We start from the raw sequence: 57,671 nt of genomic DNA on the forward strand, positions 1-57,671 counted from the left end.
TAATAGAGAAGCAATAATAGAGAAGCAATAATAGAGAAGCAATAATAGAGAAGCAATTTGTAAAATATAAAGAGCGACTCTGTAATGAATTTAAGACAAATTATGTATTTGAAGTAAGAATTTAATAGTTAGAGAATATAGAGATTCATGTAAAATTTATTGCTAGAAGTGAATAAATATGAAAAAGTATTAATAAAGAAGTATATATAAAGGATATCTAGCATACTATGCAGAATATAGGATGTAGTGGGGAGATATGAAAAAGTATTAAAAATTAGATTTCTCCATTATAGAATAATATGAATTGATGTAATCTTAATAAGAATAATAAAAATTGATACTAGTAAAAATTAAAAAGTTGATTTTAAGAATTATTAGAGTGAGTCTGGTAATTTACATATATTGAAAAATAAATATACAGCCAGGGGGAAAATAAATGTGGTCAGTTAGTTTAGTTTTGAATAAGTTTTTTCAAATCATTTCTAAAATAAGTGTTAATGACGTCATAGACATACTAATTGTTGCATACATCTTTTATAAGATATTAATTTTTATAAAGGATACCAGAGCAGAACAGCTATTTAAAGGTGTTATTATACTTTTAGTGGCAACTCAATTAAGTGGTGTTTTTAAATTACACACTTTATATTGGATTTTGGTTAAAATCCTAGAAATCGGATTTATTTTGCCGTTTATAATTTTCCAACCAGAGCTTAGAGCAGGACTTGAGCACATCGGAAGAAATACCAGCATCAAGAAGTTAGGCTCTCAATCAAAAGTAGGAGAAGAAGATAACACAGTTAAAATAATAAATGAAATGTTGGATGCAATATATGACTTATCAAGTAGGAAAGTAGGTGCGCTGATAATTTTAGAAGGCGAAACCAAATTAAATGAGATTTTAGAGACAGGTACTAGAATAGATGGGGACATTACGATGCAGTTACTTTGTAATATATTCGTCCCAAATACACCGCTTCATGATGGTGCAGTCATTATAAGGGATGATAAAATTAAATCTGCAGCTTGTTTTCTTCCTTTAACTCAGAGAAAAGATTTGAGTAAAGAGCTTGGAACAAGGCATAGAGCAGGTATTGGTGTAAGTGAAATATCAGATTGTCTTACACTGATAGTGTCTGAAGAAACGGGTGGTGTATCCATTGCAAGACTAGGAAAAATTTATAGAAATGTTTCAAGAGAGAGATTATTTAATATTTTGAAAAACTTTTATAAGAAAAAATCGGAAAATGAATATGGATTCTTCAGTGATTTTTTCAAAAAAAATGAAGATTAGGAGCGTTGAAAAGTAGCGATGAAGAATAGTATGAGAAAGAATAATATTAGAATAAAAATCATTTCTCTAGTTACTGCTTTGGCGCTATGGCTATACGTTATAGCTATAGTTGATCCTGATGAAAAAAAGGTTATAGAAAATATACCTATCACTATTACAAACGCCAGCGAAGTTAGAAATGATGATTTTGTAATTTATCCTAAAGAAGAATTTCAAACGGATATTACAGTTCAGGGGAAGTTATCTGAAATACAGAAGTTAAATAAAAATAATGTCCATATATATGGCGAGTTAATTAACCCGGTAGAAGGACAGAACATAGTAAATTTAAAAACAAATATTTCCAATAGAGTATCAAGGGAGTTAAAAGATAATACTTTTGTTGTGAATTTGGAAAAAAAGGTTACTAAAAAAGTAAAAGTAAAAATAGAAGTACCAGATGCTATAAAGCCGAATGTCGAAGAAGTGACGCCTGAGTTTTCTGAAGTGGAAGTAAGTGGACCAAGAACATTACTTGCCAAGGTCGATTATGTTGGAGCAGTTCTGAAATTTGATGAAAAAACAGATAAACCATATGAAAGCGTAGAGTTGAGGCTATCAGCATTTGATAAAAATGATAAGCCAATCGATGTCGAATTGAGTGAAAAGCTAGTAACAGTTGATGTTGCTTTTACTGTAGAAAAGTCAGTTCCTGTAAGAATAAATTATGTAGGTGAAGAGTATGATAAAGAAAGTCTTCAGCTATCACCTGATAAATTGACTATACAAGGTAAAGACGATGTAGTAAAGTCTATTGAGTCTTTGGAAACAGTGAAACTAGAGGACAAAGACTTAGAAAATCTAGAAAATAAAAAGGTAAAGATATCTATTCCTGAAAATGTGAAAATAAAGGGAGATATTTCGGAGCTGTCAATATCTAAGAAATAATAAAGCAGAGTTGTTCAATTGAACAACTCTTTTTTTATTAGCGTATTAGTTAATATACTAAACAAGTATATTAACTAATCCATGAATTAATATATGGATCATTATATGGATGGATATAGAAATGAGTATGTGAAGTAAGTATATAAATAAGTATATTAACTAATCCATGAATTAATATATGGATCATTATATGGATGTATATAGAAATGAGTATGTGAAATAAGTATGTGAATCATTATATGGATAAGTATATAAATAAGCATAAAAAACAAGTGTATAAATATGCATATAAAATAGGTATATTAACTAATATATAAATGAATATATGAAATAATATCTACAAAACGAATAACTATATTAATATAGGGATAATAGATAGATAGAGTTTGAATTTTTGATATATATTCATAAGAAAAAAATATTTTGGCTTATTTTTGAAATGAGAGGATTGCTAAATAATGCATTTTATACAATGAAATTATTTAAGTGTGATGTATAATCAAAGGTGAATATATTTATAGGATGTTTCAGCTATATTATATAAAATCTTAGCTATAAGAATGATAAATATTCGACTTTGAAAGATCAGAGTGTGTGAGAAAAAACAAATAAAAAAATTAAAAAGCTTCTTTTATATAAAGTGTAATAAAAAATAAAAGTATGGAAAATATTATTTTTGAAAAGTTTATAATCGGGACTTTCTCGAAAATTATAAATTATATTAAGCCTTTTGTAGAGATAAGGGTTTTTATTAATGATTTCTATTTAGACAAAAATCCACTAATTGCCTAAAAAAAGCAAAGTTTAAAAAAATTGTTGAAATTGATATGGAAATTAAAAAAGTAGCAATTATATCTAGCAAGAATAGAGCAATAAAGCGAATAAATTAAATGAAAAGTAGATTTAATTATACAAAATTAAATGCAATTTCTTTGTTAATTTAATATTTTTATTGCAACTTCTATATTTTAGATATAAAATAGAATTATAAAGAGAGAATATAACACCATAAATAGCTAAAAAAACTTATAAATTCAAGAGAATATATAGAAAATTTAGTAATATCACTAAGCTTTTTTCTTATACGATTATTTTTAACAATCTTGAAAACGTTTTAAATAATCTCAAAAATTCTAAAAATTAGAATAAGATAAAAATACTTTTATTTGATAAGTGTTTTCTATTATTGCTTTTGTTATCTATTTGATAATTGATAAGTTGATTTGTATTTTAATGACAACTTATTTTGGATTTTATGAAAACGTTATATCTTAATGCGAATATAATAGGCTTGGTTTTTGTTGATTAGTATGGACTTTTGATGTATTACTTTTAAAATTCAAAGTTCATTGACTTGATGTGTGATTCTAGATTAGTTTTATTATAAAATATCAGATTCCACTTTGAATGTGTCAGCTATACAATATATAATACTGGGCTTAAAGTTCCAAGCATAAAAAGACAGTTTTATTACTTAGGAGGTAAAAATGAAGGATATCTACAAAATTCTTACAATTAATCCTGGATCGACATCTACTAAAATAGCAGTATTTGACAATGATCAGGAAGTATTTGAAAAGACTTTAAGACATTCATCTGATGAGATTGGACAGTTTAAAAATATTTCTGATCAATTTAATTTTAGAAAAGATGTAATAGAAAGCGAACTTACTTTGGCGAATATAGACCTAAATAGTCTAGATTGCATAGTTGGTAGAGGTGGTTTACTAAAACCAATAAAGGGTGGTACGTATAGCGTTACTGAATCTATGTTGGAAGATCTAAGAGTAGGAGTGTCAGGACAGCATGCTTCAAATTTAGGTGGAATAATAGCAAATGAATTTTCAAAAGAGCTAAATATTCCTGCTTTCATAGTTGACCCTGTAGTGGTTGATGAAATGATGCCTATAGCAAGAGTGTCTGGACTTGCAGATATAGAAAGAAGAAGTATATTCCATGCGTTAAATCAAAAGGCAATAGCTAGAAGATACGCTGATGAAATAGGAAAGAAATACAGTGATTTAAACTTGATAGTAGCTCATATGGGTGGTGGAGTATCTATTGGTGCTCATGAACACGGATGTGTAATAGATGTGGCAAACGCTTTAGATGGTGAAGGACCATTCTCTCCAGAGAGAAGTGGAAGCATTCCTGTTGGAAGCTTAGTTGATATGTGCTACAGTGGTAAGTACACTATATACGATATGAAAAAGAAAATTACTGGAAAGGGTGGACTAGTTTCATACCTTGATACAAATGATGTAAGAGATGTTGAAGCTATGGTTGAAAAGGGTGATGAAAAAGCAATCACTGTTTACAAGGCTATGGCATATCAAATTGCCAAAGATATTGGTGCAGGAGCAACAGTATTGGCAGGTAAGGTAGATGCAATACTTCTTACAGGAGGAATAGCATATTCTAAGAAGTTCACAGACTTGATAGCTGAAAGAGTAAACTTCATAGCAAATGTAAAGGTTTATCCTGGTGAAGATGAAATGATTGCACTTGCACTTGGTGGCTTAAGAGTCATGAGAGGGGAAGAAATTGCTCAAAATTATGATGAGCAATAATCATTACAATTTATAATTTGCCAAAATTAGGAGATTGAGATTTTGGATAAGGAGAAAGTATTGATGGATAATACAAAGAGAATAAGAATAATTACGGGACATTACGGTAGTGGTAAAAGTGAGTTTTCAGTTAACTATGCTTTGAAGCTAAGAGGTGAAATAGAAGGAAAATTGGCACTTTCTGACTTGGATGTTGTAAATGTTTACTTCAGAACAAGAGAGAGAACTAAGTTTCTAGAAGAAAAGGGTATTCATGTAATATCTAGCTCTGTAGATGCCCCAACGTTAGATGTACCAGCACTTTCTGCTGAAATTCATACTCCTTTACTCAACAAAGACTACAATAATATAGTAGATTTAGGTGGAGATAAGGCAGGCGCTAAGGTAATAGCTAGATACAGAAATATGATAGATGATGACGACTACGATTTTTTATTTGTCGTGAATGCAAACAGGGAAAAAACACAAAATGCTCAAGAGATAATGGAGTACATAGATGAGATAGAAAAAGCATCTAAATTGAAGGTCACAGGCCTTATAAATAATACTCACATGCTCAAGGCAACTACAATAGAAGATGTCAAAAAAGGTCAAGAAGTATGTAGGGAAGTTTCAAAGATTAGAAATATTCCAATCAAATTTATTTCTTGCCTTGAAGAGATAGTCAAAGATATTCCGTCAGACTTTGAGGGAGAGGTCATTCCAATTCACCTTTACCTAAGAGATGACTGGATGATGTAGTGTGTTTTTATATATTAATAAGATAAATTTTAATTAAGGAGGCAATACAAATGGCTAAAGGTAGAGTGTCTTTTGATCAGAAGTACTGTAAAGGTTGCGGTCTTTGCATATCAGTATGTCCTAAAAAGATAATAGAACTAGATATGTCTAAGGTCAATTCTAAGGGTTACAACCCTGCTCATGTAGTTAAAATGGAAGAATGCATAGGATGTGCAAGTTGTTCAATGATGTGTCCAGATGCAGTAATTACAGTAGAAAGAGATTAATAATTAGGAGGGATTTTTAATGGCTAAGATACTAATGAAAGGTAACGAAGCATTTGGTAAGGCCGCAATAGTTGCAGGCTGTAGACATTTCTTCGGATACCCAATAACTCCACAGAGTGAGTTGCCTGAATACTTATCAAGAGAGTTACCAGCAATAGGCGGAACTTTTGTTCAAGCAGAATCTGAAGTTGCTGCTATAAATATGGTTTACGGTGCAGGAGGAAGTGGTGCTAGAGTACTTACTTCATCATCTTCACCAGGTATAGCATTAAAGCAAGAAGGAATAACTTATTGCGCAGGTGCGGAAGTACCATGTGTTATATTAGACGTTGTAAGAGGTGGTCCAGGACTAGGTTCAATACAGCCTTCACAGTCTGACTACTTTATGGTTACAAGAGGTGGCGGTAATGGTGACTATAGAACTCCAGTATACGCTCCAGCAAGTGTTCAGGAAGCTTGTGATATGATAATAGACGCATTTGATGTTGCTGATATATATAGAACACCAGTAATGGTTCTTTTAGACGGTATGATCGGTCAGATGATGGAACCAGTTGATTTTGAAAAGGAAAGACCAAAGAGAGAATTGCCTGAAAAAGATTGGGCAACAACAGGAACAAAAGAGAAGAGAAAACCAAATATTATCAACTCTTTATACCTTTCTCCAGAAATATTAGAAGAACATAACTATCATTTACAGAGAAAATATGATCTTATAGAAGAAAAAGAACTTCAGTATGAAATGGATAGAACAGAAGATGCTGAATTAGTATTTGTTGCATACGGAACAATGTCTAGAGTTGTTAAGAACTGTATCAATGATTTACGTGAAGAAGGTTACAAGGTAGGTATGATAAGACCTAAGACTGTATGGCCTTTCCCATTTGAAGCATTTGATAAGATTCCTAACTGTAAGAACTTGTTGGTTGTAGAAATGAGTATGGGACAGATGACAGATGACGTTAAGATTGGTACTGCAGGAAGATGCCCAGTTCACTTCTATGGTAGACCAGGTGGTATGGTTCCAGAACCAAAGGTAATTAAAGAAAAAGCAAGAGAAATTATGGGAGGTGTTAAGTAATGGCTGTAATTTTCGAAAAGACAAAAGGTTTAACAGATGCGCAGACACATTACTGTCCAGGATGTACTCATGGTATAATTCATAGACTAGTAGCTGAAACATTAGATGAATTAGATGTGCTAGGGGATGCAGTAGGTGTAGCTCCAGTTGGATGTTCAGTTTTAGCATACAACTACTACAATTGTGATATGCATGAAGCAGCTCATGGTAGAGCACCAGCAGTTGCAACAGGTATCAAGAGATCACTACCAAATCACACAGTGTTTACTTATCAAGGTGACGGTGACCTTGCATCAATTGGTACTGCAGAAATAGTTCATGCAGCTAATAGAGGTGAAAATATCACTGTTATATTTGTAAATAATACTACTTATGGTATGACTGGTGGACAGATGGCTCCTACAACTTTAATAGGTGAAAAGGCTACTACTTGTCAGGATGGTAGAAATCCAGAACTTCATGGTTACCCAATTAGAATAGCTGAAATGTTATCTACTTTAACTGGTGCTACTTATATCGAAAGAGTAAGAGTAGACACTCCAGGTGAAGTTAGAAAGGCTAAGAAGGCTATAAAGAAGGCATTTGAAGTTCAGCAGGCTGGTTTAGGATTTTCACTAGTAGAAGTATTATCTACTTGCCCAACTAACTGGGGATTAACTCCTGTAGATGCACTACAGTGGTTAAGAGATAATATGGTGCCATATTATCCAGTTCAGAATTTTAAGGATATAGATTTAGAAGCTGCTAAAAAGGAGGAGAAGTAAATGAGTACATCTAGAGTTATTTGTGCAGGATTCGGTGGACAGGGCGTAATGTCTATGGGTCAGTTAATGACTTATGCCGGAATGCTTGAAAACAAGGAAGTTTCTTGGTTACCTTCTTACGGACCTGAAATGCGTGGTGGTACAGCTAACTGTGCTGTTACAATTTCAGATGAACCAGTAGGATCTCCAATCATCACTGATGATGCTACAGCTGCTGTTATAATGAACTCGCCTTCACTACAGAAGTTTGAAGATGATGTAGTAAGGGATGGAGTAATCTTGATTAACAGTTCATTAATTCATGAAAAGGTAGAAAGAGACGATGTTAAGTCTTACTACATAGATGCTGTAGGTATGTCAAATGAACTAGGTGGACCTAAGTTTGCCAATATGGTAATGCTTGGTGCATTCCTAGCAGTTGATAACAGTGTTACTATAGACTCAGTTCTTGAAGCATTTAAGAAAGTATTTGGTGCTAGAAAAGAAAAGTTTATACCTGTTAATAGACAAGCTCTTGAAATGGGATACGAAGCTGTTAGATCTCAGCAGAATTAATTTAGAATATCTAAGGGTGTGGTTTTTTCCACACCCTTTTTATTTTTTATATAAAAGATATTATAAAATTGATATTATAAAATTTAAAATAGACTAAAGTAAAAAAAAGTAAGTAAAAGTAGCTTTTATAAGAGTGAACTATTTACAAAGTCAGAATAAATATTTTAATACTTTTTCTTGAACTTTTATAAGTATAAGAAGATTTATTAAAGTATTTATACGGATAAAATTTATGATATTTCTTATCAGCTAAAAGATCTATACGTTTTGAATGAGAAAAATTTAAAATGTATAATAATTTAAAATAAAAGATAAAAATAAAAAAATATTAAAAGTAGTATACAATAAAACGATAAAGTTAAATAAATGGTGAGATATATATGGGAAAAGTATGTTATTTATATTTTAAAAACGATAATTACTAGTAAAAATAAGCTAAAAGATAAATATAAAAAAATAGTATAACACTTATAATTAGAAAAAATATATTATTGAAAGATTCAATTCTTACAATAAAGAACCGATATGCAAAAAATTAGGTTAAAATAAAGGTTTTGTGATAAAATGTAAATAGTTATGCATATTATAATAGCTAATTTAATGGTTAAAAAGAGCAAGAAAAATATTATATATAATATATATCTTTTTCTTGATGAAAAAGCTGTATATTTGAAAGAAAACATGATGATAGAAATTAAGGAGAATATATAAATGAGAAAATACTTTGGTACTGATGGAGTTAGAGGGGTAGCAAATACTGAACTTGATTGCGAATTGGCCTATAAGCTAGGTCGTGCAGGTGGATACGTACTGACTAAAGGTAAAGATAAACATATAAAGGTAGTAGTGGGAAGAGATACAAGAGTATCTGGTGATATGTTGGAGTCAGCACTGATATCAGGTCTAATGTCTGTTGGATGTGATGTAATAACTGTGGGAATAATACCAACACCAGCAGTAGCTTATCTTACTAGAAAATATGAAGCAGATTGTGGAGTAGTTATTTCGGCTTCACATAATCCAGTTGAGTATAATGGTATAAAATTCTTTAACTGCGAAGGCTTTAAACTAGCAGATTGTATAGAACAAGAGATTGAAAAATACATTGATGATATAAGTTTAATAGAAAAAAATCCAACAGGCGTAGATGTTGGAAAGAAGATATTTAATCATAATGCCTCAAGAGATTATGTGGATTATTTGAAATCTCATATAGATAGTAACTTTGAAGGTCTGAAGGTAGTGCTAGATTGTGCAAATGGTGCAGCCTATAAAGTGGCGCCAACTGTATTTGAAGAGTTGGGAGCAGAAGTAATCAAAATAAATTGTGAACCAAATGGAAATAATATAAATGATAACTGTGGTTCAACACATCCAGAAGGATTACAAAAAAAGGTGGTTGAAGTTGGTGCAGATATTGGGCTTGCATATGATGGCGATGCAGATAGATTGATAGCAGTAGATGAAAAAGGAAACTTAGTAGATGGTGATAAGATAATGGTTCTAAGTGCCATAAATATGAAGAAAAAAGGACTATTGAAGAAAGAAACTTTGGTAGTTACAGTTATGAGTAACTTAGGTCTGATTATAGCAGCAAAAGAAAATGGAATAAATCTATCAACAACTAAAGTTGGAGACAGATACGTTCTAGAAGAAATGCTAAAAGAAGGATATTGTCTAGGTGGAGAACAGTCAGGTCATCTAGTATTTTTAGATTTCAACACAACAGGTGATGGAACTATGTCTTCACTAGTGCTTGCGGGTATATTAGAGGAAGAGAAAAAGACTTTATCAGAAGTATCTGCTGTGATGGATCAGTATCCACAGGTTCTTGTAAATGTAAAAGTAAAAAATGAAATGAAAAATTCATATATGGAAATTGAAGAAATAGCATCTGAAATAAGAGCTATAGAAGAAGCGATGGATGGAATGGGAAGAGTTCTTATAAGACCATCTGGAACTGAACCGCTAGTAAGAGTAATGCTTGAAGGTAAGGATGAAGAACATATATTATCTTTGGCAAATGGACTTGCAGATGTTATTAGGGAAAAGATAGGTTGTTAGGGAATATTATTTGAGATCAAAGGCCCTTGACATCTTTTGTCTGGGGCTTTTAATTTATGAAAAATAAAGATTTTGCTATATAGATGTATAACTATTATGATATAAGATAAAAAACAATAAATTAAAGTAAAAAAGGCTTTAAAATAATGATATAGAATATTTTGAGGTGATTAAATAATATAGTTTTTTTTATAAAAACTATAAAAAAAATATTATTTAGTTTAAAAACTATAGAAAACGTTATAGAAAGAAAAATCATTCCAAAATATAATAATAAAATAATATTTGCGTTTTTGTAGTATTATTTGGTATAATAAGTTATTGGACAAAAATATTTTTTGATACACATTTGTAGATGTATCACATGTGAGTCTATTGCCACAAAACATTGCCTTTGAGTATGATTGGCATTTGTCTGTGTCGAGATCTAAGTTGTGTGTCTGGGTCCAGTAAGATAGAAATTGGTCAAGAGTAATTTAAAAGAGGAAAGACCTCTAGCGCCAGAACTTTTTGCGAATTAATGAGTTAATAGAGTTTATGTGAAAAGTTGACGAGGACGAAGTTTATCGAGTATTCGGCGGGTGCTTCGCGGGATGCCTGTTTCCGTATAGTCTCAACAAAACTTGGGAGAAATTCCATCGACAAAAGAGACCTAACAGGTGACCATTTCTTAAAATTTAATATTTTAGGAGGTAGCTATATGTGTGGTATAGTTGGTTATTTAGGAAAGAGAGAGGCTAGCGATGTAATAATCGATGGTCTAAGTAAGTTGGAATACAGAGGATATGACTCTGCTGGTATAGCAATAAACACTGGAGATAGTCTTGAAATAAGAAAATTTAAGGGAAGACTTGCCGTATTAGCTGAGGATTTGGAAAAAAATCCAATAGAGGGACATTTAGGAATCGGTCATACTAGATGGGCAACACATGGTGAACCATCGGATGAAAATTCTCACCCTCATTTTAATTCAGATAAATCTATTGCTGTCGTTCATAATGGTATAATAGAAAATTATTCTGACATAAGAGAAGAGCTTTCTAATGAAGGTATAAAATTTCTTTCAAAGACTGATACAGAGGTAATACCTCATTTGATATCAAAGTATTATAATGGAAACCTTCTTGATGCCGTTTTTGAAGCGACTAATCGTCTAAGGGGTGCCTATGCTATAGGAGTAGTATCTCAGGACCATGCAGATGAATTGGTAGCCGTAAGAAAGGATTCTCCACTAGTTGTTGGAGTGGGAGATGATGAATTTTTTATAGCCTCAGATATACCAGCTCTTTTGAAATACACAAGAGAAGTTTATTTCTTGGAAAATGGTGAAACAGTACATATAAAAGGAAATAAAATAACAATATATAATGAAAATAGAGAAGTAGTCGAAAAAGAATTATTCCATGTAACATGGGATATAGAAGCTGCATCAAAAGGTGGATATGACTGCTTTATGAATAAAGAAATACATGAACAACCACAGGGGATTAAGGATACTGTAGAAAGAAGACTTGATGAAAGTGGTAAAATTGTATTAGATAGTATAAAAATAACTAAGGAAGAACTAAGCAAGATAAATAGAATATACATAGTAGCTTGTGGTACTGCTTATCACGCTGGAATGCTTGGTAAAGTAGCAATTGAGAAATTTATGAAAGTACCAGTAGTGGCGGATATTGCTTCCGAATTTAGATATAATGAGAATTTTGTAGATGAAAATTCATTAGTGATTCTAGTCAGTCAATCAGGTGAAACAGCGGATACTCTTGCTGTTCTTAGAGATTCAAAGGCAAAAGGGGCAAGGATACTTGCAGTAACTAATGTGGTTGGATCTTCAATAGCCAGAGAAGCGGATGACGTCTTTTATACTTGGGCGGGACCTGAAATAGCAGTAGCATCAACAAAAGCATACACGACTCAGGTAGTATCTCTTTATATGATAGCACTTAACTTTGCTCTAGAAATGAATACTATAGATATAGAAGAGTATAAAAAAGTAATTAAAGAAATGTTAGATCTTCCAGAAGAAATAGAGAAAGTTTTACAGAGCAACGATTTAGTAAGAGAACTTGCAGAAGAAATAAAAGAAAAACAACATATATTCTATTTAGGTAGAGCTATAGATTATTATCTAGCTCTAGAAGGTTCTTTGAAATTAAAAGAAATTTCTTATATTCATGCAGAGGCTTTTGCGGCTGGGGAATTAAAGCATGGAACAATAGCTCTAATAGAAGAAGGAACTCCAGTGATTGCAATCGCAACACAGGATAAACTATTTGAAAAAATGGTATCTAATATGGAGGAAGTAAAGGCAAGAGGTGCAAATGTAATTGCAATTGCCAAGGAACACAATAAAGCAGTAGAAAATGTTGCAGATAGAGTAATATATATACCTAATGCATCAGACCTGTTGGTATCAATATTGGCTGTAGTGCCAATGCAGCTTTTGGCATATCATGTATCTTCACTAAAAGGTTTAGATGTAGATAAGCCAAGAAACCTAGCAAAGTCTGTTACTGTTGAATAATTTTATAGCCCTTAGATAGCTATAAAATGAGTGTCAGGGAAGATTAAATATAAATCTATAAGAATTAATTAAAAATTCCCCTAGAAGATGTATTGTTTAGTAAAATTAGGTGGGGGTGTGATCATCTCCGCCTTTTATTTAGTGTACGTAAGCTGCTTTAAAAATCTTTTCTTATTTTTTTGAGATATATGTTGACATATTGCTCAAATAAGTATATAAAAGTATAGTAGGAGTTTGTACTTTTTTATATTTTTAGCATAAGAAATGGGATTATAGGCTATTTATAGAAATTATCCTACTTTAAAAATAAATAAAATAATGCAAGTTATAAAAGTTATATTATTTATTTATGATAGTAGATAAATCCTCCAAAAATAATTTTTGAATATATTGAAATTTGGTGGATATTTGTACTCATTTATGATTTTTACATAATGAAATAATTTATTTGTATGTAAGAGTTATAAATGCGGATAAATTTTGGATAGTTCTTGAGGACTATCATGTGAGTAGTTTTATATGAGTGAAATGTAAATTGTTTTGAATGAAAAGGGAGAATAATTATGCCAAGAATAAGAGTAAGAAAAAGTGGACCTTTAGAGGGTACGATAAATATAGATGGAGCAAAAAATGCAGTACTACCAATAATAGCAGCAACTTTATTGGCAGATGATATATGTGTATTAAAGAGTGTTCCTAATTTGAGAGATGTACATGTAATTTCAGATCTTTTGAGACATTTAGGAGCTAAGGTTGATTACAAGGATAATATACTTACAGTAGATTCAACAGGAATTAGTACATATGAGGCACCATATGATTTAGTTAAAAAAATGAGAGCATCTTTCTTAGTGATGGGACCTCTTCTAGCTAGATTTAATCATACTAAGATATCGATGCCAGGAGGATGTGCAATAGGTACTAGACCTATAGACTTACACTTAAAAGGATTTAAGGCTTTGGGAGCAAAGGTAAATATAGATCATGGATTTGTAGAAGCTAAGACAGATAAATTATTAGGTGACAAGTTGTATTTAGATTTCCCTTCTGTAGGTGCGACTCAAAATATCATGATGGCTGCAGTACTTGCAAACGGTGTAACAACTATAGAAAATGCTGCTGAAGAGCCAGAAATAGTAGATTTAGCCAACTTCTTAAATGAAATGGGTGGATCAGTTAGAGGAGCAGGAACAAATACTATTAAGATTAAGGGTGTTAAAAAACTTCATGGAGCTACTCATACAGTAATTCCAGATAGAATAGAAGCTTCTACTTATATGGTAGCAGCAGCTATGACAAAGGGAGATGTAACTCTTAACAATGTTATATTGGACCATCTAAAACCTGTAATAGCAAAGCTTACAGAAGCTGGTGCAACTATATATGAAAGTGATGAAGAAAACTCAATTAGAGTTGTAGGTCCAGAAAAAATAAAACCGATAGATGTAAAAACTTTACCACATCCAGGATTTCCTACAGATGTTCAGGCGCAATTTATGGCAATGCTAACTGTAGCTGATGGTACGGGTGTAGTAATAGAAACAGTATTTGAAAATAGATTTATGCACGTAACAGAATTTAACAGAATGGGTGCAAACATAAAGATAGATGGAAGAAGCGCTGTTGTAAACGGTGTGGATTCACTTGTAGGAGCGGATGTTACTGCTACTGACTTAAGAGCTGGTGCAGCACTAATTTTATGTGGTCTAATAGCTGAGGGAACTACTAATATCAATGAAATATACCATATTCAAAGAGGTTATGTTGATATAGATAAGAAGTTCAGAGCTTTGGGCGGAGAAGTAGATATAGTGGAAGACTAATCGCTTACTTGTAAGATTTGGATATTAATATTAGGCTATGTATCTATGTCTGTGTATTTTTGAGATACATGGACATAGATTTGTTTGATTGAGGGTAGAACATAGCTTGAGTAATTATACGGATTAATTGATGGAGGTTTTATAATGGCTGGAATGGATATTGGAATAGATTTGGGTACCGCTAATGTCTTGATAGTAGTAGACGATAAAGGAGTAGTACTTAGCGAACCTTCAGTGGTAGCTGTTGATAATAGAATAAATGAAGTTATAGCAGTAGGTAATGAAGCATACAAAATGATAGGTAGAACACCTAAAGAAATAGAAACTATAAAACCTATGATGAATGGTGTGATTTCTGATTATGATAATGCTGAAAGAATGCTTCGTGGATTTATAGATATGTTGGGCGAAAAAAAGGGCATGGGTAAAATTGTAATGCCTAGAATTATGGTATCAGTGCCATCAAATATCACGGATATAGAAAAAAAGGCTGTAGAAGATGCAACTAAGCAAGCAGGGGCTAGAGAAGTATTATTGATAGAAGAACCTGTGGCAGCTGCAATAGGTGCTGGAATTGATATCACAAGACCAGGTGGACACTTGGTAGTAGACGTTGGAGATGGAACTACAGACGTAGCAGTTATATCTCTAGGTGGAACTGTAGTAAGTGACTCAATTAAAGTCGGAGGAAGTAGATTCAACAATGATATAATCAGATATATAAAAAGAAATTATAATGTTATTATAGGTGAAAGAACATCAGAAAAAATTAAAAAAGATATAGGTTCTGCATATAGAAGACAAGAAGAAAGATTTATCAAAATAACAGGTAGAGATTTGACTACAGGACTTCCAAAGTCAATTACCGTAAGTTCTTTTGAAATAATGGATGCTATGAGTGAAAGTGTAGTTCAAGTTATAAATCTTGTAATAAAAGTACTTCAGGATACTCCTCCAGAGTTGGCATCAGATATAGCAGCAACAGGTGTTATTCTAACTGGTGGCGGATCGCTTTTATATGGTATGGACAAAAAAATTGCTGAAATGACAGGACTAAGAGTGGTTATGGCAGAAGATCCAATCAGTTGTGTGGCAATAGGTACAGGTATAGCACTGGGTTCAGTTGAAATACTTCAAGTAGCTGGAACAATATAAGTATCTATATAATTAAAATAAAATATTTTTAATCAACAGTAAATTATTTTACGAATTGATTATTAAGCTGTTTTTATATAGTATTTAAAAGTGATTATTAAAAGAAATAAGCATATTAAATTGTATGTTTACTTAGTAATTATAACTCTTATTTCTTTTATTAGCTTAAGCTAAAGTTAGAAAACCAACTATATTGGGATATGTGTATTATTGAAAATAGTTAGAAAAAATAATATTGACAATTATATTCAATAGTGTTACTATGGTTTTATGAAAAATTAATAAATCTTGATTTACCTTATCAAGAGTGGCAGAGGGACAGGCCCTGTGAAGCCCGGCAACCGTGTAGATGACGGTGCTAATTCCTACAAGAATATTTCTTGAGAGATGAGGTTAGCTTACATTTTTATGTGAATTAATTAGCCTCTTCAATTTGAAGGGGCTTATATTTTTTGGAGATAAGATATAATATTTTGGAAAGGGAGATTAAAATGGCTAGACATTTATTTACATCAGAGTCAGTGACAGAGGGACATCCTGACAAACTTTGTGATCAAGTATCAGATGCTATACTTGATGCATTGCTTGAGAAGGATCCAAACTCTAGAGTAGCTTGTGAGACAACTGCTACTACAGGGATAATATTGGTAGCAGGAGAAATATCAACAAATGCATATGTTGATATTCCTAAAATAGTAAGAGAAACAGTAGAAGAAATAGGATATGTGAGAGGTAAATTTGGTTTTGATGCAGCAAACTGTGGCGTTATGACTGCTATAGATGAACAGTCAAATGATATAGCTATCGGTGTTGATGAAGGGTTGGAATCAAAATCAGGAGAAAGCGTAGAAGATGAAATAGAAAAGGTAGGAGCTGGTGACCAAGGAATCATGTTTGGTTTTGCATGCAATGAAACTCCAGAACTAATGCCACTTCCAATATCTTTAGCTCATAAGCTTTCTAGAAAGCTTACTGAGATTAGAAAATCAGGTGAGTTAAAATACCTTAGACCTGATGGAAAAACTCAGGTAACTGTAGAGTATGAAGATGACAAGCCTATAAGAGTTCATACTGTCTTAATTTCTGCTCAGCATGATTCTGAAACAGAGACTGAACAGATTAGAAAAGATATAATAGAAAAGGTAATAAAGGCAACTATTCCAGCAGAACTAATAGATGATGAAACTTTATACTATGTAAATCCAACAGGAAGATTTGTAGTTGGGGGACCACACGGTGATACAGGTCTTACTGGAAGAAAGATAATAATAGATACATATGGCGGATACTCAAGACATGGTGGAGGAGCTTTCTCAGGAAAGGATCCAACAAAGGTTGATAGATCAGCTTGTTATGCTGCAAGACACGTTGCAAAGAACATTGTTGCTGCAGGGCTTGCAGACAAGTGTGAAATAGAACTTTCATATGCAATAGGTGTTGCTAGACCACTATCTATATTTGTAGATACTTTTGGAACAGGAAAACTATCAAATGAAAGACTAGTTGAAATAGTAAGGGAAAACTTTGACTTAAGACCAGGTGCTATAATAAGAAATCTTAATCTAAGAAGACCTATATACAAGCAAACAGCTGCGTATGGTCATTTTGGTAGAACAGATATAGAACTACCTTGGGAAGAATTAAATATGGTAGACAAGTTAAAGAGTTATCTTTAAAATAAAAAAGGAGACGAAAGTCTCCTTTTTTTTATTGAGCAAGTTTTTCTTGATCTCTTCTTTTAATATTTTTGTATCCTATAAACCAAAGTGGAAGGATTATGAATACCCAGTTAAATATTCCAAGGTACTTGTAGGCTACATTTACCACCCACATAAGTCCTAGAGTTGATACTGCATAGCAAGCAAGTAGTGCAACAACACTTATGATAGCCTTCTTTAAGATGACATTGTCCATCTTATGAAGTACATGTGGTTCGACTCTTTCAACCATACCAAATATAAATCCTACAGCTGTAGTAATAAGAGCTAAGAATAATAGTATTGGATAAAGTATTTCAAGAATTGGTATATTTAGTTGGTTTACTATAAATATTGTAGGAAGCTTTCTAGAAGCTTCATTTAAATATATATCAGGCATTCCTGAGAATATCAATAAACAAATTCCAACAAGCATTACTAAATTGATAACACAACCAATTATCATAGCGCCCTTGGCTTCTTCTTTATACTTACCACCCTTGAATGAAGATGTTATACCACCGATTGCACTAATCTGGAAACCTGCATAAGTAAGTGCCCACAAAAGAGCATTTCCTATATTACCAGGAACTGTTTCAGTACTTCCTGATACGCTCCATTTAGAAGAATGTGGATTCACATAACCTTCAGACATTAGCTTTACAATTTGTGGTGAGAATTTGATTAGTCCTGCGATTAATACTATAGATACTATAATTAAGATTGCTGCTGTCATTATCATCGCGTTTTTTCTAACTATTTTCTCTCCAAAAATACATATCAAAGTAACTATTACAACCATAGCTACAGATCCCACAAGCACTGGTAATCCTAGGTATTGATTGGCTAGTAGACCGCCTGTTGCAATTGTAGCAGCTGTGGCAGCTATTGTAGTAATAACGATACTTATATCCATCGCTGGTGTAAAGAATTTAGAAAATTTTCCAAAAGCCTCTTTAGACCAAGCATCATAACTCCATTTACCAGTCTGTCTAGCTGTTTCAAGACCTACATAGTAAGTAAGTGCTATGATAATGAATGTTAGGATTGGCATAAAAACACCAAACCATCCATGATTGGCGAAGTATTGAAGTTCCTGAGTACCAGAAGCAAATCCTGCTCCACAGTGAGTTGAGAACCAAACAGTTGCAACTCCGATACTTATGGAAGTTAAATACTTATTCTTTTTCTTTTCCATTATAAATCCCTCCTTATGAAATTGTGAAAAAATTATGATATTGTAAGAAAACTATTTCCTTACATAAAGCATATTATAACACAAAATTTATAATTTTTTAACAAAAAAATAAAAAATTGTTTGTCTTAATTTATATTGGGTATAATTATATTAAAATAATATTTTAACGCAATGGTGCTTTTTTATGTCAAAAAACATAAAAATATATAGTTAATATGTTAAAAAGCTGGCAAAAAATAATGGCTAAAAACTCATAAAGCAAGGGTAAAGTGTATTTTTACCTTTGAGTATTATTTAAAAATAAGTTCTTACAAGTTTATAAACTATATTTCTAAAATGCTTGTATAACAAATATACCGCTGATGAAAACGTTTTGATTATAATTCGAAATAGTTAGACAATGCATTTTGCGTTGTTTTATAGGATATTATGAATATTTTACAATGGAGGGATTTTGATATGAAGGGTTTTGCAATGCTAGAAATCGGTAAGGTGGGCTGGATTGAAAAAGAAAGTCCAAAGTGTGGTCCAATGGATGCTTTAGTTAAACCAATTGCTTTGGCTCCATGTACATCTGATGTACATACTGTATGGGAAGGCGCTGTAGGTGATAGAAATGATATGATCCTAGGACACGAATGCTGTGGTGAAATTGTGGAAGTAGGCGAATTAGTAAAGGATTTCAAGGTGGGTGATAGAGTATTGGTGCCAGCGATAACACCTGATTGGAACTCTTTAGAAGCCCAAGCAGGCTATAGTATGCACTCTGGTGGAATGCTAGCAGGATGGAAATTCTCAAACTTTAAGGATGGAGTTTTTGGAGAAATATTTCATGTAAATGATGCTGATGGTAACCTAGCTCTTTTACCAAAGAATATAGAGCCAGAAGAAGCTTGTATGCTATCAGATATGGTTCCTACAGGTTTCCATGGAGTTGAACTTGCCGATGTTCAGTTTGGTGATGAAGTGCTAGTAATAGGTATCGGACCAGTTGGGCTGATGGCAGTTGCTGGTGCAAACTTAAGAGGTGCATCAAGAATTATAGCTGTTGGAACTAGACAGGTATGTATAGATGCTGCAAAGTTTTATGGAGCTACAGACTTTATTAGCTACAAAGATGGCCCTATAGCCAAGCAGGTATTGGACATGACAGACGGTAAGGGTGTTGATAGAGTCATAATAGCTGGTGGTACTGTGGATACATTTGCAGAAGCTGTGGAATGCCTAAAACCAGGTGGAAAGATTGGTAATGTAAACTATCTTGGTTCAGGGGATTATGTTAAGATACCTAGAGTTGAGTGGGGCGTAGGTATGGGACATAAGGATATAAGAGGTGGTTTGATGCCAGGTGGAAGACTTAGAATGGAAAAATTGGCCAAGTTAGTATCTGTAGGTAAGCTTGATTTATCTAAGCTTATAACTCATAGATATGAGGGCTTTGACCATGTAGAAGAGGCATTGATTCTTATGAAAGACAAGCCAAGAGATCTTATAAAGCCAGTTGTAAGGATAGAAAAATAGACATAAAATTAAATTTATTATATAATGTATCTGTTGGAAGAGTTGATATACACAGGTCATTATAGATATCATAGATGGCCCGTTTTTACGGGCCTTCTTTATTGGTATTATTGAAATTAAACATATAAATCAAATAAAATATCAAGTAAATACTTGCTTGGAAGGAGGAGAAAGGTAGATTTACCTTTCAAATATATATGAAAATTTTGGTTGTATCAGGATTTTTAGGCGCTGGAAAGACTACTTTTATAGAGAAAATGACAAAAAAAATAAATAGAGAGTTTGTCGTTTTGGAAAATGAATATGGCGAAGTAGGCATAGATGGTGATTTGCTCAAAAGAGATTATGATAAGGTTTGGGAAATGACAGAGGGTTGTATATGTTGTTCTATGAAATCTGATTTTGCAAACTCTGTAATGACAATATCAAATGCAGTAGATCCAGATGTTTTAATAGTTGAACCTACAGGTGTGGGAATGCTAAGCTCTGTGATGAATAATATTAAGAAAGTAGAATATGATAGAATACAAATCTTAGAGCCAATAACTATAGTAGATCCAAATTGTATAGATATTTACAAAGAAGAGTTTGGTGATATATTTACAGATCAAATAAAAAGTTCTAATATGATAATCATATCAAAGACTGAAAATCTAGATGGACCGGCAATTGAAAAAGCAAAAAAATATGTTAGTGATATAAACCCAGATGCAGAAATTTTTACCGGGGACTATTCTAGATATGATGATATTTGGTGGGAGGAAATTCTTCAAAAAAATTGGACGTCTAGAGAAGATAAAGTAAAAGAAGGGTTTGTGGATAGTAAAATTGAAAATATCGGATTTACAAATGTTTCCTTTGATGACTTGCTTAGCTTCCAGAGCAATATGGCAGCGGTAATGAGAGGAAGATTTGGAAATGTAATCAGGGCAAAAGGTTTTTTGAAAATAAATGATGTTTGGACAAAACTCGATATTGTTGGAAATACATACACATTGACAAAGATAGAGCCAATGTATAATTCTAAGATAATATTAATAGGCACTGATTTGAATAAAGAAGAATTAACGATATTATTTAAACAAAATGAAAGAGAATAAATAGTTAAAAGTAAAAACAAAAATAAATATCGATTTAATTCTAGAAAAAAACATGATATAATTTGAACAAAATAAGTTTTTTATTCAAGTTATAAATATTAATTGATAAATAAATTTAATGAAAATCTCATATTAATAATGAAATAAAAAATTAAGTGGAAATAAAATAAAAATAAGGTTAAAATAATAAAGAATTGACTAAATTACATCAGGAGGCATTTATGGAAAAGTTTGAAGGCACAGTTTCAGACGTTGTTTTTTACAATGAAGATAATGGATATACTGTAGCCAAAATAAAAACTGAAGATTTTACAGAAGTAATCACGGGGATTATGCCTGGAATCGCCACTGGTGAAAATATAGAAATAGAAGGAGCTTGGAATATTCACGATACATATGGTAGACAGTTCAATGTTTCGTCATATCAAGTTGTGGTTCCATCAACAATTAGTGGTATACTTTCATTTCTCTCATCAGGAGTAATCAAGGGCGTTGGAGAAAAAATGGCAAAAAAGATAGTGGATATGTTTGGTATACAGACATTGGAGGTAATACAAAAACACCCCGAAGAACTCCTGAAAATTGACGGTATAGGACAAAAAAAGTTGGAGCCAATAATTGAAAGTTACAATGAAAATATGGGTGTGAAAAATGTTATTGTTGCACTTTCTCCATACGGAATAAGTCCAAAGCTAAGTATGAAAATATTTAAAAAATATGGATCAAGGTCGCTAGATGTTGTAAGGAGCAATCCATATCAACTTATAGATGATATAGTTGGTATAGGGTTTAAAGTAGCAGATGACATAGCTAAAAACTCTGGCATAGAGGCTGATTCTAGATATAGAGTTGAACAAGGCATTATACATGTTCTCAAAGCATCAATTAATAATGGGCATACATTTCTCCCTGAAGAAGTGGTGACAAATGAAGCGGTAGATCTTCTTACTGTAGATACCGAAACAGTGGAAGAATCAATATTTGAACTTGCTCTATCTAGAAAAATTGTTCTTGAGAGCTATGGTGGATATAATATTATATACCTTGCGAGATACTACAAGGCAGAACTAGATGTGTGTATGAATTTAGTCAAACTATCTAATGCAGAACATAGAGATGTCAAAATTGATATAGAATCTGAGCTAGAAGAGTTTCAAGAAAATGAGGGGTTATATCTTGCTACGGCACAGAAACAAGCAGTGAGAGCAGCTTTTGAGAATGGTGTAATGGTATTGACAGGTGGACCTGGTACAGGTAAGACTACAACAATCAACACCATTATTAATCTATTTAAAATAAATCATAATAAGGTGGTTCTTGCAGCACCAACTGGAAGAGCTGCTAAGAGAATGACAGAAACTACAGGTGTAGAAGCCAAGACTATACACAGACTTTTAGAGATGGCTTTTGATTCTGATGATAGGGTAATATTTACAAAGAATCAAGAAGAACCTATAGAAGCTGACGTCATAATAGTTGATGAGGCATCTATGATAGATATATTTTTGATGGATAACCTTCTAAAGGCCATGAGCCCAAAGACAAGATTGATAATTGTGGGTGATGCGGATCAGTTGCCTTCAGTGGGAGCTGGAAATGTACTTGCAGATATTATTTCATCAGATGTGATAACTACTATAAGATTGAGTGAAATTTTCAGACAGGCTCAGGAAAGTGATATAATAGTAAATGCTCATAGAATAAACCATGGTCAAGATATTGTAGCGAATAAAAAGGATAGTGATTTTTTCTTTATTAATAAAGAAAGTGATGACGAAATTCTTCGTGAAATAGAGAGTTTATTGAGTGGAAGATTGGGAAAATTTTATAAGTTAGATTCATTAAAAGATATACAAGTACTATCCCCTATGAGAAAGGGAATTGCAGGGGTGAATAATATGAATGTAGAGCTTCAGAAAGTATTAAATCCAAGCTTTAAATCGAGGCAAGAAGTTGAATTGATGAAAAGAATATTTAGAGTTGGTGATAAGGTTATGCAGATAAAAAACAACTACTCTAGAACTTGGAATAATGAAAAGGGAACTGATCATGGAGAAGGCATTTATAATGGAGATATAGGATATATATATCATATAGATAAATCTGCAAAGACGATATATATATTATTTGATGAGTATAAAATTTTCAAATATAAATTTGATGAACTAGATGAACTAGAACACTGCTTCTGTACAACTGTCCACAAAAGTCAAGGTAGTGAATTTCCTGTGGTAATTATGCCTATGACTTGGGGACCGCCAATGCTTTTAAGCAGAAATCTTTTGTACACCGCTGTTACCAGAGCGAAGAAACTAGTGGTAATTGTAGGTAGAAAAAAGTATATGGATTATATGATTTCCAATAATAGAAATAATGATAGATATTCCAATCTCGGTTATAAATTAGGAACATATAAAAGAAATGATATTTTAGAAATGGAATAAAATTTAAAAGAAAAATATCAGTGCCTCCTAAAAGGGAGGTACTATGTATTTTTGTAGAAGGTTTTTTATAAGTTTTATGAAAATAATAGAAAAATTAATAGAAAAAATATATCCTAAGAACTTAAATTGTATATTATGCAATATGCCGATAAGTAGAAAAAATAAATATTCAATGTGTAAAAGTTGTTTTGAGAAAATAATTTTTATTAAAAATCCATGTGAAAAATGTGGAAAAGCAATTATAAATTTAAGTTTGGATGAAGAGGTATATATTGAGGCCTGTCCTTATTGTAAGGATAAAAATTTTTTATTTGATAGGAATATTTCTATTTTGGAGTACGGAAAGCTCTCCAAAAAATTGGTGTTTTATTTAAAATACAGTAAGAAAACTTATATATCCAAAATAATGGCTGAAATGATGTTTGATTCCTTGTCTGAATCAAATAAACTGAAAATGTTAGAAGAAGTAGATTATATTATATATGTACCGCTGAGTAAAAAAAGGTTTAAGCAAAGAGGTTTCAATCAGTCTCAAAAATTAGCTATGTATTTTTCCAATATGGTGGGGATAGATTGTGTGGATATGTTGATAAGAAATAAGGACACAAAGAAATTACACAAACTAAACTATAAAAGACGTAAAAAAGAGTTGAAAAATGTATTTTCTGTGGATAAAAAATTTATAAATAGAATTCAAGATAAAAATATACTTTTGATAGATGATATATTTACCACAGGAACTACAGTAGATGAAATAAGCAAAATTTTGAAACTAAATGGTGCGAGTAATATAATTTCTTTAACATTTTTAACGGGAAAATATATAAAAGATATTGACATAAATATATAAAAGATATTGACATTTAGTTAAGAAACATTTAAACTAAATAGGTATTTAGGTCTGTGGTTGAAAGTCCAAGCCAGTCGCGGGCAAAGGGATCCACGTAAGCATCATAAAAAATTATAAAGATGTGAGCATGGCGCGGCTTAGAAGTAAGACCTGCCGATAATAAAATCGAGAGGATTAGTAGTGCGGCAAACCCAAAGCGAAAGTTCCAGCAGGCGAGTGTGGGGTCAAAGATCAGGTCAGCTAAATACAAAAGCTTTCTTTAATTTTTTAAGGAGAGCTTTTTTTATTGCAAATTTATTAAATAATATAAGATTGCAATAATTTGGCTGAGAGTTTAAGCATTTATGATTGTAAAATCAGATAATTATTGATTGAATATACTTAATAAGAGTTATTTTTAAAATAAAAATTTAGAAAAAAGACAGTGCATAAGCACTGCCTTCAAACTATTAAAATAATTTATTTTAACGTATTAAATTTTGCTTTTCTATCACCTTGCCACATCCATATATAAGTGCAACTTTGATAGGGAACATTACAATAAACTTAATAATTCTAGGTATTGCAAATATTTTTGCTCCATACATGACGCTTAGCCATATAGGTGTAAGTAGTAGTGTAATTACAACTCCTTCAACCAATACGCAAAGTGCAATTCTTTTAATCGATAATTCCTTTTTGTATAAAAATAATCCATAAATTATGCCGCTAAGTATTGCATTAAGTGTAAAACCAGGGAAAAATGGACCCGTTGGTCTAACTATGTATTGTATTATGTCTGAAACGCCTCCTACTAAACCTGCAATGAGAGGGCCATATAGCATACCAGCCATTACAATTGCTAAAAATCCGAATGAAATTTCCATTATATTACTAATCACTATTCTCAAAAAATCAACTATAACTGCAATTGCAATCAATAATGCTGATCCTGTTAAAGTACGGATGTCTTTAAGACTTGCGCCTTTTAAACTAAATTTTTCCTTCATTTGTTCACCTCCTAACGAACGTCAATTTCATAATATACTATTATTGTATAAAAATCAATGATTGTATTTTTATTTATTTTTTTAAATAAACAAAGTAGTTAGCTTTTTAAAAAGATATGTTTAATTCTTAAATAATAGATAAATTAAATATAATTCGCATAAAAAACTTTTAAAATAAATTGCTTATAATTGAAATAATGGATTCCTAAATAGCTCGATATATTTATTATGGTTTTTATATATTATGATATTGTGTATCCTTCTAATAAGGAATTCTTTAGCTATATATTTTAAATTTTTTTTATGAAAAGTAGATTGGAAGCATACTTCTGTCTACTGGCTCTTACAAGATGGATAAATATTTTTTACAATAAATCTGACTTAAAAAAGAAATGTCTTTTAAAAGTTAATATATATAAATTTAGTATATGTATAAGTTTAGCTATAAAACTTTAAACATAGAAAAATTAACGAAAGATTCTTTATTTAGAGCAACAAGCTGAGGTTTTTCAACTTGATAACCACGATCTTTGAAAAAATTTTTTGCACTAATTGAAGAGTGGACCTGAATTTTTTTGATGGAATTTTGTCTGGCATATTCTTCCAAAATATCACAGATTCTAGAAGCGATTCCTTGACCTTGAAAGTTATGATGAACAAATAAATGGTCTAGGTAGCCATTAGAATCAATGTTTCCATAACCGACAATATTTTCATCAATAATAGCTACAATAGTGTATAAATCAGTGAAAAAATTTGGATTATTTAGAAGTTTATGCTTTGAGCTCGACCATGCATTCACTTGAGATTTAGAATAATCTTTTATATTAACATTGATAATTGTATCAGTAAACAGATTGACAAGATCATTTAAATCCTTTGGTTGATATTTTCTTATTTTCATAAATCCTCCATATTCTTAGTAATACACAAATAAAAATATCTAAATTTTAAATATATGTGTATAAAAACTAATTATATTATAACAGTAATTTTAAAAGAAATGAGACTTATATATAGATAAGCTCACCATAAAAAAATATAGAGATATAAAAAGATATAGAGATATAAAAAATATGAGAATTAAAAGTATATTATATTGCTACTTTATGTCTAAAGTATAGCAATGAAGTATATATAAACTATACAAGGCTATATACTCTTGTATATACTTAAACTTTATAGAATGCCTAAAACAAATCATAAAAGTGCGGTTTATAAAATAAAAAATAATTGTCGATAAACAGATTTTTGAAAAATAAAAAGATTGCTATAATAAGAAAAATGTAATATTATTTATTACACAGACAAAACATTTATAATAATAAAATTTAAAGGAGGGTAAGAATGAAAAAAAACTATAAGCTATATAATATATTTTTTCCAATATGGATATTATGGTTAATCCCTACAACGTGGATTTTTGCAATACCCATTAATTTTGTTTTTGATTTCTTTGTGCTTTATTTTACGATAAAACTATTAAAGTTGGAAAACCCATTTTCAAAATCAAAAAAATCAATAATTTCGGTTTTTATTTCGGGATTTATTGCGGACTTTATAGGATCAGTACTATTAATTATTTTAGCTACTAGTGGTTATCTTAATAGTGCTTGGAGTGACTATTTATTCGAAAATCCTTTCTTATCAGTACAGTCCTTCCTTTTAATGCTGTTTTTTGTAATAATATCAGCTATATGTATTTATTTTTTGAACTACCGCTTTAGTTTTAGAAAAATAGATATAGACAATAAAGACAGGAAGAAAATTTGTTTAAGTCTGGCAATATTTACAGCGCCATACTTTTTCTTTTTACCAACAGAGATAGTTTACAATATATTATCGATAATATAAATTATTTATAAGTTAATTTTGTCTAATTTATATTAGAAAATAAAAAATATAGTAAGTAAGAAATAATTAAAAATAGAAAATGTAGTATTTGACAATTTTTAAAGGTAATTTAAAGGTATTTATTGTAATATATACCCTGATCAAATTAATATAGTAAATATAGATTTATTGATTTTAAATTTAATCTGAAATAATTGCTTTATAATAAGTTATAAATTTGAGAAAAAGATGATTAAAAAATAGAAATACTAAGGATATAATTAGTACTATTTATATTGTGAGAATTGATTGTGGGTATTAATATATCAATATTTATGATAAAATAAACTATGTATATGAATTAAGGAATTTAACTAAGGAGATGTGCGAATGAGTTTTTTAGAGAGCCTTTTTAATATGGCAGATAAGAAAGATTTAAAACAATTTAAAAAAATTGTTGATCAGATAGATAATGTTGGGGACAAGTATGCAGCTATGACAGATGAGCAGTTGCAGGCTATGACTCCAGAATTTAAAGAAAGATTAAAAAATGGAGAAACAGTAGATGATATATTAGTGGATGCTTTTGCAGTAGTAAGAGAAGCTTCTACTAGAATATTAGGTCTTAGACACTTTGGAGTTCAGCTAATAGGTGGTATAGTTCTTCATCAGGGACGTATAGCAGAGATGAAGACTGGTGAAGGTAAGACACTTGTGGCAACTTGTCCAGTGTATCTAAATGCCCTTGAAGGTAAGGGCGTTCACGTTATAACAGTAAATGATTACTTGGCAAAGCGTGACCGTGACCAAATGGCAAAAGTATATGAGTTTTTAGGACTTTCAGTAGGAGTAATAGTTCACGGACAGAATCCTCAGGAAAGAAAGAAACAATACATGTGTGACATCACTTATGGTACAAACAATGAGTATGGTTTTGACTACCTAAAAGATAATATGGTAATACATGAAGAGCAGATGGTTCAAAGAGGACTAAACTTTGCTATAGTCGATGAAGTCGATTCAATACTTGTCGATGAAGCTAGAACTCCTCTTATTATTTCTGGACCTGGAGATAAGTCAACTCATCTTTATTCAGATGCAAATGTATTTATATTGACACTAGATGAAGAAGACTATGAAAAAGAAGAGAAAGATAAAGCTGTTGCCCTTACTGAGTCAGGAATCAGAAAGGCAGAAATCTATTTTAATGTGGATAATATAACTACATTAGAGCATACAGAACTTTATCATCATATAAATCAGGCACTTAAAGCACATACAATTATGAAAAAAGACGTTGATTATGTTGCTAAAGAAGGTGAAATAGTAATAGTTGATGAATTTACTGGTAGATTGATGTTTGGTAGAAGATACTCTGATGGTCTACATCAGGCAATTGAGGCTAAAGAAGGTCTAACTATTCAAAGAGAATCAAAGACTTTGGCCACTATCACATTCCAGAATTACTTTAGAATGTACACAAAGTTATCAGGTATGACAGGTACAGCTAAGACTGAAGAAGAAGAATTTAAATCAATATATAAAATGGACGTTTTTCAGGTTCCAACAAACAAGCCTATACTAAGAAAAGATAGTCCAGATGTAGTATATGCCAACCAACTAGCAAAATTCAATGCGGTTGCAGATGATATCGCAGAGAGACATGAAAGAAAACAACCAGTTCTAGTAGGTACTGTATCAATAGAAAAATCAGAACTTCTATCAAGCATACTTACTCAACATGGAATCAAGCATGAAGTACTTAATGCTAAGTTCCATGAAAAAGAGGCAGAGATAATTGCTCAGGCAGGTAGATTAGGAGCTGTGACAATAGCGACAAATATGGCTGGTAGAGGTACAGATATAGTTCTTGGAGGTAATCCATCTTTCATGGCTCTAAGAGAAATGAAGAGACTAAACTTTACTGATGAAATGATCAATAGAGTAAACTCAGCAAATGAAATAGCGGGTGTTGAAGATAATGAAGAATATGATGCTGCTAGAAAAACATATAAAAAGCTTTATGATGAATTTAAAAAGGAAACAGAAGAAGAACAACAGCAAGTAATTGAGGCTGGAGGTCTTTGTATACTGGGTACAGAAAGACATGAATCTCGTAGAATAGATAACCAGTTGAGAGGTCGTGCTGGTCGTCAGGGTGACCCAGGTGATTCAAGATTTTATATAGCTCTTGATGATGATTTAATGAGATTATTTGGTAGTGAAAAGGTTCAAAAACTTCTTGGAAGACTTGGAATGGATGATGATACTCCAATAGAACATAGAATGCTTACAAAGTCTATAGAAAATGCTCAGAAGAAGGTTGAAGGTAAGAACTTCAGTATAAGAAAGCATGTCCTTGAGTATGATGATGTTATGAACAAGCAAAGAGAGATAATCTATGGTGAAAGAAAGAGAGTTCTATCAGGAGAAAATCTTCAGGAACAGATTCAGATGATGATGAGAGAAGTAATAACTGATGCAGTAAATATATATACAGATGAAAAAGATGTATTTGATTACCAGGCATTTAGAACTCATCTATATCGTAAGTTTGTTCCAGGTGGCGTGATAGATGATTTAAAACTATCAGAAATGACAGCTTCACAGGCACTAGAGGCAATATATGAAAGAATGCTAGAACTTTATGCTGAAAAAGAAGAATTTATAGGTTCAGAAAGAATGAGAGAAGTAGAAAGAATTATACTTCTTCAGTCTGTAGATAATCATTGGATAGATCATATAGATGCTATGGATCAGCTTCGTCAGGGTATAGGTCTAAGAGCAATAGGTCAAATTGACCCAGTAATAGCCTATAAGATGGAAGGTTTCGAAATGTTTGATGATATGAACGCAGTGATTAGAGAAGACACAGTAGCATATCTATTTAATATACAGGTAGAGGTTCCAGTAGAAAGAAAGGCTGTAGTAGATGTTGATTCACTTGAATCACCAGATACAGAAGAAGACTTTGAAGATAAAGCCAAGCAAGGTCAACAGGCGGTAGCAGAGCCAAAGGTTGGAAGAAATGATCCATGCCCTTGTGGTAGTGGTAAAAAATACAAAAACTGCTGCGGTAGATAATAGATAGAATTATCAAGACAGTATGTATATGTTTTACATACTGTCTTTTTTATCAAAAAATAAAGTAAGATAATCTAAGTGGAAAATTCTAATAGTAAGTAAAAGAGAGGGATGATAGTATGATCAATATTCAAGATTATAAGGCGGAGTGTGAAGAACTTTCGTCTAAGGTGAGAGAGCTGGGTGTTTCACTTTGACTTGGATAGTCTAAGAGCAAGGCAAGCGGATATAAATACAATGATGGAAGAGCAAACATTTTGGGAAGATAGCGAAAATGCTAATAAAGTGTTGCAAGAAAATAAACATATAAGCAAAATGTTGGAAGAGTTCAATAGTTTGATAAAATCTCTAGAAGATATCGAAGTATTAATTGAGTTGAGTGAAGATATGACCAGTGAAGAAGAGGATCTAGAAATTCATGATTCTATGGAAGAACAAATTAAAAAGACTAAAGCTAAGATGGATGAGATGACACTTCAAATGCTATTTTCAGGTGAATATGATGGCAATAATGCAATATTATCTATAAATTCAGGTACGGGTGGATTAGATGCTCAGGATTGGTCTCAGATGCTACTAAGAATGTATATTAGATGGGCTGAAGATAGAGACTATAAGGTGAAACTGATAGATCTTATATCTGATCCTGAGGCTGGAATTAAGACAGCTACAATATTGGTTCAAGGGAAAAATGCTTATGGTCATCTAAAGAGTGAAAAAGGGGTACATAGACTTGTGAGGATGTCCCCATTTGATTCATCGGGCAAGAGACACACATCATTTGCATCAATAGATGTAACTCCAGAGCTAGATGATGACGTTGATATAGAACTCAACCCATCGGATCTTAAAATAGATACATATAGAGCGTCAGGAGCAGGTGGTCAGCACGTCAATACTACTGATTCAGCTGTAAGAATTACACATCTACCTACAGGGGTAGTGGTGTCATGTCAAAATGAAAGAAGCCAGCATACCAACAAAGATGTTGCAATGAAACTATTGATTGCAAAATTGATTCAAATAAAAGAAGAAGAGAAAAAAGAAAAAATTGACGATATTCATGGTAAATATAACCAGATAACTTGGGGCAGTCAAATCAGATCGTATGTATTTCAACCCTATAAACTGGTTAAAGACCACAGAACCAATACTGAAAATGCAAATGTTGATGCAGTAATGGACGGAGAGCTAGACTCTTTTATGTATGCATATCTTAGGGAACATATCAGCAAATAAATATAAAAGAAGAGGTAAAAAATGGATATAGAAAAGATTTTGTGTAGTGACTTAAAGCTTAAAAAGTTTCAGGTGGATAGCACGATAAAACTAATAGATGAGGGAAATACAATTCCTTTTATAGCTAGATATAGAAAAGAAATGACTGGAGAGATGAGTGATGTTCAGCTCAGAGAGTTTGGCGAAAGACTTACTTATCTTAGAAATTTAGAAAGTAGAAAAGAAGATATTAAAAGATTAATAGATGAGCAAGAAAAGTTAACAGATGAAATAATTGAGAATCTTGAAAAGGCAATGACACTTCAAGAGGCAGAAGATATTTATGCACCTTATAAGAAAAAGAAGAGAACTAGGGCGGCCATTGCCAAGGAAAGAGGTTTGGAATCTTTGGCAGCAATGATACTTCTTTCTAATAATGTAGATCTGTCTAAGGAAGCTGAAAAGTTTGTAGATGCAGAAAAGGGTGTAGATGATATAGAGATAGCTATACAAGGTGCAAAAGATATAATAGCTGAGCAGATGAGTGACAATGCTGATATCAGAAAATTTATCAGAAAAAACACCTTGGAAAGAGGTATATTAGCATCTAAGGCGAAAAATGAAGAAGAAGACTCAGTTTATAAAATGTATTATGATTTCTCAGAAAACATAAAAACAATACCACCTCATAGAGTACTAGCAATTAATAGAGGGGAAAAAGAAGATTTATTGACTGTGAAAATAAGTATAGATGATTCAAGAATGATAGAATATATTATGTCTGAATATGTTGGAAATCAAAATATGGGGAATCTAGAGATTATAAGAGAAATAGCAGAAGATTCATATAAGAGATTGATATTTCCATCAATAGAAAGAGAAATAAGAAACCATCTTACTGAAATAGCACAGGAAAGGGCAATAGAAGTATTCGGTAAAAATCTAAATGGATTATTGCTTCAGCCACCTGTGAAAGATATTACTGTTATGGGATTTGACCCTGCATTTAGAACTGGATGTAAGATTGCAGTTGTCGATAAAAATGGTAAACTTTTGGATTATACTACAGTTTATCCGACAGCTCCACAAAATAAAGTTGATGCTGCCAAAAAAGAATTAAAAAAACTTATAGATAAATATAACATAGATATCATATCTATAGGAAATGGTACTGCTTCTCGTGAATCAGAAAAATTTGTGGCAGAAATGATATCAGAAATAGATAAAAATGTAAGCTATGTAATAGTAAATGAGGCAGGTGCATCAGTATACTCTGCATCAAAACTAGCCAATGAAGAACATCCTGATATCAATGTATCTATTCGTGGAGCAATATCAATTGCCAGAAGATTACAAGATCCAATGGCAGAGCTTGTTAAAATTGAACCTAGAAGTATTGGTGTTGGGCAATATCAACATGATGTAAATGAAAAAAGATTGACAGAAGTCTTAGATGGAGTGGTAGAAGACTCCGTAAATAAGATAGGTGTTGATGTAAATACGGCATCGTATTCATTATTAGAACATGTTGCAGGAATAACTCCTTCTGTAGCGAAAAATATAGTAGCTTATAGGGATGAAAATGGAGAATTTCTAGATATAAAGCAAATTAAAAAAGTTAAAAGACTAGGACCTGCCGCATTTGAACAGTCTGCAGGATTTATAAGAATAGCAAATTCAAAGAATCCACTAGATAATACGGGTGTACATCCAGAGAGTTACTCTGCATGTGAGAAGGCTCTTGAATTACTTGGATACACTATGGAAGATGTAAGGGATGAAAATATATCAGACATAGACTCTAGAGTCAAAAATTACGGACTAGCTAAGTTGTCTCTTGATGCAGAGGTAGGAGAAGCAACTTTAAAAGACATTATAGAAGAAATAAAAAAACCTGGCAGAGATATAAGAGATAGTGGTATCAAGCCAATACTTAGAACTGATGTCATGAAAATTGATGACTTAGAAGAAGGTATGGAACTAACAGGTACAGTTAGAAATGTAGTGGATTTTGGTGCATTTGTTGATATTGGTATTAAAAATGATGGTTTAGTGCATATTTCTAAGATTTCTAAAAGAAGAATCAAAACGCCTGCAGATGTTTTGACAGTAGGAGATATTGTCAAGGTTAAGGTGATTGGAATAGATATGGACAAGGGAAAAGTGTCTTTATCTATGAAAGATGTAAAGCAAGCTTAGTCGATTGTTTTGCTATTGACAATCTTGTATATAAGTTATATAATTAAATCAAATATAATATAAGTCTTCGGGGGTGGGTGAAATTCCCTACCGGCGGTTATAGCCCGCGAGCTAGATATTCTAGCTGATTTGGTGTGATTCCAAAGCCGACAGTACAGTCTGGATGAGAGAAGAATTTATTACAATTTGTTTATGTTGTAATCTAATCCTGAGGAATAATTTTCTTCAGGATTTTCTTATTTTCCCTCGAAAATAGGAGGATAAAATGGAAAAGGTAAACACAATAAGGGTTAGAAAAAAGAAATTATCTACACAATCAGTTGTAAAGGTAGGGTTATTATCGGCAGTAGCATTTTTGCTTATGTTTATTGAAATGCCTATACCGGGATTGTTCCCAGATTTTTTAAAAATTGATATTTCAGATATACCAGCACTTATAGCAGGTTTGGCACTGGGACCAGTAGCAGGTATATGTGTAGAGGTAGTGAAAAATTTCCTTCACACAATAGTAGCAACAACTACAGGTGGTGTAGGAGAGTTGGCCAATATAATAGTCGGAAGTGCATTTGTAGTATCGACTTCTTTTATTTACAGAAGAAAGATGAATATGAAGAGTTTGGTAATGGGATTTGTATGTGGTACTATATCAATAGTAGTTGTAGGTTCTATAGTAAATTACTTCATAATGTTACCGTTTTATGGTCAGTTGATGGGAATGGATGCGATTATAGGATTAGGAAAGGCTGTAAATCCAAAGGTTCATGATTTATTTACATTTGTAATTTGGTTTATAGCACCATTTAATCTTATTAAGGGAATAATGATATCATTATTATCAATTCCTCTATATAAAAAATTGGAAAAAATAATAAAAAATCAATAAAGCTAGTAAAAGTTGATAACATATAATAATCTGGACTATCTTGAAATCAAGGTGGTCTTTTTTATGTTAATTTATCTTAAAATTGAAAAAACTTAGATTTAATATCAAAATACCTTTAGAGTTTAGATTTATTCGCAAAATAGCTTTTTGAAAAGTGTTTATAATAAAAAAATAGTTTATTTCATTATTTATATTTAATTATATAAAAATGTTTTCGAAAAAACGTTACCATATGGCTGTACTTGTGATAATATATATTATATAAAGATATAGTCGGAAAAATATTTTGAATAGGGTTTTAGATAGGAGATTAAAGTATGATAAACCAAGATTATTTTATTAATTTAGCAAAAGAAAAAACAGGGGATGCAATTCAGACAGTAGCAGTAGCAGCTCCACATGATTTAGCGACTCTTGAATCACTAAGAAACGCGGTAGATCTAGGGTTTGTAAAGGTAATACTTGTAGGTGATGAAAATATTATCACTGAAGTAGCTAAAGATGCTGATCTAAACATATCAGATATGAAGCTTGTTCATGCAACAGACCTTCCTGATGCAGCACAAAAGGCTGTAGATCAGGTAAGAGAAGGACATGCCAGCCTTATAATGAAGGGTCTTTTAGATACTTCAGTAATACTAAAGGCTGTGGTAAAGAGAGAAAACGAATTAAGAACAGGGAAGACTCTAAGCTATGTAGGTATACTATTCAATGAAAATAAGGAAAAGTACTATCTAACTTCTGACGGTGCTATGTTGATAGCTCCTACATTGGAACAGAAAAAGGGAATAGTAGAAAACTCAGTAGAAGTAGCTCATGCACTTGGAATGGAATGCCCAAATGTAGCTATGATTTGTGCAAAAGAAAAATACTATGAAAAAATGCCAGCTACAGTAGATGCAACAGCTATTCAGAAGATGAACCAAGATGGTGAAATAAAAGGCTGTGTAGTAAGTGGACCACTACAGCTTGACAATGCTGTAGATAAGCACTCTGTAGAGATAAAGGGTGTAAAGGATCCAGTTGCAGGTAAGGCTGATATATTAGTAGTATCTGCTATAGAAGTAGGAAATGTTTTATTGAAGACTGCAAAATATCTAGGCGGATGGACATTTGGTGGTGTAGTTGTTGGAGCAAAGGTTCCAATTGTTGTATGCTCAAGATCTGATGGTGAAGCTGCAAAGTTAGTATCTATAGCTGCTGCTTGTATGATGGCTGCAAAATAGTAGATTTTATAAAAAAAACAGATGAAATACATAATGTTTTAGAAATATTGAACACTCTTTATGTAGAGTGTTCTTTTTCTGTACACTAAAAAATCTTGTAAAGACTTGCATATAAATGATATAATAAAAGGTGGTAATTTTTTATAGTAAATAAATTTTAAGTAATATATTGTTTTTTATAAGGAAAAAGATGCAAATAAAAAATAAAAATAAATACTTTATATATTTTATGAATGGATAATTAAAATGGGAGAAAAGATGAAAGAATTTTTTTTGGAAAATGAGGAGTTTACAAAAAAGCTTGGTCAAAAAATAGGCTCTAGTCTATTTCCTGGAGCAGTGGTCTGCTTAAATGGGGATCTAGGTGCAGGTAAGACTACTATGACAAAAAGCATTGCCCAGATGTTAGGAATTGAAGAAGACATTACCAGCCCGACGTTTACTATTGTAAATGAGTATATGGATGGAAATATTCCATTATACCACTTCGATGTATATAGAATAGGCTCTAGTGAAGAAATGTATGAGATAGGATTTGAAGAATATATAGATTCAAAGGGTATATGTATTATTGAGTGGTCAAATATAATTGAGGATATCCTGCCAAAAGATAGATTAGAGTTACTTATAACATATGAAAATGAAGGACGAATGGCAAGGCTAACTCCTTATGGAGATATATATGAAAAAATAGTCGAGGAGGTGGAAATTTAATGAATATATTGGGATTTGATACTTCGACAAAAGCTGCTAGTGTGGCTTTATTAAAAGATGATACACTTGTAGGTGAAATATTGATCAATGATAAAAGAACACACTCTCAAAAGCTTATGCCAATGCTTGAAAGTCTTTTTAAGCTTGCAGACATAACAGCAAATGATATTGATTTGCTAGCAGTGTGTATAGGACCTGGCTCATTTACTGGTCTTAGAATAGCTATGGCAAGTGTAAAGGCTATGGCTCATGCAAAGGATCTTAAAATAGTAGCAGTGGACTCCTTAGAGAGCTTGGCATTTAATATAGCAGATGTGGATAAAAAAATAATACCTATACTAGATGCTCAGGGAAGCAAGGTATACACAGCTAGCTATAAGTCAGAGGGTAGTGAACTGATAAAATTAGAAGAAATAGAAGTATTGGATATAGATGATCTATTAGAAAAAATAGAAAAAAATGGTGAAAAAACAATTCTGTTGGGAGAAGGAGTATATAAGTATAGAGAAAAAATAGAAAATAATTCTCTAGTGAGCATACCTTCACCAGACAAAAATATATCAAAAGCATCAAGTGTATGTGCTATAGCTTTAGAAAAATATAGAAAAAACATTGATATTCATACTCATTATGATATACTGCCTATGTACATTAGAAAGTCTCAGGCAGAAACTCAATACGAAGAAAAGCAAAGAAAAATGAAAGAGGCAACTGATAAATAAAAATATTTAAAGAAACTAAGGATTGCTTTTTATAGCTAAAATACGGATAAAAATGAATTTATTTTATTAAATTTGATTATATTATTGTGATTTATGCAAAAAAGTTATATTATTTAGTATGTTAGATAATTGTTTTATATAAAGAAACAGAGGAAATACGATGATATGTAGAAGTATGAATGCAAATGATATAGAAGGTGTATATGAGGTAGAAAAATCTGCCTTTGATGATCCTTGGTCGATATCAGCTATTAAAAATGAACTAAAGAATGCTTTGGCTAGATATCTTGTGGCTGTAGAAGATGATGAAATAGTAGGATATATCGGTTCTTGGTATATTATAGATGAGGCACACATTACCAATGTGGCAGTTCACAAAAATCATAGAGGAAAACACATAGGAGATAAACTTATGAGTTGCTTTATAGAAAAATGTGAAAAAGACGAGATAGATTCAATAACCCTTGAAGTGAGACAAAGCAATGAAATTGCAAAGAATTTATATAAGAAATATGGGTTCAAACCAGGTGGTATAAGGAAAGAATATTATAAAGATAATAAAGAAGATGCTATAATCATGTGGAAGCAGGTAAGGGAGGTGATTTAAGCATTATGAATACAGAAAATAAGGATATAAAAAATAAAGATATAATTACTTTGGCAATAGAGAGCAGCTGCGATGAAACGGCATGTGCAATTCTAAGAAATGGAAGAGAGGTACTGTCAAACATTATTTCTACCCAAATAGAAACACATAAGAAATTCGGTGGAGTCGTTCCAGAAGTAGCTTCAAGAAAACATATAGAAAATATTGACATAGTAGTTCAAGAAGCTCTTGATGAAAGCAATATGACATTTGATGATATAACACATATAGCAGTTACTTATGGACCAGGTCTAGTAGGTGCCTTGCTAGTAGGTCTATCATATGCAAAGTCATTGGCATTTACACTTAATAAACCTTTGGTAGGAGTAAATCATATAGAAGGGCATTTGAGTGCTAATTATATAGAACACAAAGATTTAAAACCACCATTTATCACTTTAATTGTATCAGGTGGGCATACTCATCTTGTAGAAGTAAAAGACTACGGAGAATATGAAATATTAGGTAAGACAAAAGATGATGCTTCAGGAGAAGCATTTGATAAGATAGCCAGAGCTATGGGGCTTGGATATCCAGGAGGACCAATAGTAGATGAATTGGCAAAGAAAGGAAATCCTCATGCAGTTGAGTTTCCAAGAGCTTGCCTTCATGAAAAGGGCTATGACTTTAGCTTTAGTGGGATAAAGTCATCGGTATTAAACTATTTAAATTCAATGAAAATGAAGGATATTGAAATAGTTCCTGAAGATGTTTGTGCATCTTTTCAGGCTGCAGTGGTAGACGTATTGACTCAAAAGACAATAAAAGCCTGTAAGGAAAAGGGGTATAAAACAGTAACTTTATCTGGTGGAGTAGCATCAAACTCAGGTCTAAGAGAAAAAATGAGTGAGATGTGTGCACAGGAAGGTATTGAATTGAAATATCCTCCTTTAATACTTTGTACAGACAATGCAGCTATGATAGGCTGTGCAGGATACTACAGATATATTAATGGAAGGAGAGATGGAATGGAATTAAATGCCATTCCAAATCTAAAAATAAATCAAGGATAGCGGAGGTATTATAGATATGATAATGTTGTCTTGCAACAACGTAACTAAGAGCTTCGGTGTAGAAACTATTCTTGAAGACATATCGTTTTCGATAAGTGAAGGTGATAAGGTAGGTATAGTAGGTGTAAATGGTACAGGAAAAACTACTTTATTTAAAATAATTACTGGAATTTACGGATACGATAGTGGAGAAATATATACTTCAAAAGCTTGTAGAATGGGATATTTGGAGCAAAATACAAATTTCCATTCTGACAAGACTGTTTATGAAGAAGTTTTAAAAGTTTTTAGCGATTTAATTTCGTCTGAGATTGAACTTCGAGATATGGAGCATAAGATAGCAGAGCTATCAAAAGCAGGGACTTCTCCAACTTCAGAACTAAAAAAATTGATGGATGATTATGGCAAAAAATATGAAAGCTTTGAAGAAAATCACGGATATAGCTATAAAAGTGAAGTAATAGGAACACTTAGAGGCTTAGGATTTTCAAAAGAAGACCTAGATAAGCAAATTGATGTATTATCTGGTGGAGAAAAGACAAGGGTTTTACTAGCAAAACTACTTCTTGGTAAACCATCCCTTTTACTATTAGATGAGCCAACCAACCATCTAGATGCAGAGGCAGTAGAGTGGCTTGAAGGATTTTTGAGATCCTATGAAGGAACAGTAATGATCATATCGCATGATAGATATTTCCTGGATCAATCTGTCAATAGAATATTTGAAATGGCAAATAAAAAGCTAACTGCATTTAACGGTAACTACACAGAATATCAAAAACAAGCAAAAATTCAAAAAGAAATTGAATTAAAAAGATATGAAAATCAACAACACGATATCAAAAAACAAGAAGAATCTATTGAGAGACTAAAGTCTTATGGTAGAGAAAAACACATCAAGAGAGCTAGAAGTAAAGAGAAGATGCTCAACAAGGTAGAAAAACTGGATAAACCACAGGAATATAGAAAAAAGGCTAAATTTAAATTCCACAGTGCTTCACAGAGTGGAAATGATGTATTAAGGGTAGAAAACTTAGAAAAATCCTTTGATGAAAGAGTTTTATTTAGGGGTGTCAACTTTGATATATATAGGGGTGAAAAAGTAGCTTTAATAGGTCCAAATGGAATTGGAAAGTCAACTTTATTTAAAATCTTGATGAGTGAAGAAAAATGTGATAATGGAGAATTTAAGATCGGTCAAAATGTAATTCCGGCGTATTTTCATCAGGAACAGAAAACCTTAAATCTTAAAAATACAATAATAGATGAAATATGGGATTCAAATCCGAGTCTAACTCAGACTGAGATAAGAAGCCTTTTGGGGGCATTTTTATTTAGCGATGAAGATGTATTCAAAGAAATCAATTTATTAAGTGGTGGCGAAAGGGCAAGGATAGCAATATTAAAACTGATTTTATCAAAATCAAATCTACTGCTATTAGATGAGCCGACTAACCATCTTGACATAGATTCTAAAGAAGTTTTGGAAGAAGCTTTGCTGGAATATGATGGAACTATTTTTACAATATCACATGATAGATATTTTCTTAACACAGTGATTGATAAGATTTTATTACTTTCACCAGAAGGTGTTACTGAATATCTAGGTAACTATGACTACTATATGGAGAAAAAAACTCAGCAAAAAGAAATGGAAATGCTAGCTGATGATTTAGATATTGAACAAAAAACGAAGACACAAATTAAAGAAGAGAAAAAACGCGAAAAGGAACAAAAACAGAAGGAAAATCAAGTAAGAAACCGCGTTAAGAAGATTGAATACGAAATTGAGTTACTTGAAAAGGAAATAGAGGGTTTAGAATATATGCTTTGCCAAGAAGAAATATATTCATCTCCAGAGAAATCCAAGGAAGTAAATCAGGAAAAAACCGAACATGAAAAAAAATTAAAGCACTTATATACGAAATGGGAAGAAATAATGGCATAAAGCTGTTTTAAATTTATCGAAAATATTGTATAATTAAGTGTATAGTAGTGTTTTTGTCTTAGTATGACAAATTATAGTTTATCGGTGTTTTAAAAAAAGAAATTCAATCGAAATAATTAAGAAAAACAAAGGAGGCTAAAGCATATGGGAAATAAGAACATTTCTATGGCTGTAATAAGAAGATTACCCAAGTACTATAGATATTTGGCTGATTTATTGGCGAGAGATATTCAGAGAATATCTTCAAAGGAATTGAGTGAAATAATAGGATTTACTGCTTCACAGATAAGACAGGACTTAAATAACTTTGGTGGTTTTGGACAACAAGGATATGGATACAATGTAGAAGCATTGCACAGAGAGATAGGAAAGATACTAGGATTGGATAAGAGATACAGAGCTGTAATCGTAGGTGCCGGTAACTTGGGACAAGCTCTAATCAATTATGCAGGCTTTAAAAATGCAGGATTTGATATAAGTGCTGTATTTGATGCAAATCCAAAGATGATCGGTCTTAAATTGAGAGACTATGAAATTTTAGACTCTGATGATATTGAAGACTATGTGCTGAATAACAAGGTAGACATTGCTATATTATGTATACCAAAGAATGGTGCTCAAGATGTAGCTGATAAATTAGTTGGGGTAGGTATAAAGGGAATATGGAACTTTGCACCTATAGATCTTGAAGTGCCATCAGATGTCATAGTGGAAAGTGTAAACTTAACTGAGAGTTTATTTACTTTATCTTATTTGATGAAGGAAAGAGACGAGGAACAACTATAGGAAATAAAAATAGTTGTAATTGAATATATATCAAAAAAACAATTGTTTTTATACAATGCTTTATAAGATGTTTTTATACAAAAATATTTGAATGTGAAATTAGATACGGCTTATATGTGTAATTAAGAGATATATAAGCTATATCTAATGGATAATAATTCTCAACTAAAACCTTGCTGTCAAGCTGTTTATTTTAAAAAGAAATGAAAAATAGCTTAAAAACAAGGCTTTTAGATTGCATAAAAATATTTATAAAAATATTTAAAAATCAATTGCAAATGTAACAACACTCTGCTATAATGAAATTGTCGATAAAATAATATTAAATAGGAGGTACAAAAATGGCTTACGTAATTAAAGATAACTGTATCAGTTGTGGTGCATGTGCTGCTGAATGTCCAGTATCATGTATATCTGAAGGAGACGGAATCTATGTAATAGATGGATCTTCTTGTATAGATTGTGGATCTTGTGCTGGAGCATGTCCAGTAGACGCTCCTCAGCCAGAATAATACAGGCTAAATAAGATGAATATCCCAATGTGTTGAATTTCAATGCATTGGGTTTTTTCGTATATAGAAGTATATAAACAAATTGGGTAGCCCATGTATTCTGCCTAGTCGTGTTGGGGCTAGTTATATATTATGACTTAGCTATTTATTGGATAGTAGTTATGTATTGGGCATTAGTTATGTATTGTGTCTAGTAATATATTGTGATTTAGTTATGTATTGGGCATTAGTTATACATTGAGTTTGGTTATATATTGAATGTAGTCATTCATTAGCTCAGTTTATATTAGGCTTAGTCATGCATTGGGGCTTAATTACATATTTTAATAGAATTAATAATAAAATAGAAAAATATCGTTGATGTAGAAAATAATCAAATTATACTGAATAAAAAATTTCAAAAGATGAATTCAAAAGACAAAATAATATGATGATCAATAAAAATAATCTGAAAGAAACACTATATAGATAAAATGTATCACATAAGAATAAAAATATAAATCATTTAAAAAAATATATTTTTACAAAAAGACAGAGTTGATTTTTTGTTATAAAATAATCGCTTTATCTTATTAAAAAAAAGTTGTGAAATGGGCTTATAACAATAAAAGTATAATGTTAAAAGTAAATTTTATAATTGAATTTGTCTCTATTAACTGAGTTTTTTGTAAAATAAAAAACTTTTTATAATACAGTTTATATACTTCTAATTAGTATACAAGCTTTAAAAAATACGGAGATAAATGAAAAATATTAAAGATTTTGGGTATGAAAATAAGAAAAGTAAGCAGAAAACACGAAAAAAAATCGTTAAAATCTAAACTATTATACACTATTTTTACTATATGTGTTATAATTTGTTTGTAGTTAGGAAAATGTTTCTACACTTTTATGAAAAGGTTTTTATAAAGGTGTCATTTTTCTGGCAAATAATAAAATTATAATTAAAAGAGTATCTTAATTTTAAGGAGGCTTACAAATGGCAAATGTATTTGAAATGGCACAGGCTCAGGTTAAAAATGCTTGTGATAAATTAGGAATGGAAGCAAATGTTTACGAACTATTAAAGGAACCAAGAAGAGTTATCGAAGTTAACATCCCAGTTAAAATGGATGACGGTTCAATAAAGGTATTTAAGGGATTCAGATCTCAGCATAATGATGCTATAGGACCAACAAAGGGCGGAGTTAGATTCCATCCAAATGTTTCTCTTGAAGAAGTAAAGGCGCTTTCAATATGGATGACATTTAAGTGCTGTACTACTGGTATTCCTTACGGTGGTGGTAAGGGTGGTATCATAGTTGATCCACAGGAATTATCACAGGGAGAACTAGAAAGATTATCTAGAGGATATATAGATGGTATACACAAGTTAATTGGTGAAAAGGTTGACGTTCCAGCTCCAGATGTTGGTACAAACGGACAGGTTATGTCTTGGATGGTTGACGAATATAACAGACTAGCAGGAGTTTCTTCTATAGGTGTTATAACTGGTAAGCCAGTTGAATTCGGTGGATCATTAGGTAGAAACGAAGCTACTGGATTTGGTGTTGCAGTTACAGTTAGAGAAGCTGCTAAGAAGTTAGGTATAGATATGCATAAGGCTAAGGTTGCTGTTCAGGGATTCGGTAACGTTGGTGCATTCACAGTGAAGAATATTCAGGGACAGGGTGCTTCAATAGTAGCTATGGCTGAATGGTGTAAGGAAGCTGGAGCATACGCTATATACAAGGAAGACGGATTAGACTTCCAGGAAATGTGGGATTACAGAGCTGAAAAGGGTAACCTTTTAGACTTCCCAGGATCTAAGGCTATATCTATGGACGAATTCTGGTCATGCCAGGTTGACATAGTAGTTCCAGCTGCTCTTGAAAATGCAATAGATGATAAGGTTGCTGAAATGATTCAGGCTAAGTTAGTTTGTGAAGCTGCTAATGGACCTACAACTCCAGAAGGTGATGAAGTTCTTAACAGAAGAGGAATAGTTCTTACTCCAGACATACTTACAAATGCTGGTGGTGTTACAGTTTCTTACTTCGAATGGGTACAGAACCTATACGGATACTACTGGACAGAAGAAGAAGTTTCTGAAAAGGAAGAAATAGCTATGGTTCAGGCTTTCGAAGCTCTTTGGGCTATAAAGGAAGAATTTAACGTAACTCTAAGAGAATCTGCTTACATGAACTCAGTTAAGAAGGTTGCAAAGGCAATGAAGCTTAGAGGTTGGTACTAAGATATAATTAGTTACAATTAACTATTTCAAAATACAGAGATAAAAGGGCGTTTTGTAATAAGCCATTTATTAACATATATAGTACAACTTAATGTAAAAGGACCGCGTATGCGGTCCTTTTTCGTTTCTCAATTTTTTTAGTATTTTTAAAAATATTAAGAAATTTTTTAGATAAAAGTAGTAAAATTTTTATTAAAGTATATAATAGAAGTAAGAATACTAGAGATTTAATTGGAAAATTCAGTGTAGGTGAAAGAAGGTATTTATAAAGAATTAGATTGAATATAATAAACAGAATAGGAGGAATTATATGAGGAAATTTTACAAGATTATAATAGGAATAATAATAGTAGTGGTATTGGCTTTGATAGCTATTGGGTACGCTCTGAAGCCTTCTAGCCCTATTGTAAATGAAGACAGAATATCAAATATAGATGAAAGCCTAGATGTGGCTAAAATCAATAAGGAGATATTAAAAACTGTAAGGGTAAAAGATGGAAAATTAAATGCAAGTATGGAAATTAATGATGATTTGTTTAAAAAAATATTAAAAAATACTTTAGTGAATAGCAATAATCAAAAACTCCAAGAGTCTTCAGTTAATTTAGATCAAGATGATGTAATAATGAAATATCCTAGAAAAGTGGGTCTTTGGGATACTCAGGTAGACGTCAAAATGAAGGCAGAAGAGCAGGATGGAAATTTAGTTTTAACAGTTCACGATGTGAAGCTTGGTAAAATAAAAGTTGCAGATTCTGTATTTATGAAAAAATTAGAAAAAATGATGGAAGGTAAAAGTAATATTGTAAGTACAGATAAAAATAAAATATATGTGAATCTAAAATCATCTAATGTGAGCATTGATAATATTGTGTTAAAAGACAGCATATTAAAAGTTGATTTTAGTCTAACTAAAGAAAATCTTATAAATATAGGTGGAGATATAGTTGGAAGTATATTGACATTCTAGAAAAAATAAATGAATTTAAGGGTTAAGAGCTAATTTTCTAACTGAAATTCAACAATTTTAGAAAAAAAAGAAATATAATTTTAAATTATATTTCTTTTTTTTATGTTATATTCTAAAATACAAATAAAGTATAAAATTAAAAAAAATATGATTTATTCTTAGAAAACTTAATTATATATTTAAAACAAAAGCTCACAACAAATCAATTTTAAGTTTTATGAATAGCTATTATCAAATGATAACTAATTGGATATTAATAATTAAAGTCAAAGGAAAAATGATATCATAATTCGTTGACAATTACCAAAAATTATTCTATAATCTAGATATATCAATAACATTTAAGAACCAAAGAAATATTTGGATTCCAAAGGAGGAGTCTTATGAATTTGTCACTAGCACCAATAGGTGTTCCAATGAGAATAAATAAAGTTAGATTAAAAGGCGAGCAAAAAACACAGCTTGCAAATATGGGATTTGTAGAAGATTCTGAGCTGATGGCAGTATCAGAGAATGCTGGCAATATTATAGTCAACATTAAAGGAAGTCGGGTTGGTATCGGTAAGGAGTTAGCTACTAGAATAATGATTACACCTTCAGAATAGTAATGGGGTGTAGTAAATTTTTGTAAAGAAGTCTTTTAAACACTTGATGATAATTACTATCATTTTCAAGTAATAAAACACATGTAATAAATTATGAATGGGGGAGCTTATGATGAAAACATTGAAAGATGCCGAAGTTGGTAAATACTACTTGGTCAAAAAAATACACGGTGAGGGACCTTTAAGAAGACGAATCATGGATATGGGGATAACTAAAAGAGCAGAGCTATATGTAAGAAAAGTTGCACCTTTAGGGGATCCTGTTCAGATAGCAGTGAGGGGCTACGAACTGAGCCTTAGGAAAGAAGATTCTTCTTGCGTAGAAATAGAAGAAATCGTAAAATAGATAATTTATAATATGGGGAAAATTTATAGATGTCATATTTTTACAAGCTCATTGATAATGAGTCGCAATATTATTTTTTGATTATTTAATTAAACTTAAATTTTGAACTTATACTATTAATAATTTGAACTTTGAAAGGGGAATAAGATGAGTATTACAATTGCGTTGGTTGGAAATCCCAACTCAGGGAAATCTACACTATTTAACGCACTGACAGGATCTAATCAGTACGTTGGTAACTGGCCAGGAGTTACAGTAGAGAAAAAAGGTGGAGTATATAAAAAGGATAAAGATGTAAATATTACGGATTTACCGGGAATATATTCATTGTCTCCTTATACATTGGAGGAAGTTGTCAGTAGAGAATATCTAATCAATGAAAAACCAGATGTAATAGTTAATGTTATAGACGCATCTAACATAGAGAGAAACTTATATTTGACAACTCAATTATCTGAAATAGGAATACCGATGATATTGGCTCTAAACATGATGGATTTGGTTGAAAAAAATGGAGATAAAATAGATACTAATATCTTGAGCAAAAAACTGGGTTACCCAGTAATAGAAATTTCTGCTCTTAAAAACAAGAATATAGATGGCGTAATAGATTTAGCAAAGAAAGTTGCATTTAAAGAGCATAAACATATTACTTCTTTTGATCCTGATGTTGAAAGAGTAATAAGTGATATAGAAAATTGTATTGAGCACGCTTGTGAGGCACAGTATAAAAGATGGTATGCAGTAAAACTTTTTGAAGAAGATGAAAAAGCAACAAAAAATTTAGACTTATCCATTGCAGATAAAAATAAAATTAAAAATATTATAGAAAAAGCAGAAGAATATTTTGATGATGACGGAGAAGGTATTATAACCGATGTCCGATATGACTATATTTCAAAAATAGTAAAAAGTTCGGTTAAAAAAGGTAGGGTTGGACTGACAGCGAGTGATAAGATAGATAGAATAGTGACTAATAGATGGCTTGCTCTTCCTGTATTTGCAGCCATAATATTCGTAATATATTACATATCTGTAAGTGTAGTTGGTGGAGGCGTTACCGACTGGGTAAATGATGTGTTCTTTGGCGAAATTATAGGTGGAAATGTAGAAAACTTCTTGGTTGGTGCTCACGTTGCACCTTGGCTAACTAGCTTAATAGTTGATGGTATTATTGGTGGTGTTGGTGGAGTATTAGGATTTGTTCCTATTATAGCAACACTGTACTTATTCCTAGCTATTTTAGAAGATGTTGGTTATATGTCGAGAATAGCTTTCATTCTTGACAGAGTTTTCCGTAAGTTTGGTCTATCAGGAAGATCTTTCATACCTATTCTTATAGGAACAGGTTGTTCAGTTCCAGGAATCATGGCAACTAGGACAATAGAAAATGAAAATGATAGAAAGATGACCATAATGGTGGCTTCATTTATGCCATGTGGTGCAAAAACTGAAATAATAGCCCTATTTGCAGCTTCAATATTTGCAGGTGCAAAAGGATGGTGGTTCGCTCCAGTTTGTTATTTCGCAGGAATATTAGCAGTAGTAGTGTCAGGCATGATGTTAAAGAAAACAAAGAGATTTGCAGGAGAGCCAGCACCATTTGTAATGGAACTTCCAGAATATCATATGCCAACAGTAGTAAATGTATTAAAAACTACTTGGGACAGAATAAAGGCATTTATTATTAAGGCTGGTACAATAATTCTATTGGCAACAGTAGTTATATGGTTCTTACAAAATATTTCTACTAGCTTTGAGTTTGTTGAATTCTCAGGAGAGAGTCATTCAATACTAGAAGCTATAGGTAGAACTTTAGCACCAATATTTGCACCTTTAGGATTTGGACATTGGGCAGCAACAGTAGCAACTATATGTGGTCTAGTAGCCAAAGAAGTAGTAGTATCTACTTTCGGTGTAGTAGCAGGACTTGGTGAAGTAGCGGGTGATGATCCTGGTATGATTAGCTATGCAGCAACAGTATTTACATCAGTATCTGCTTTGAGCTTTATGTTATTTAACCAGTTATGCGTACCTTGCTTTGCAGCTATAGGTGCCATAAGAGGAGAAATGAAGGACGCAAAGTGGACTTGGTTTGCAGTTATTTATCAATTAGGGTTCGCATATGCAATAGCACTTATGGTATATCAGTTTGGTAGCGTATTGGTACTAAAAAACCCAGTAACAGGATGGACATATGTAGCACTAGCTGTATTAGCGGCAATGCTTTATATGATGTTTAGAAAACCAAGGGTCAACGACGTGAAGGCTGAAAGAGCCGTTACAGAAAGTTAAGTATAGTTTTAATTGAAAAAGATATTGGGTACATATATAATAAGTAATAAAGTATATTTAGTGAGTTGAAAGGGGATGAAGTGATGAATGGACCAACTATTGCAGTACTTGTTGTGGTCATAGGAGTTGTAGCATTTGCAGTTCGAAGAGTTAGAAAAAATGGTGGTTGTAACTGTGGTTCGGATTGCAGCTCTTGCCATTCTTGCCCTTCAGGTAAAACAGACTTAAATAAAGATTTAAATAAGATAGATTTAAATAGGTAAAAAGTAAAGGACACAGCTTATATATAAGCTGTGTCCTTTTTTTATTAGCTATTGACATAAAGTCTCAAAGGTGATAATCTCTTTAGGAAAGACATTTATATATTTAAGATTTATTTACACTTTAATTGGGTCCTGTGAGGCCAAAAAGGAGGAAATATGTTAAAAGACAGACATCTAGTAAAGCCAGATGACTTTACTGTAGAAGAAATCAGTTCAATTTTAAAATTGGGCATGCAAATAAAATCTAATCCAGAAAGATATATCAATGTATGCGAGGGGAAACTACTTGCAACATTGTTCTATGAACCGTCTACAAGAACTAGACTGAGTTTTGAGTCAGCTATGAACAGACTCGGAGGAAGAATTATAGGATTTTCTGATCCAACAGCTTCTTCAACATCTAAGGGAGAATCCCTAGAGGATACTATTACAACGGTATCTCAGTATGTAGACATAATCGCAATGAGACATCCATTATCAGGAGTAGCAAATCATGCATCAGCAATTTGTAGAAAACCATTTATAAATGCAGGCGACGGAAACAATCAACATCCAACACAGACTCTCACAGACTTACTTACAATAAAGGCTAATAGGGGTTCTTTAGATAATCTAAAAATAGGTATGTGTGGTGACTTGAAGTACGGAAGAACTGTACATTCATTGGCAAAGGCAATGTCAAGATATCAAAATATTGAATTTGTATTTATATCACCAGAAGAACTAAAGATGCCAGACTTTGTAAAAGAAGAGATAAAAGATACAAAATATTCAGAAACAACATGCCTAGAAGATGCAATTGTTGATCTAGACATACTATATATGACTAGAGTTCAGAAGGAGAGATTTGACGATCCTGATGAATACGAAAGACTAAAAGATATATATAGACTTGATACTGAAAAAATGTCTCTAGCAAGAGAAGATATGTTGGTACTTCATCCACTTCCAAGGGTCAATGAAATATCTGTAGAAGTAGATAAAGATCCTAGAGCAAAGTACTTTGAACAGGCTCAGTATGGAATGTATGTAAGAATGGCTTTGATAATGAAATTATTGGGATTATAAGGTGGTGCAAAATGGATTATAAAGTAATAGAAAATAAATACCTAGGTGAAGATATGTATTATATCAAAATTGCAGGTGATTTTGAAGCTAAAATGGGACAATTTTTTATGCTAAGAGCATGGGATAACTATCCTTTACTATCTAGACCTATCAGTATATACAATATAGAAAAAGAGGGAATAAGCTTTCTTTACAAAGTAGTTGGAGAAGGTACTAAAATTCTGTCAAAATTAGATAAAAATGATGATATAAATTTGGAAGGACCATATGGAAATGGCTATGAAAAAGTAAAAGGAAGAGTTGCCCTAGTAGGTGGAGGCGTTGGAATAGCACCTCTTTATATGGTAGCTCAAAATATAGAAGACTGTGATTGCTACTTAGGATTTAGAGAAGAAGAAATAATGATTGAAGACTTTGAAAAAGTATGCAAAAGTGTCCATACTACAACAGGAGATAAGTTTGTCACAGATATAATCAATCCAAAAGATTATGACTATATATTGACTTGTGGGCCAACACCTATGATGAAAAAGATAGTGGAAATGACTAAGGATACTGATACAAAAGTTCAAGTATCTTTGGAGAATCGTATGGCATGTGGAGTAGGAGCTTGTCTAGTGTGTACTTGTAAGACAAACTCGGGTAATAAGAAAACTTGTAAAGATGGTCCAGTATTTTGGGGAGAGGATGTGATATTATAATGGCGGATTTAAGAACGAAACTTTGTGGAATTGAGCTGAAAAATCCTATTATAATGGCATCAGGAACCTTTGGATTTGGAAAAGAGTATGGAGAAATTTATGATATAAATACTTTGGGTGGAATTAGTTCAAAGGGATTGACATATATTTCAAAGGCAGGAAATGATGGTTTAAGAGTACACGAAACGGCTTCTGGAATGATGAATAGCGTTGGCTTAGAAAATCCTGGAGTTCAGGGATTTATTGATCAAGAGCTTCCAAGTTTTTCAAAGCTTGATCTTTGTAGAATAGTAAATCTTGGAGGATCTTGTGAAGATGACTATGTAAGGGGTGCAAAGTTACTTGATGACAAGGACTTTGATGTCATAGAGTTAAATATATCATGTCCAAATGTTAAACATGGCGGTATGGCTTTTGGAATAAAATCAGAAGTTGCCAGAGACGTTGTTAGATCAGTTAGAGCTGTTACAAAAAAGCCTCTAATAGTGAAATTATCACCGAATGCAGAGGATATAGTTGAAATGGCAAAAGTATGTGAAGAAGAAGGGGCAGATGGAATATCTCTTGTCAATACCTTTAAGGCAATGGCCATAGATATAGAAAATAAAAAACCAGTGTTTGATAATATTACAGCTGGACTTTCAGGCCCTGCAATCAAGCCTATAGCACTTAGAATGGTATATGAAGTGTGTAAGGCTGTAAAGATACCCGTGGTGGGTATGGGAGGCATTATGAATGCAAGAGATGTTATAGAGTTTATAATGGCAGGTGCAACTTGTGTACAGATAGGAACTGCAAACTTCACAGATCCTAAAATAGGTGAAAAAATAATATCAGACTTAAATAAGTACATGGATGAAAATAAAATTAAAACATTAGATGAAATACGTGGAATAATATAGCTTTAGTATAATCAAAAATAAAAACGGAGGATATTAATATGAATAATATAAATGTAGTGGAAATATTAAAGGAATGTGATGCTTTATTGGAAGGACATTTTCTATTGTCTTCAGGAATGCATTCAAATAGATATATACAGTGTGCAAAAGTTCTAAGATTTCCAAATCAGGCAGAAAAAGTATTGAGTGTAGTTGTGGATAAGATAAAAGATTTGGACATAGACTTGGTGGTAGGGCCTGCTATGGGCGGAGTAGTGGTATCTTATGAATTAGGTAGACAACTTGGGAAAGAGGCAATATTTACTGAAAGAAAAGATAATGAAATGCAGTTAAGAAGAGGCTTTGAAGTCAAACCAGGAGATAAAATAATAATAGCGGAAGATGTTGTAACTACAGGTAAGTCAACTAAGGAGACAAAGAGAGTCTTAGAAGCAATGGGTGGAGAAGTAGTTGGAGTAGCATGTATAGCCAATAGAACAAAAGACGATATAGGTATGCCAATATATAGTGCAATTGATCTAGATATACAGGTATATGACCCACAAGACTGCCCTTTGTGTAAAGAAGGTAAAATTGATGTTATAAAGCCGGGAAGTAGAGAGTTTAAATAATAAAAACAAATGCGATGATAAAATTTATAAGATAGAATTATAAATAATAAAACAATAACAAGCATTTAAAGACATTAATAGATTTATTATAGCAAATTTATTAGTATTTTTATTAAAGGTATTTAAGTTAATAAAAGTTAATATAAAAGATGAAAAGACCAACATTAACCTGTTGGTCTTTTTTATAAATTGATTAAATGATAGAAAAGTTTGAAATTTGTCTATTTGTTTAAAATTTGACTGATTATTTATAGTATTAATACGGTGAATATGATAAACTATAAGTGGTATATTGTTTTCGATGGGGGGATTTGTATGTCTCGATTTAAGAAATTAGTTAATATAATATATTACTTGATGATAATAGTGATAGTGGTGCCGTTTTTGTTATCTATTAACAATATTAGCTGGTTTGTAGAAACAAAATTACAGCAATATTTGTTGGACGATAGAGTTCGGCTAGGATTTACAATTGTAGGCGCTATTGTTTTGATAGTTTTATCTATAAAAATAATAGTTACAATATTTAAGAAAATCGACGAAAGATATCTTGTACTGTTTGAAGAAGGTGGAAAAGTAAGCATTTCAGATACGGTTATAGAAAAAACAGTGATAAATACACTTAAGGAATTTGAAGAAGTAATAGAGTACACAGTTAAAGTAAAAATAAAAAATAAAGATAAAGAAAATTCCAAGGTAAAAGTTAGCGTTAAGTGTGGGCTAGACGAAGCTGTTTGTAAAGCCAAGGGATATCATGATGTTGATAAAAAATCTATGGTATCTGCAAAGAAGAATAAAAAAGAGAAACTAGAAGATAAAGTAAAATCAGATGAAAAAGCTTTGGAAAATAATGAAATAAAGAACTCCAAGACAGAAACATCTATAAAAGAATCAATAGATATGGAAAACTTAGATGTCAAAAAAATTTCTATAAGTTCAAATGAAAAAGACCAATCCGTACAAAAAAATGAAAAATCAGGTTCGAATGAAGATATAACTAAAGAAAAGTTGGACCTTGCAGTTGATATAGAAGCTTCCAAGCTTGATAAAAAAGAGAGTGAAGAACTTCCAACTGAAATAAAAGATGCTAAGAGCGTGATTCTATCAGAGGATAATTCTTCAGAAGAGCTCAAGACGAGCAGTATGGATTCAAATGTATTAAATAATAATACTCATGAAAATTCTATCAAGAGTCAAAAGAAGATAGTAAACATGGGAATAGATGATTTATGTAATACAATACAGGTAAGGATACACAATTCATTAGAAGATTTTCTGGCACAGAAGGTAGATAAGGTAAATATCAAGTTTTATGATGTTGAAGTTAAAGAAAAAAAGATAGATTCAAATAATATGAATCATAAAAATAAAGTAGATGACAATAAAATATCTAAAAAAAATAAAAGGGTTAATTAGGAGGTGACGCGAGTGATGGATGAAAACTACCATATTGCTGATGTAGATGATATAGAAGAAGAGGCATCTTCAATAGGTGAAATAAAGAGAAAAGAAAAACCTGTAGTAAAAACAAAAATCATCTATGAAAATAGCGACACCTCTAATAATAGGGACTATGAGGCTCCCAGCGAATCTGCAAGTGTAAGGTTTGAAGCTAGTGATCAAGAAAGATTTGATAAAGGTTCAAGAAGCAATGGTAAACAGCAGAGCTTCTATGACAGTGATGCGAGTAATAGTTCTTATGAATCAAACGCCTATAGTAGTGAAGATGAAAGTAATAATAAAGAGAAAGAATATGCTTGTAATGAAAGAATATTTGATGAAAAAATTATATCAAATCTATACAGAAAAAGACCAAATACTTTTAAGGGTACTATAGTTGGAATAATTTTAGCATTATTAATTTTATGGATAGGTTTTCTAAAAACACTGATGATATTTGTGGTGGTATTAGCTGCAAATATTATAGGGCAGTTGTTAGATCAAAATCCAAGACTTTTATCATTATTCGATTCTATTGCAAGGAAATTTAGATAATTACAACTTTTTTTAAGGAGGTATATATCATGGAAAATAAGGAAAAGAAAAGTTTGACAGAAGGAAGTGTTGAAGGTCAACATAACAGTAAATTGACTTTTGACGAGCAGGTAATATCTAAAATAGTTTTGATGTCTATTAAGGATATTGATGGTATTACCACAGCCAAAGGGAGTGGCGGTGCTTTTTTTGGAAGAAGTGGAAGTGCAGGGATTAATGTAGAAGTCGGAGAAACAGAAGTAGCAGTAGATCTTAGACTAATACTTGAATTCGGAAAAAATGCGAAAGATATATATGAAAAGTTAAAATCATCAATAGAAGAACAAGTTGGAAGTATGACAGGGCTAAAAGTTGTTGAGGTAAATGTTAAGGTAGAAGATGTTTTAAATAGTGAAGATTTTAAAGAATTAATAGAAAAATAAATAATAAAAAAAGGCAGCTATGCGATTGTATAGTTGCCTTTTTATTTATAAAAAAAATCTATTGACCGATTAGAGGTATTATAGTATTATAGACCATGTGGTCTATAAAGGAGGTATAATTGAAAAAAGAGTTAAAAACAAAAATTACAAAAGAAAAGATATTAAATTCAGCAATAAAAGAATTTGGAGAAAAAGGATACTTTGCTGCAAAAATAAATAATATTTGCAGTGATGGCATTTCGAAAGGCTTGCTATATCATAATTATAAAGATAAAGACGAATTGTATTTGGCTTGCGTAGAAACTATATTTAACGATATAACAAATTATTTGAAAAACCAAGAGATAAACAATGATTTTGAAAAATATACAAAGGTTAGATTAAAGTTTTTCAATGAAAATAAAGAAAAAGCTAGTATATTCTTTGAAGCCGTAATTAAGCCTCCACATGAGTTGAGAGAAGAAATTCAATCTCTTAAAAAAGGATTTGATAGTTTTAATGAAGATGTATATGACAAAATATTATTATCAATTACTTTACGTGAAGGTGTAAGTAAAATAGAGGCGAAAGAATATTTCAAGTTGATGCAAAATGCGTTCAATGGCTACTTTAGTAGTCCTACATACAATGATATGGATATTTCGGATATTATTGTAGAGCATGAGGATAAGTTATCCTCTATGTTGAATTATATGCTGTATGGCATTGCAGAGAAAAGGAGTTAGTTATGTTGGTAATGATATTTAAGATATTGATTTCTATGGGATTAGCATTTTTAATGGGAAAATTAGTTTCAAAGCTAAAGTTACCAGAAATTTTAGGATGGTTGATTGCAGGAATGATATTAGGGCCTCATGCTTTAGGAACTATGAATAATGCAATATTGGAAGCAGAGTGGTATAAGACAACAATGAGTGTATTTGAATGTGTTGTTGGACTGATGATAGGTACAGAGTTGGTATGGAATAGAATTAAGAAGTCAGGCAAATCTATAATTATTACTACTCTAACTCAATCTATAGGAACGTTTTTACTAGTAACAATAGTATTCTCTATTGTATTTGCAGTTACTGGTCTACCAATATACCTAGCATTTATATTTGGTGGTATAGCACTTGCAACAGCACCAGCACCAGCACTTTCTATAGTAAAAGAATTTAGAACAGATGGTCCTGTAACAAGAACACTTATACCTATGGCTGCTCTTGATGATATAGTAGGAGTAATAATATTTTTCAGTGTTATGGCGGTAGTATCAACTAATATGTCAGGACAATCATTCCATATTTGGATGATAGCTGTAATAGTGTTATTACCATTACTTATAGGAGCGATGGTTGGTATTCCAACAGGATTTTTACTTAAGAAGAGTAAATCAAAGAAGACAACAATTACATTGATGATAGTTTCAATATTGTTGACATCATATATAGGTTATTTATTTAATACTATGGTGATGCCAAAGCCTATACTTAATTTTATGTTGATGGGAATGGCTTTTTCAGCCGCATTTTCTAATATTGTGCCAGAAGAAAAGTTAAATGAAATATTAAATGACTTTAATCCGATATTGAGCTTCTGTATGATAGCAGTAATATTAAATCTGGGTGCACCATTAGACTTCCACTTGATATTTGGAGCAGGAATATTTACATTGGTGTATATAGTTTCAAGAGCTTTGGGAAAGTATTTTGGAGCCAACTTTGGAGCAAGGATGACAAAGTCTCCAGAAACAGTTCAAAAATATCTTGGATTTACCCTTTTACCACATTCAGGTGTTTCACTGATATTTACAGGAATTGCTGTAACAGCATTAAGTGCTTCAGCTCCTGAAAGTGCTCAAATTATACAGGGTACAATAGCTGCAGCCGCAGTTATAAATGAAATAATAGCTGTTATTATGGCTAAAAAAGGTTTCGAATGGGCAGGAGAATTTAACAAACTTTCAAGTTGGGAAGAGTAATTCAACTTGTTTTTACGCCTCTAAAAAATAATTCTTCTAACATGCCCTTAGAATAAATTCATATAAGGAATTAATTAGATTTAAGCAGTCTAGTTAATTCCTTATTTTTATGTCAAAAAACAAATAAATAGTTTATTTGTGAAGAGCTCTATAGTACAAGTGTAGCTGTTTTATGGTATACTAAAACTGTTAATATAAAAATAATTAAGTGTATTTTAATTTTTCTGAATGTTAATTATTCATATAAAATTAATAGCTTTATTATAGATATAGATTGTATGATTGTGTAGATTGTATGGTTTTATAGATTGTATGGTTTTATAGATTGTATGATTGTGTAGATTGTATGGTTGTATAGACTGTATGGTTGTATAGACTGTATGGTTGTATAGACTGTATGGTTGTATAGACTGTATGGTTGTATAGATTGTATGGTTGTATAGATTGTATGGTTGTATAGTTTATATGAGCGTACATATTATATAGCTGTTACGGATTCAGGTAAAGCTTCTTTATTTTCTGTTTAACTATAGAATGAGTTCAATAAAGAAAAAATGTGCAGTAAAAACATTATTTGACAAGAATAAATGCAGTAAGTGTCAAATTGTTTATAGGTCCAATAAAATGGATATATCTTTACTAACAGTAAAAGCATATGAGGAGGAAGATATGATTATAGAAGAAAGAGAAAATCAGATAGTATTAAAAGAGGTGGATGATTTTAATCCAGTTCATATATTCGATTGTGGACAATGTTTCAGGTGGACAAAGGAAAATGATGGTTCATATACAGGTGTGGTAAAAGGAAAAATTTTAAATGTAAGTAAAAATGGTCAGGAAATAGTATTAGATAATACTAATTTGAAAGACTTCGAGGATATTTGGTATGAATATTTTGATTTAGCTAGAGATTATTCTTCTATTAAGAAAGAATTAGCAGCACATGA

49 protein-coding genes and 2 riboswitches (1 of these 51 running past the window's edge) are annotated in these 57,671 nt (G+C 31.8%); of the genes, 46 read left to right on the forward strand and 3 right to left on the reverse strand.

What is annotated here, in order from left to right:
- Positions 1-436 precede the first annotated feature (436 nt).
- The 13 genes from cdaA to metK all read left to right on the forward strand — a co-directional run bounded on the left by cdaA (position 437) and on the right by metK (position 17,443).
- A complete protein-coding gene (gene cdaA / locus RR561_RS00005) occupies positions 437-1,294 on the forward strand; it encodes a diadenylate cyclase CdaA (RefSeq protein ID WP_332505309.1) in 858 nt (285 codons plus the stop codon).
- An 18-nt stretch (positions 1,295-1,312) separates the two neighbouring features.
- Entirely contained in the window at positions 1,313-2,221 is a 909-nt protein-coding gene (locus tag RR561_RS00010; protein WP_332505311.1) for a CdaR family protein, read from the forward strand.
- A gap of 1,487 nt (positions 2,222-3,708) precedes the next feature.
- The gene (gene buk / locus RR561_RS00015) at positions 3,709-4,791 is read left to right on the forward strand and encodes a butyrate kinase (RefSeq protein WP_332505313.1); all 1,083 of its coding nucleotides are present in this window, start codon (positions 3,709-3,711) and stop codon (positions 4,789-4,791) included.
- A gap of 63 nt (positions 4,792-4,854) precedes the next feature.
- Positions 4,855-5,532, forward strand: coding sequence for an ATP-binding protein (locus RR561_RS00020; protein ID WP_334309575.1), 678 nt, complete (start codon positions 4,855-4,857; stop codon positions 5,530-5,532).
- A 50-nt stretch (positions 5,533-5,582) separates the two neighbouring features.
- Positions 5,583-5,798, forward strand: a complete 216-nt coding sequence (locus RR561_RS00025; protein ID WP_106775832.1) for a 4Fe-4S dicluster domain-containing protein — start codon at positions 5,583-5,585, stop codon at positions 5,796-5,798.
- Positions 5,799-5,817: 19 nt separating this feature from the next.
- Positions 5,818-6,879 carry a 3-methyl-2-oxobutanoate dehydrogenase subunit VorB gene (locus RR561_RS00030; protein WP_332505319.1) on the forward strand — a complete coding sequence of 354 codons (1,062 nt, stop codon included), beginning with the start codon at positions 5,818-5,820 and terminating at the stop codon, positions 6,877-6,879.
- Positions 6,879-7,643: a thiamine pyrophosphate-dependent enzyme gene (locus tag RR561_RS00035; RefSeq protein ID WP_332505321.1), complete on the forward strand. Its 765-nt coding sequence runs from the start codon at positions 6,879-6,881 to the stop codon at positions 7,641-7,643. The genes RR561_RS00030 and RR561_RS00035 overlap by 1 nt, the downstream gene beginning before the upstream one ends.
- On the forward strand, positions 7,644-8,198 hold the full coding sequence (locus RR561_RS00040; protein WP_332505323.1) for a 2-oxoacid:acceptor oxidoreductase family protein: 555 nt from the start codon (positions 7,644-7,646) through the stop codon (positions 8,196-8,198).
- 711 nt (positions 8,199-8,909) lie between these two features.
- Entirely contained in the window at positions 8,910-10,262 is a 1,353-nt protein-coding gene (gene glmM / locus RR561_RS00045) for a phosphoglucosamine mutase (protein WP_332505324.1), read from the forward strand.
- Positions 10,263-10,962: 700 nt separating this feature from the next.
- Positions 10,963-12,789, forward strand: a complete 1,827-nt coding sequence (glmS, locus tag RR561_RS00050; RefSeq protein WP_332505325.1) for a glutamine--fructose-6-phosphate transaminase (isomerizing) — start codon at positions 10,963-10,965, stop codon at positions 12,787-12,789.
- Between the two features lie 563 nt (positions 12,790-13,352).
- Positions 13,353-14,612 carry a UDP-N-acetylglucosamine 1-carboxyvinyltransferase gene (murA, locus tag RR561_RS00055; protein ID WP_332505327.1) on the forward strand — a complete coding sequence of 420 codons (1,260 nt, stop codon included), beginning with the start codon at positions 13,353-13,355 and terminating at the stop codon, positions 14,610-14,612.
- 144 nt (positions 14,613-14,756) lie between these two features.
- A complete protein-coding gene (locus tag RR561_RS00060) occupies positions 14,757-15,767 on the forward strand; it encodes a rod shape-determining protein (protein ID WP_332505329.1) in 1,011 nt (336 codons plus the stop codon).
- Between the two features lie 295 nt (positions 15,768-16,062).
- Positions 16,063-16,161, forward strand: a riboswitch (SAM riboswitch).
- Positions 16,162-16,258: 97 nt separating this feature from the next.
- Positions 16,259-17,443 (forward strand): methionine adenosyltransferase, encoded by a 1,185-nt coding sequence (gene metK, locus RR561_RS00065; RefSeq protein ID WP_332505331.1) that lies wholly within the window; start codon positions 16,259-16,261, stop codon positions 17,441-17,443.
- A gap of 31 nt (positions 17,444-17,474) precedes the next feature.
- Here metK and RR561_RS00070 read toward each other — a convergent pair whose 3' ends face one another.
- Positions 17,475-18,662, reverse strand: coding sequence for a YkvI family membrane protein (locus tag RR561_RS00070; RefSeq protein ID WP_332505333.1), 1,188 nt, complete (start codon positions 18,660-18,662; stop codon positions 17,475-17,477).
- Positions 18,663-19,121: 459 nt separating this feature from the next.
- Here RR561_RS00070 and RR561_RS00075 point away from each other — a divergent pair, with 459 nt between their 5' ends.
- The 4 genes from RR561_RS00075 (at position 19,122) to RR561_RS00090 (ending at position 24,577) form a co-directional block, all read left to right on the forward strand.
- Entirely contained in the window at positions 19,122-20,183 is a 1,062-nt protein-coding gene (locus tag RR561_RS00075; protein WP_332505335.1) for an NAD(P)-dependent alcohol dehydrogenase, read from the forward strand.
- 197 nt (positions 20,184-20,380) lie between these two features.
- Positions 20,381-21,283 carry a GTP-binding protein gene (locus RR561_RS00080; protein WP_332505337.1) on the forward strand — a complete coding sequence of 301 codons (903 nt, stop codon included), beginning with the start codon at positions 20,381-20,383 and terminating at the stop codon, positions 21,281-21,283.
- A 221-nt stretch (positions 21,284-21,504) separates the two neighbouring features.
- Entirely contained in the window at positions 21,505-23,727 is a 2,223-nt protein-coding gene (gene recD2 / locus RR561_RS00085; protein WP_332505339.1) for an SF1B family DNA helicase RecD2, read from the forward strand.
- Positions 23,728-23,770: 43 nt separating this feature from the next.
- Positions 23,771-24,577 carry a ComF family protein gene (locus RR561_RS00090; RefSeq protein ID WP_332505341.1) on the forward strand — a complete coding sequence of 269 codons (807 nt, stop codon included), beginning with the start codon at positions 23,771-23,773 and terminating at the stop codon, positions 24,575-24,577.
- A 464-nt stretch (positions 24,578-25,041) separates the two neighbouring features.
- On the opposite strand, the gene RR561_RS00095 is transcribed toward RR561_RS00090, so the two are convergent.
- Both RR561_RS00095 and RR561_RS00100 read right to left on the reverse strand, forming a co-directional pair.
- Entirely contained in the window at positions 25,042-25,566 is a 525-nt protein-coding gene (locus tag RR561_RS00095) for a folate family ECF transporter S component (protein WP_332505343.1), read from the reverse strand.
- A gap of 442 nt (positions 25,567-26,008) precedes the next feature.
- Positions 26,009-26,470 carry a GNAT family N-acetyltransferase gene (locus RR561_RS00100; protein ID WP_332505345.1) on the reverse strand — a complete coding sequence of 154 codons (462 nt, stop codon included), beginning with the start codon at positions 26,468-26,470 and terminating at the stop codon, positions 26,009-26,011.
- A 443-nt stretch (positions 26,471-26,913) separates the two neighbouring features.
- Here RR561_RS00100 and RR561_RS00105 point away from each other — a divergent pair, with 443 nt between their 5' ends.
- From RR561_RS00105 to RR561_RS00245, 29 genes are all read left to right on the forward strand, one after another.
- Positions 26,914-27,420: a hypothetical protein gene (locus tag RR561_RS00105; protein ID WP_332505347.1), complete on the forward strand. Its 507-nt coding sequence runs from the start codon at positions 26,914-26,916 to the stop codon at positions 27,418-27,420.
- Between the two features lie 369 nt (positions 27,421-27,789).
- Complete coding sequence (gene secA, locus RR561_RS00110; RefSeq protein ID WP_332505349.1) at positions 27,790-30,483, forward strand: preprotein translocase subunit SecA; 2,694 nt, start codon at positions 27,790-27,792, stop codon at positions 30,481-30,483.
- A gap of 119 nt (positions 30,484-30,602) precedes the next feature.
- A protein-coding gene (gene prfB / locus RR561_RS00115) for a peptide chain release factor 2 (RefSeq protein WP_334309569.1) occupies positions 30,603-31,722 on the forward strand; the annotation gives its coding sequence in 2 pieces (ribosomal slippage) (positions 30,603-30,668 and positions 30,670-31,722; 1,119 coding nt in all).
- 21 nt (positions 31,723-31,743) lie between these two features.
- Positions 31,744-33,900, forward strand: coding sequence for a Tex family protein (locus RR561_RS00120; protein WP_332505353.1), 2,157 nt, complete (start codon positions 31,744-31,746; stop codon positions 33,898-33,900).
- Between the two features lie 59 nt (positions 33,901-33,959).
- Positions 33,960-34,079, forward strand: a riboswitch (FMN riboswitch).
- 86 nt (positions 34,080-34,165) lie between these two features.
- The gene (locus RR561_RS00125; RefSeq protein ID WP_332505355.1) at positions 34,166-34,783 is read left to right on the forward strand and encodes an ECF transporter S component; all 618 of its coding nucleotides are present in this window, start codon (positions 34,166-34,168) and stop codon (positions 34,781-34,783) included.
- A 317-nt stretch (positions 34,784-35,100) separates the two neighbouring features.
- Positions 35,101-36,009 carry a phosphate acyltransferase gene (locus RR561_RS00130; protein WP_332505357.1) on the forward strand — a complete coding sequence of 303 codons (909 nt, stop codon included), beginning with the start codon at positions 35,101-35,103 and terminating at the stop codon, positions 36,007-36,009.
- A gap of 258 nt (positions 36,010-36,267) precedes the next feature.
- Positions 36,268-36,723: a tRNA (adenosine(37)-N6)-threonylcarbamoyltransferase complex ATPase subunit type 1 TsaE gene (tsaE, locus tag RR561_RS00135; RefSeq protein ID WP_332505359.1), complete on the forward strand. Its 456-nt coding sequence runs from the start codon at positions 36,268-36,270 to the stop codon at positions 36,721-36,723.
- Complete coding sequence (tsaB, locus tag RR561_RS00140) at positions 36,723-37,445, forward strand: tRNA (adenosine(37)-N6)-threonylcarbamoyltransferase complex dimerization subunit type 1 TsaB (protein ID WP_332505360.1); 723 nt, start codon at positions 36,723-36,725, stop codon at positions 37,443-37,445. The genes tsaE and tsaB overlap by 1 nt, the downstream gene beginning before the upstream one ends.
- A 160-nt stretch (positions 37,446-37,605) precedes the next feature.
- Entirely contained in the window at positions 37,606-38,052 is a 447-nt protein-coding gene (gene rimI, locus RR561_RS00145; protein ID WP_332505361.1) for a ribosomal protein S18-alanine N-acetyltransferase, read from the forward strand.
- 5 nt (positions 38,053-38,057) lie between these two features.
- On the forward strand, positions 38,058-39,104 hold the full coding sequence (tsaD, locus tag RR561_RS00150; protein ID WP_332505362.1) for a tRNA (adenosine(37)-N6)-threonylcarbamoyltransferase complex transferase subunit TsaD: 1,047 nt from the start codon (positions 38,058-38,060) through the stop codon (positions 39,102-39,104).
- A 16-nt stretch (positions 39,105-39,120) separates the two neighbouring features.
- Positions 39,121-41,052 carry a ribosomal protection-like ABC-F family protein gene (gene abc-f / locus RR561_RS00155; protein ID WP_332505364.1) on the forward strand — a complete coding sequence of 644 codons (1,932 nt, stop codon included), beginning with the start codon at positions 39,121-39,123 and terminating at the stop codon, positions 41,050-41,052.
- A 144-nt stretch (positions 41,053-41,196) separates the two neighbouring features.
- Positions 41,197-41,838 carry a redox-sensing transcriptional repressor Rex gene (locus RR561_RS00160; protein ID WP_106775858.1) on the forward strand — a complete coding sequence of 214 codons (642 nt, stop codon included), beginning with the start codon at positions 41,197-41,199 and terminating at the stop codon, positions 41,836-41,838.
- 341 nt (positions 41,839-42,179) lie between these two features.
- A complete protein-coding gene (locus RR561_RS00165) occupies positions 42,180-42,350 on the forward strand; it encodes a DUF362 domain-containing protein (protein ID WP_332505369.1) in 171 nt (56 codons plus the stop codon).
- A 979-nt stretch (positions 42,351-43,329) separates the two neighbouring features.
- Entirely contained in the window at positions 43,330-44,583 is a 1,254-nt protein-coding gene (gene gluD / locus RR561_RS00170; RefSeq protein ID WP_332505371.1) for an NAD-specific glutamate dehydrogenase, read from the forward strand.
- Positions 44,584-44,893: 310 nt separating this feature from the next.
- On the forward strand, positions 44,894-45,553 hold the full coding sequence (locus RR561_RS00175) for a hypothetical protein (protein WP_332505372.1): 660 nt from the start codon (positions 44,894-44,896) through the stop codon (positions 45,551-45,553).
- 383 nt (positions 45,554-45,936) lie between these two features.
- Positions 45,937-46,158: a FeoA family protein gene (locus RR561_RS00180; RefSeq protein WP_332505373.1), complete on the forward strand. Its 222-nt coding sequence runs from the start codon at positions 45,937-45,939 to the stop codon at positions 46,156-46,158.
- A gap of 112 nt (positions 46,159-46,270) precedes the next feature.
- The gene (locus RR561_RS00185) at positions 46,271-46,504 is read left to right on the forward strand and encodes a FeoA family protein (RefSeq protein WP_334309576.1); all 234 of its coding nucleotides are present in this window, start codon (positions 46,271-46,273) and stop codon (positions 46,502-46,504) included.
- Positions 46,505-46,651: 147 nt separating this feature from the next.
- A complete protein-coding gene (feoB, locus tag RR561_RS00190; protein WP_332505377.1) occupies positions 46,652-48,799 on the forward strand; it encodes a ferrous iron transport protein B in 2,148 nt (715 codons plus the stop codon).
- Positions 48,800-48,882: 83 nt separating this feature from the next.
- Positions 48,883-49,062 (forward strand): FeoB-associated Cys-rich membrane protein, encoded by a 180-nt coding sequence (locus RR561_RS00195; RefSeq protein ID WP_332505378.1) that lies wholly within the window; start codon positions 48,883-48,885, stop codon positions 49,060-49,062.
- 156 nt (positions 49,063-49,218) lie between these two features.
- Positions 49,219-50,130, forward strand: a complete 912-nt coding sequence (pyrB, locus tag RR561_RS00200; RefSeq protein ID WP_332505380.1) for an aspartate carbamoyltransferase — start codon at positions 49,219-49,221, stop codon at positions 50,128-50,130.
- A gap of 11 nt (positions 50,131-50,141) precedes the next feature.
- Positions 50,142-50,831, forward strand: coding sequence for a dihydroorotate dehydrogenase electron transfer subunit (locus RR561_RS00205; RefSeq protein WP_332505382.1), 690 nt, complete (start codon positions 50,142-50,144; stop codon positions 50,829-50,831).
- Positions 50,831-51,733 (forward strand): dihydroorotate dehydrogenase, encoded by a 903-nt coding sequence (locus tag RR561_RS00210; RefSeq protein ID WP_332505384.1) that lies wholly within the window; start codon positions 50,831-50,833, stop codon positions 51,731-51,733. The genes RR561_RS00205 and RR561_RS00210 overlap by 1 nt, the downstream gene beginning before the upstream one ends.
- A gap of 38 nt (positions 51,734-51,771) precedes the next feature.
- A complete protein-coding gene (gene pyrE / locus RR561_RS00215) occupies positions 51,772-52,344 on the forward strand; it encodes an orotate phosphoribosyltransferase (RefSeq protein ID WP_332505386.1) in 573 nt (190 codons plus the stop codon).
- Positions 52,345-52,659: 315 nt separating this feature from the next.
- Positions 52,660-53,760 (forward strand): alkaline shock response membrane anchor protein AmaP, encoded by a 1,101-nt coding sequence (amaP, locus tag RR561_RS00220; RefSeq protein WP_332505388.1) that lies wholly within the window; start codon positions 52,660-52,662, stop codon positions 53,758-53,760.
- A 15-nt stretch (positions 53,761-53,775) separates the two neighbouring features.
- Complete coding sequence (locus tag RR561_RS00225; protein ID WP_332505390.1) at positions 53,776-54,339, forward strand: DUF2273 domain-containing protein; 564 nt, start codon at positions 53,776-53,778, stop codon at positions 54,337-54,339.
- A 29-nt stretch (positions 54,340-54,368) separates the two neighbouring features.
- Positions 54,369-54,761, forward strand: coding sequence for an Asp23/Gls24 family envelope stress response protein (locus RR561_RS00230; RefSeq protein ID WP_332505392.1), 393 nt, complete (start codon positions 54,369-54,371; stop codon positions 54,759-54,761).
- Positions 54,762-54,880: 119 nt separating this feature from the next.
- Entirely contained in the window at positions 54,881-55,486 is a 606-nt protein-coding gene (locus RR561_RS00235; protein ID WP_332505394.1) for a TetR/AcrR family transcriptional regulator, read from the forward strand.
- Between the two features lie 2 nt (positions 55,487-55,488).
- Entirely contained in the window at positions 55,489-56,724 is a 1,236-nt protein-coding gene (locus RR561_RS00240) for a cation:proton antiporter (protein ID WP_332505395.1), read from the forward strand.
- A gap of 669 nt (positions 56,725-57,393) precedes the next feature.
- Positions 57,394-57,671: the 5' end (the start) of a DNA-3-methyladenine glycosylase family protein gene (locus tag RR561_RS00245; protein ID WP_332505397.1), read on the forward strand. 598 nt of this gene lie beyond the right edge of the window; 278 of the gene's 876 nt are visible here — the first part of the coding sequence; its start codon is at positions 57,394-57,396; its stop codon lies beyond the right edge, outside the window.

Origin of the sequence: Peptostreptococcus sp., assembly GCF_036639115.1 — a bacterium.
GTDB lineage: Bacteria > Bacillota > Clostridia > Peptostreptococcales > Peptostreptococcaceae > Peptostreptococcus.

Excerpts from the sequence above, each read along its gene's own strand:
- cdaA (WP_332505309.1), top strand. The coding sequence starts at position 437 with ATGTGGTCAGTTAGTTTAGTTTTGAATAAGTTTTTTCAAATCATTTCT.
- RR561_RS00010 (WP_332505311.1), top strand. The coding sequence starts at position 1,313 with ATGAAGAATAGTATGAGAAAGAATAATATTAGAATAAAAATCATTTCT.
- buk (WP_332505313.1), top strand. The coding sequence starts at position 3,709 with ATGAAGGATATCTACAAAATTCTTACAATTAATCCTGGATCGACATCT.
- RR561_RS00020 (WP_334309575.1), top strand. The coding sequence starts at position 4,855 with ATGGATAATACAAAGAGAATAAGAATAATTACGGGACATTACGGTAGT.
- RR561_RS00025 (WP_106775832.1), top strand. The coding sequence starts at position 5,583 with ATGGCTAAAGGTAGAGTGTCTTTTGATCAGAAGTACTGTAAAGGTTGC.
- RR561_RS00030 (WP_332505319.1), top strand. The coding sequence starts at position 5,818 with ATGGCTAAGATACTAATGAAAGGTAACGAAGCATTTGGTAAGGCCGCA.
- RR561_RS00035 (WP_332505321.1), top strand. The coding sequence starts at position 6,879 with ATGGCTGTAATTTTCGAAAAGACAAAAGGTTTAACAGATGCGCAGACA.
- RR561_RS00040 (WP_332505323.1), top strand. The coding sequence starts at position 7,644 with ATGAGTACATCTAGAGTTATTTGTGCAGGATTCGGTGGACAGGGCGTA.
- glmM (WP_332505324.1), top strand. The coding sequence starts at position 8,910 with ATGAGAAAATACTTTGGTACTGATGGAGTTAGAGGGGTAGCAAATACT.
- glmS (WP_332505325.1), top strand. The coding sequence starts at position 10,963 with ATGTGTGGTATAGTTGGTTATTTAGGAAAGAGAGAGGCTAGCGATGTA.
- murA (WP_332505327.1), top strand. The coding sequence starts at position 13,353 with ATGCCAAGAATAAGAGTAAGAAAAAGTGGACCTTTAGAGGGTACGATA.
- RR561_RS00060 (WP_332505329.1), top strand. The coding sequence starts at position 14,757 with ATGGCTGGAATGGATATTGGAATAGATTTGGGTACCGCTAATGTCTTG.
- metK (WP_332505331.1), top strand. The coding sequence starts at position 16,259 with ATGGCTAGACATTTATTTACATCAGAGTCAGTGACAGAGGGACATCCT.
- RR561_RS00070 (WP_332505333.1), bottom strand. The coding sequence starts at position 18,662 with ATGGAAAAGAAAAAGAATAAGTATTTAACTTCCATAAGTATCGGAGTT.
- RR561_RS00075 (WP_332505335.1), top strand. The coding sequence starts at position 19,122 with ATGAAGGGTTTTGCAATGCTAGAAATCGGTAAGGTGGGCTGGATTGAA.
- RR561_RS00080 (WP_332505337.1), top strand. The coding sequence starts at position 20,381 with ATGAAAATTTTGGTTGTATCAGGATTTTTAGGCGCTGGAAAGACTACT.
- recD2 (WP_332505339.1), top strand. The coding sequence starts at position 21,505 with ATGGAAAAGTTTGAAGGCACAGTTTCAGACGTTGTTTTTTACAATGAA.
- RR561_RS00090 (WP_332505341.1), top strand. The coding sequence starts at position 23,771 with ATGTATTTTTGTAGAAGGTTTTTTATAAGTTTTATGAAAATAATAGAA.
- RR561_RS00095 (WP_332505343.1), bottom strand. The coding sequence starts at position 25,566 with ATGAAGGAAAAATTTAGTTTAAAAGGCGCAAGTCTTAAAGACATCCGT.
- RR561_RS00100 (WP_332505345.1), bottom strand. The coding sequence starts at position 26,470 with ATGAAAATAAGAAAATATCAACCAAAGGATTTAAATGATCTTGTCAAT.
- RR561_RS00105 (WP_332505347.1), top strand. The coding sequence starts at position 26,914 with ATGAAAAAAAACTATAAGCTATATAATATATTTTTTCCAATATGGATA.
- secA (WP_332505349.1), top strand. The coding sequence starts at position 27,790 with ATGAGTTTTTTAGAGAGCCTTTTTAATATGGCAGATAAGAAAGATTTA.
- RR561_RS00120 (WP_332505353.1), top strand. The coding sequence starts at position 31,744 with ATGGATATAGAAAAGATTTTGTGTAGTGACTTAAAGCTTAAAAAGTTT.
- RR561_RS00125 (WP_332505355.1), top strand. The coding sequence starts at position 34,166 with ATGGAAAAGGTAAACACAATAAGGGTTAGAAAAAAGAAATTATCTACA.
- RR561_RS00130 (WP_332505357.1), top strand. The coding sequence starts at position 35,101 with ATGATAAACCAAGATTATTTTATTAATTTAGCAAAAGAAAAAACAGGG.
- tsaE (WP_332505359.1), top strand. The coding sequence starts at position 36,268 with ATGAAAGAATTTTTTTTGGAAAATGAGGAGTTTACAAAAAAGCTTGGT.
- tsaB (WP_332505360.1), top strand. The coding sequence starts at position 36,723 with ATGAATATATTGGGATTTGATACTTCGACAAAAGCTGCTAGTGTGGCT.
- rimI (WP_332505361.1), top strand. The coding sequence starts at position 37,606 with ATGATATGTAGAAGTATGAATGCAAATGATATAGAAGGTGTATATGAG.
- tsaD (WP_332505362.1), top strand. The coding sequence starts at position 38,058 with ATGAATACAGAAAATAAGGATATAAAAAATAAAGATATAATTACTTTG.
- abc-f (WP_332505364.1), top strand. The coding sequence starts at position 39,121 with ATGATAATGTTGTCTTGCAACAACGTAACTAAGAGCTTCGGTGTAGAA.
- RR561_RS00160 (WP_106775858.1), top strand. The coding sequence starts at position 41,197 with ATGGGAAATAAGAACATTTCTATGGCTGTAATAAGAAGATTACCCAAG.
- RR561_RS00165 (WP_332505369.1), top strand. The coding sequence starts at position 42,180 with ATGGCTTACGTAATTAAAGATAACTGTATCAGTTGTGGTGCATGTGCT.
- gluD (WP_332505371.1), top strand. The coding sequence starts at position 43,330 with ATGGCAAATGTATTTGAAATGGCACAGGCTCAGGTTAAAAATGCTTGT.
- RR561_RS00175 (WP_332505372.1), top strand. The coding sequence starts at position 44,894 with ATGAGGAAATTTTACAAGATTATAATAGGAATAATAATAGTAGTGGTA.
- RR561_RS00180 (WP_332505373.1), top strand. The coding sequence starts at position 45,937 with ATGAATTTGTCACTAGCACCAATAGGTGTTCCAATGAGAATAAATAAA.
- RR561_RS00185 (WP_334309576.1), top strand. The coding sequence starts at position 46,271 with ATGAAAACATTGAAAGATGCCGAAGTTGGTAAATACTACTTGGTCAAA.
- feoB (WP_332505377.1), top strand. The coding sequence starts at position 46,652 with ATGAGTATTACAATTGCGTTGGTTGGAAATCCCAACTCAGGGAAATCT.
- RR561_RS00195 (WP_332505378.1), top strand. The coding sequence starts at position 48,883 with ATGAATGGACCAACTATTGCAGTACTTGTTGTGGTCATAGGAGTTGTA.
- pyrB (WP_332505380.1), top strand. The coding sequence starts at position 49,219 with ATGTTAAAAGACAGACATCTAGTAAAGCCAGATGACTTTACTGTAGAA.
- RR561_RS00205 (WP_332505382.1), top strand. The coding sequence starts at position 50,142 with ATGGATTATAAAGTAATAGAAAATAAATACCTAGGTGAAGATATGTAT.
- RR561_RS00210 (WP_332505384.1), top strand. The coding sequence starts at position 50,831 with ATGGCGGATTTAAGAACGAAACTTTGTGGAATTGAGCTGAAAAATCCT.
- pyrE (WP_332505386.1), top strand. The coding sequence starts at position 51,772 with ATGAATAATATAAATGTAGTGGAAATATTAAAGGAATGTGATGCTTTA.
- amaP (WP_332505388.1), top strand. The coding sequence starts at position 52,660 with ATGTCTCGATTTAAGAAATTAGTTAATATAATATATTACTTGATGATA.
- RR561_RS00225 (WP_332505390.1), top strand. The coding sequence starts at position 53,776 with ATGGATGAAAACTACCATATTGCTGATGTAGATGATATAGAAGAAGAG.
- RR561_RS00230 (WP_332505392.1), top strand. The coding sequence starts at position 54,369 with ATGGAAAATAAGGAAAAGAAAAGTTTGACAGAAGGAAGTGTTGAAGGT.
- RR561_RS00240 (WP_332505395.1), top strand. The coding sequence starts at position 55,489 with ATGTTGGTAATGATATTTAAGATATTGATTTCTATGGGATTAGCATTT.